Origin of the sequence: Acetobacter cerevisiae (genome assembly GCF_001580535.1) — a bacterium.
GTDB lineage: Bacteria > Pseudomonadota > Alphaproteobacteria > Acetobacterales > Acetobacteraceae > Acetobacter > Acetobacter cerevisiae.
Map to the genome: position 1 here is coordinate 1 of NZ_LHZA01000148.1, position 57671 is coordinate 57671.

General features: G+C 57.4%; 48 protein-coding genes and 1 tRNA gene (1 of these 49 running past the window's edge). 18 read left to right on the forward strand and 31 right to left on the reverse strand.

All coding sequences use genetic code 11. From position 1 onward, the window contains the following. Positions 1-143: 143 nt before the first annotated feature. Together AD928_RS08860 and AD928_RS08865 are read right to left on the reverse strand one after the other, a co-directional pair. A complete protein-coding gene (locus tag AD928_RS08860) occupies positions 144-2543 on the reverse strand; it encodes a glycoside hydrolase family 127 protein (RefSeq protein WP_062249886.1) in 2400 nt (799 codons plus the stop codon). 71 nt (positions 2544-2614) lie between these two features. Next, complete coding sequence (locus AD928_RS08865) at positions 2615-5443, reverse strand: DUF5695 domain-containing protein (RefSeq protein WP_233420020.1); 2829 nt, start codon at positions 5441-5443, stop codon at positions 2615-2617. A gap of 271 nt (positions 5444-5714) precedes the next feature. Between AD928_RS08865 and AD928_RS08870 the strand changes: the two genes are divergently transcribed. After that, positions 5715-7226: a peptide MFS transporter gene (locus tag AD928_RS08870; protein ID WP_062249888.1), complete on the forward strand. Its 1512-nt coding sequence runs from the start codon at positions 5715-5717 to the stop codon at positions 7224-7226. Here AD928_RS08870 and AD928_RS08875 read toward each other — a convergent pair. Beyond that, positions 7172-8152: an AraC family transcriptional regulator gene (locus AD928_RS08875; RefSeq protein WP_062249890.1), complete on the reverse strand. Its 981-nt coding sequence runs from the start codon at positions 8150-8152 to the stop codon at positions 7172-7174. The genes AD928_RS08870 and AD928_RS08875 overlap by 55 nt on opposite strands. Before the next feature lie 120 nt (positions 8153-8272). Between AD928_RS08875 and AD928_RS08880 the strand changes: the two genes are divergently transcribed. After that, on the forward strand, positions 8273-9445 hold the full coding sequence (locus AD928_RS08880) for an alpha/beta hydrolase family protein (protein WP_062249892.1): 1173 nt from the start codon (positions 8273-8275) through the stop codon (positions 9443-9445). Positions 9446-9523: 78 nt separating this feature from the next. On the opposite strand, the gene AD928_RS08885 is transcribed toward AD928_RS08880, so the two are convergent. Continuing rightward, positions 9524-10288, reverse strand: a complete 765-nt coding sequence (locus tag AD928_RS08885; protein ID WP_062249893.1) for a meso-2,3-butanediol dehydrogenase — start codon at positions 10286-10288, stop codon at positions 9524-9526. Between the two features lie 189 nt (positions 10289-10477). On the opposite strand from AD928_RS08885, the gene AD928_RS08890 reads away from it, so the two are divergent. The 4 genes from AD928_RS08890 (at position 10478) to AD928_RS08905 (ending at position 15639) form a co-directional block, all read left to right on the forward strand. Further along, complete coding sequence (locus AD928_RS08890; protein WP_062249895.1) at positions 10478-11206, forward strand: IclR family transcriptional regulator; 729 nt, start codon at positions 10478-10480, stop codon at positions 11204-11206. Positions 11207-11296: 90 nt separating this feature from the next. Continuing rightward, complete coding sequence (locus AD928_RS08895; RefSeq protein ID WP_062249897.1) at positions 11297-11695, forward strand: GlcG/HbpS family heme-binding protein; 399 nt, start codon at positions 11297-11299, stop codon at positions 11693-11695. Between the two features lie 27 nt (positions 11696-11722). Further along, the gene (locus AD928_RS08900) at positions 11723-12958 is read left to right on the forward strand and encodes an MFS transporter (protein WP_062249898.1); all 1236 of its coding nucleotides are present in this window, start codon (positions 11723-11725) and stop codon (positions 12956-12958) included. 266 nt (positions 12959-13224) lie between these two features. Then, on the forward strand, positions 13225-15639 hold the full coding sequence (locus tag AD928_RS08905) for a TonB-dependent receptor (protein WP_062249900.1): 2415 nt from the start codon (positions 13225-13227) through the stop codon (positions 15637-15639). A gap of 31 nt (positions 15640-15670) precedes the next feature. On the opposite strand, the gene AD928_RS08910 is transcribed toward AD928_RS08905, so the two are convergent. The 5 genes from AD928_RS08910 to AD928_RS08930 are packed head-to-tail and all read right to left on the reverse strand — an operon-like array spanning position 15671 to position 24292. Then, positions 15671-16861 carry an acetate/propionate family kinase gene (locus tag AD928_RS08910; protein WP_062249902.1) on the reverse strand — a complete coding sequence of 397 codons (1191 nt, stop codon included), beginning with the start codon at positions 16859-16861 and terminating at the stop codon, positions 15671-15673. 44 nt (positions 16862-16905) lie between these two features. Continuing rightward, positions 16906-17949, reverse strand: a complete 1044-nt coding sequence (locus AD928_RS08915; RefSeq protein ID WP_082779830.1) for a bifunctional enoyl-CoA hydratase/phosphate acetyltransferase — start codon at positions 17947-17949, stop codon at positions 16906-16908. A gap of 6 nt (positions 17950-17955) precedes the next feature. Then, positions 17956-18960 carry a dihydroorotate dehydrogenase-like protein gene (locus tag AD928_RS08920; RefSeq protein WP_062249904.1) on the reverse strand — a complete coding sequence of 335 codons (1005 nt, stop codon included), beginning with the start codon at positions 18958-18960 and terminating at the stop codon, positions 17956-17958. Between the two features lie 38 nt (positions 18961-18998). After that, positions 18999-22574, reverse strand: a complete 3576-nt coding sequence (gene nifJ, locus AD928_RS08925) for a pyruvate:ferredoxin (flavodoxin) oxidoreductase (protein ID WP_062249906.1) — start codon at positions 22572-22574, stop codon at positions 18999-19001. Positions 22575-22588: 14 nt separating this feature from the next. Beyond that, on the reverse strand, positions 22589-24292 hold the full coding sequence (locus AD928_RS08930) for an NAD(P)-binding protein (protein WP_062249907.1): 1704 nt from the start codon (positions 24290-24292) through the stop codon (positions 22589-22591). Positions 24293-24642: 350 nt separating this feature from the next. Here AD928_RS08930 and AD928_RS08935 point away from each other — a divergent pair, with 350 nt between their 5' ends. The 7 genes from AD928_RS08935 to AD928_RS08965 all read left to right on the forward strand — a co-directional run bounded on the left by AD928_RS08935 (position 24643) and on the right by AD928_RS08965 (position 34279). After that, positions 24643-25626: an HlyD family secretion protein gene (locus tag AD928_RS08935; RefSeq protein WP_062249909.1), complete on the forward strand. Its 984-nt coding sequence runs from the start codon at positions 24643-24645 to the stop codon at positions 25624-25626. Continuing rightward, entirely contained in the window at positions 25626-28364 is a 2739-nt protein-coding gene (gene rbbA, locus AD928_RS08940; protein WP_062249911.1) for a ribosome-associated ATPase/putative transporter RbbA, read from the forward strand. Before AD928_RS08935 ends, rbbA begins: the two co-directional genes overlap by 1 nt. Then, positions 28364-29491: an ABC transporter permease gene (locus tag AD928_RS08945; protein ID WP_062249913.1), complete on the forward strand. Its 1128-nt coding sequence runs from the start codon at positions 28364-28366 to the stop codon at positions 29489-29491. Before rbbA ends, AD928_RS08945 begins: the two co-directional genes overlap by 1 nt. Further along, the gene (locus AD928_RS08950; protein WP_062249915.1) at positions 29492-30940 is read left to right on the forward strand and encodes a TolC family protein; all 1449 of its coding nucleotides are present in this window, start codon (positions 29492-29494) and stop codon (positions 30938-30940) included. Positions 30941-31139: 199 nt separating this feature from the next. Then, entirely contained in the window at positions 31140-31742 is a 603-nt protein-coding gene (locus AD928_RS08955) for a TetR/AcrR family transcriptional regulator (RefSeq protein WP_082779837.1), read from the forward strand. Positions 31743-32517: 775 nt separating this feature from the next. Further along, on the forward strand, positions 32518-33909 hold the full coding sequence (locus AD928_RS08960) for an NAD-dependent succinate-semialdehyde dehydrogenase (protein WP_062250001.1): 1392 nt from the start codon (positions 32518-32520) through the stop codon (positions 33907-33909). 296 nt (positions 33910-34205) lie between these two features. Continuing rightward, positions 34206-34279, forward strand: a tRNA-Met gene (locus AD928_RS08965). Positions 34280-34907: 628 nt separating this feature from the next. On the opposite strand, the gene AD928_RS08975 is transcribed toward AD928_RS08965, so the two are convergent. The 6 genes from AD928_RS08975 to AD928_RS09000 are packed head-to-tail and all read right to left on the reverse strand — an operon-like array spanning position 34908 to position 36864. Beyond that, positions 34908-35141 carry a hypothetical protein gene (locus AD928_RS08975; protein WP_062249920.1) on the reverse strand — a complete coding sequence of 78 codons (234 nt, stop codon included), beginning with the start codon at positions 35139-35141 and terminating at the stop codon, positions 34908-34910. Further along, on the reverse strand, positions 35138-35401 hold the full coding sequence (locus AD928_RS08980; RefSeq protein WP_062249922.1) for a hypothetical protein: 264 nt from the start codon (positions 35399-35401) through the stop codon (positions 35138-35140). Before AD928_RS08980 ends, AD928_RS08975 begins: the two co-directional genes overlap by 4 nt. A 12-nt stretch (positions 35402-35413) precedes the next feature. Then, positions 35414-35668, reverse strand: coding sequence for a hypothetical protein (locus AD928_RS08985; protein WP_062249924.1), 255 nt, complete (start codon positions 35666-35668; stop codon positions 35414-35416). Position 35669: 1 nt separating this feature from the next. Then, positions 35670-36152 (reverse strand): hypothetical protein, encoded by a 483-nt coding sequence (locus AD928_RS08990; protein WP_062249925.1) that lies wholly within the window; start codon positions 36150-36152, stop codon positions 35670-35672. Beyond that, the gene (locus AD928_RS08995) at positions 36149-36403 is read right to left on the reverse strand and encodes a hypothetical protein (RefSeq protein WP_062249928.1); all 255 of its coding nucleotides are present in this window, start codon (positions 36401-36403) and stop codon (positions 36149-36151) included. Before AD928_RS08995 ends, AD928_RS08990 begins: the two co-directional genes overlap by 4 nt. Positions 36404-36405: 2 nt before the next feature. Further along, positions 36406-36864: a hypothetical protein gene (locus AD928_RS09000; RefSeq protein WP_062249930.1), complete on the reverse strand. Its 459-nt coding sequence runs from the start codon at positions 36862-36864 to the stop codon at positions 36406-36408. A gap of 153 nt (positions 36865-37017) precedes the next feature. On the opposite strand from AD928_RS09000, the gene AD928_RS09005 reads away from it, so the two are divergent. Continuing rightward, positions 37018-37281 (forward strand): hypothetical protein, encoded by a 264-nt coding sequence (locus AD928_RS09005; protein ID WP_062249932.1) that lies wholly within the window; start codon positions 37018-37020, stop codon positions 37279-37281. 110 nt (positions 37282-37391) lie between these two features. Here AD928_RS09005 and AD928_RS09010 read toward each other — a convergent pair whose 3' ends face one another. Further along, a complete protein-coding gene (locus AD928_RS09010) occupies positions 37392-37682 on the reverse strand; it encodes an Arc family DNA-binding protein (protein WP_082779831.1) in 291 nt (96 codons plus the stop codon). 88 nt (positions 37683-37770) lie between these two features. Between AD928_RS09010 and AD928_RS15380 the strand changes: the two genes are divergently transcribed. Genes AD928_RS15380 through AD928_RS09025 form a run of 3 tightly spaced genes read left to right on the forward strand, consistent with a single transcriptional unit; the run spans position 37771 to position 39023 of the window. Next, positions 37771-37971 carry an Arc family DNA-binding protein gene (locus AD928_RS15380; protein ID WP_156470167.1) on the forward strand — a complete coding sequence of 67 codons (201 nt, stop codon included), beginning with the start codon at positions 37771-37773 and terminating at the stop codon, positions 37969-37971. Between the two features lie 12 nt (positions 37972-37983). Beyond that, positions 37984-38799 carry a phage regulatory protein/antirepressor Ant gene (locus AD928_RS09020; protein ID WP_082779832.1) on the forward strand — a complete coding sequence of 272 codons (816 nt, stop codon included), beginning with the start codon at positions 37984-37986 and terminating at the stop codon, positions 38797-38799. Between the two features lie 50 nt (positions 38800-38849). After that, positions 38850-39023 carry a hypothetical protein gene (locus AD928_RS09025; protein WP_156470157.1) on the forward strand — a complete coding sequence of 58 codons (174 nt, stop codon included), beginning with the start codon at positions 38850-38852 and terminating at the stop codon, positions 39021-39023. A gap of 287 nt (positions 39024-39310) precedes the next feature. Here the strand turns inward: AD928_RS09025 and AD928_RS09030 are convergent, their stop codons facing one another. From AD928_RS09030 to AD928_RS09095, 13 genes are all read right to left on the reverse strand, one after another. Further along, a complete protein-coding gene (locus AD928_RS09030) occupies positions 39311-41785 on the reverse strand; it encodes a lytic transglycosylase domain-containing protein (protein WP_062249944.1) in 2475 nt (824 codons plus the stop codon). Further along, complete coding sequence (locus tag AD928_RS09035) at positions 41775-43313, reverse strand: hypothetical protein (protein ID WP_156470158.1); 1539 nt, start codon at positions 43311-43313, stop codon at positions 41775-41777. Before AD928_RS09035 ends, AD928_RS09030 begins: the two co-directional genes overlap by 11 nt. A gap of 14 nt (positions 43314-43327) precedes the next feature. Then, positions 43328-43972: a hypothetical protein gene (locus AD928_RS09040; RefSeq protein WP_062249948.1), complete on the reverse strand. Its 645-nt coding sequence runs from the start codon at positions 43970-43972 to the stop codon at positions 43328-43330. A 424-nt stretch (positions 43973-44396) separates the two neighbouring features. Further along, the gene (locus AD928_RS09050; protein ID WP_062249952.1) at positions 44397-44714 is read right to left on the reverse strand and encodes a hypothetical protein; all 318 of its coding nucleotides are present in this window, start codon (positions 44712-44714) and stop codon (positions 44397-44399) included. Beyond that, the gene (locus tag AD928_RS09055) at positions 44714-45115 is read right to left on the reverse strand and encodes a hypothetical protein (RefSeq protein WP_062249954.1); all 402 of its coding nucleotides are present in this window, start codon (positions 45113-45115) and stop codon (positions 44714-44716) included. The genes AD928_RS09050 and AD928_RS09055 overlap by 1 nt, the downstream gene beginning before the upstream one ends. Further along, complete coding sequence (locus tag AD928_RS09060; RefSeq protein WP_062249956.1) at positions 45112-47070, reverse strand: hypothetical protein; 1959 nt, start codon at positions 47068-47070, stop codon at positions 45112-45114. Before AD928_RS09060 ends, AD928_RS09055 begins: the two co-directional genes overlap by 4 nt. After that, positions 47070-48386, reverse strand: coding sequence for a hypothetical protein (locus AD928_RS09065; RefSeq protein ID WP_156470159.1), 1317 nt, complete (start codon positions 48384-48386; stop codon positions 47070-47072). Before AD928_RS09065 ends, AD928_RS09060 begins: the two co-directional genes overlap by 1 nt. A gap of 104 nt (positions 48387-48490) precedes the next feature. After that, positions 48491-49330: a hypothetical protein gene (locus AD928_RS09070; RefSeq protein ID WP_062249960.1), complete on the reverse strand. Its 840-nt coding sequence runs from the start codon at positions 49328-49330 to the stop codon at positions 48491-48493. A 168-nt stretch (positions 49331-49498) separates the two neighbouring features. Beyond that, the gene (locus AD928_RS09075) at positions 49499-50791 is read right to left on the reverse strand and encodes a P22 phage major capsid protein family protein (protein WP_156470160.1); all 1293 of its coding nucleotides are present in this window, start codon (positions 50789-50791) and stop codon (positions 49499-49501) included. Positions 50792-50934: 143 nt separating this feature from the next. After that, positions 50935-51759, reverse strand: a complete 825-nt coding sequence (locus AD928_RS09080) for a hypothetical protein (RefSeq protein ID WP_062249965.1) — start codon at positions 51757-51759, stop codon at positions 50935-50937. Next, on the reverse strand, positions 51756-53963 hold the full coding sequence (locus AD928_RS09085; protein WP_062249967.1) for a portal protein: 2208 nt from the start codon (positions 53961-53963) through the stop codon (positions 51756-51758). The genes AD928_RS09080 and AD928_RS09085 overlap by 4 nt, the downstream gene beginning before the upstream one ends. Before the next feature lie 56 nt (positions 53964-54019). Next, entirely contained in the window at positions 54020-55366 is a 1347-nt protein-coding gene (locus AD928_RS09090) for a terminase large subunit domain-containing protein (RefSeq protein ID WP_062249969.1), read from the reverse strand. Beyond that, positions 55359-55688, reverse strand: a complete 330-nt coding sequence (locus AD928_RS09095; protein WP_156470161.1) for a DUF5681 domain-containing protein — start codon at positions 55686-55688, stop codon at positions 55359-55361. The genes AD928_RS09090 and AD928_RS09095 overlap by 8 nt, the downstream gene beginning before the upstream one ends. A 50-nt stretch (positions 55689-55738) precedes the next feature. On the opposite strand from AD928_RS09095, the gene AD928_RS14785 reads away from it, so the two are divergent. Continuing rightward, positions 55739-55966 (forward strand): hypothetical protein, encoded by a 228-nt coding sequence (locus tag AD928_RS14785; RefSeq protein ID WP_156470162.1) that lies wholly within the window; start codon positions 55739-55741, stop codon positions 55964-55966. Positions 55967-56131: 165 nt separating this feature from the next. Here the strand turns inward: AD928_RS14785 and AD928_RS14790 are convergent, their stop codons facing one another. After that, positions 56132-56308, reverse strand: coding sequence for a hypothetical protein (locus AD928_RS14790; protein WP_156470163.1), 177 nt, complete (start codon positions 56306-56308; stop codon positions 56132-56134). Between the two features lie 96 nt (positions 56309-56404). Beyond that, on the reverse strand, positions 56405-57671 hold the 3' portion of the coding sequence (locus tag AD928_RS09105; RefSeq protein ID WP_062249973.1) for a replicative DNA helicase. Its footprint extends 233 nt past the window's final position; the window shows 1267 of its 1500 coding nt (coding positions 234-1500); the start codon falls outside the window, past its right edge — the gene reads right to left on this strand; its stop codon occupies positions 56405-56407.

Consider the following 57671-nt stretch of genomic DNA (forward strand, 5'->3'; position numbering starts at 1 on the left):
CCCTTCTGTGAGATTTCCGCGTCTGGGGGGTGATCATACTATGTAAACTTCACTTCTATCGCTCAGATCTTGTTTATATAGCTAGGCCATTCCCCCGCCCGAAACAACCGATAGGCACAAGATGGCAGAAAATCACGGCGCGACTACTGAGAGCTTTTCTGCCCCGCAGCCAGCAGACGCACCCCAAAAAACGGACCATTGGAGCGCGACCCACCGGGCAGGATCCGCACGGTCAGCGTCTCTTTCCCCTGTGTCCAGCCTTCGGGAATAGCGGCCTCCACGTCCACAAACCGCGCAGGCATATCCGCAGGCCAGCTCAGGCCGGAAAGAGGCTTGCCGTTGACCAGAATGCGCGTCCCCCGTGTGCGGGGAACATCCTTGCTCCACAAGGTCGTTTGCAAAACAAGCGGCCCCGGTTTGGCCTTCAGGGTAAATTCCATAAACCCGCCGGACCGCAGATCCCGCCCGTTCCGACCACGATACACCAGCGGCCAGGAGCCATCCGCCCGCAGGCCGTGGTCATGCTCCTGCTGCATCTCCCCAAGATGGATGACATCAATCGTGCGAGCAGCAATATCTTTCTGGCGGCGCTGTTCCTCACGATACACACCTTCTTCCTGATGCCATTCGCTTTCTGAAAAACACCGCAGATACAGCGCACTCCGGCGTTTGTATTGGGCATAAAACGGCTTGAACTCAAGCTGTGCCGGCCTGCCTGCCTGCGTAGTGCGATAAACAGCCTCCTGCCCCGCAACGGGAGCCAGATCCCGCACCACATCGGAGGTCACAAGGGCCGGGTCCATGGCATCATAAGGGGCTTCGGCGCTCGCAAGGTCAGCCGCCAGCACCATCGGGCCGTGCAGGATGGAGACAAGATGAGGAGCCTCGACCGGAGCTTCTGTGCGCAGTGCCAGAGGGAGCGTCAGGGCGACCGTATCCCCGGCATGCCAGCTTCGATTGAGCACCAGATAACCGCCAGAAGGGGTCGCGGAGACGCTCTGGCCATTCACGGTGAGGCTCAGATCCCCTTTGACCCAGCCCGGCACCCGGAGCGCCAGTGCGAACGTCTCAGGCGCTTTTACGTCCTCAACCTTCAGAGTGACCTGCCCGTCATACGGATAACGGGTCTCCATCCGCCAGGACACATTTTTACGCGCCCACTGCATGCGGGAGGGAATGTAGAGATTCACAAAAAGTGTCTCGGCCCCCTGCCACCAGATGGACTCTCCATGTTTGGCATGACTCTCCATCCCCGTGCCGACACAGCACCAGAAGCTGTCCGTCGGGGTAGACCATTCCCGCACGCCGGCGGTGATAGTTGGTGTCATGTAGGTGAACATGCCGGTTTGGGGGTCATGCGCAGCCAGAACATGGTTCAGATGGGCACGCTCATAATAGTCAAAAAGCGCGCTGTCCGGCTGCCATGTATAGAGCTGCCGTGTCAGTTTGAGCATGTTGTAGGTATTACAATGCTCGCAGGTCTGCTCTGTAATATGCTGAGAAATGGTATCCGGTTCCGAGAAATATTCCCGGTCCGCATTCCCGCCAATCACATAGCTGTGGTGCTGCGTGACCGCCTGCCAGAAAAAGCGCGGACCAACCTGCCAGTATGCATCCCGGCTCACCTCTGCAATCCGCCCCAGCCCAATCAGTTTAGGGATTTGCGTATTGGCGTGCCGGTTGGCCAGATCATCATGCCGGGCCATCAAGGGGTCCAGCACAGGTCGGTCATACGTACGCTTTGCCAGACGCAGCCACTTTGCATCGCCCGTGCGGGCCGCCAGCTCCGCAAAGCTCTCGTTCAGGCCGCCATATTCACAGGTCAGAACTTTTTGCAGCTGTGCGTCTGTCAGCTTGCTGTAAAAGGCTTCAAAAAAAACGCCCAGTCTGACTGCAACAATCAGCGCGTTGGGGTCCTGACAATAGGTTTGCGCATCAAACAAACCCGCAAAGGTTTTGTGGATATTATAGAGGGGAGACCAGGCACCGTTCAGGTCAAACCCACCTGACCGGATATCGCCTTTTTCCATTTCGGCGAAAATTCTTTTCCCATCGGTAACCGTGCCGTTTTTTTCCTTACGGGTGAAGCCTGCCACATACCCATCGCCCCACTTATCCTGAACAGTCGCGAGTTCCTGCACAATATAGGCCACTCTGCTGCGGCATTCGGCATCTCCTGTTTGCGCATACATCAGGGCAAGAGCGGAGAGGTAATGACCCAGCGTATGCCCCGCAATCGTGTCATTCTCCCACCCGCCATACACCTCCCCTTTGGGGGACAGGCCAGCCTGCGTGCGGAAGTTGTGAAGCAGGCGGTCTGCGCTCAGACTGAGCAGATAAGCCCGATTACTTTCAACCGCATCCAGCCAGTGAGACGGCAACAAGCGAACATCCTGAAGCGGCACGGGCGTCACACCCTCCCCTGCCGCAACACCTCCCGGCCCGCGTGCTGCAAGCGCCTGCCGTGCCCCCGGCAAAACGGACGCAGCGCCACCCAGAGCAACACTTGCCAGCAGGAAGCGCCTGTTTAGTCTGATCTCCATCGTCTTTTCCCTTACGCCGTTTTAAAAACGCTTCCTGTTTTCTGAATAATAGTCTTCAAGCCCGATACCGATCAGGGGGCTATCACCCGCAGATGCAAAGGCGTTGTGGTGGCCTGCAAAGACACTTCCCACGCATCCCGCACCTTTGGGGCCGCTGGGCTTATTACGTCATAGCTATGCGCTGGTGCACCAGCAGGATACTCGGCATGCAGTCGCGCAACTGGAGTCCATTTGTCTGCCGGAGCCAGCGTGACATCTATGTCCTGAGAGGCCGGGTTATAGTGGACACTCTCAAACTTCCCGCTTTCCAGCGTAAGGAACACGCCTGCATCCGCCACAAAAATCCGGCTTCTGGCACTATCTTTTGGCGTAATGGTTACGCTGCCATCGCCCTCTTCATGCAGCAGACCGCCAAAAGCCTGCCAGCCAAAGTCAGGATGTTTGACAACATCCACCTGCGTGGCCAGCGCATGACCATAAAAACCCATCCCATAGTCCCCGGAATACGCATCAAACCGCATAACATCGGGTGCAGAATGGAAGGCAGCAGACCCAAAACCTTGCTGGTCAATATTGGTTAAAGCGCCCATCAGCCCTCCATATGCCACGCGCAGCATATAAAAATCTGTGGGCTGGGCCTGAAACGCCGAGAAAAGCGGAACCGCATTTAACGCAGAGCCATAATGGTGGATTTGCCGTTCTATTCTGGCAATTTTACCGGCATAGAGAAAATCCCAGTAGCGCCGGGCATTCCCGTTATAGCCCCAGCTTGGCAACGCAGGGTCATACGCCAGAATGGCATCCCGCGTTTCTTCCGCCTGTGCCGTATCGCCAAAATAGCGGAGCCAGGCATAGACTTCAGGCTGACCGGTAGAATCCCACGCCATTTCACTGCCATACGGGTAACGCTGGCCTTTCCAGACGGCCTCACGCTTTTTCATCAGGCTTTCGATCGTCTGAGCTTCTGCTGTCAGGTTTTCCCGTTTCAGATCCTTCAGGATTTCAACAAATACATCGCCTTCCATCAGGCCATACTGCGTGTAATAGGGAGCCTGTCGCATCATGGCGGTCATGGTGACGGCGGCATGATGCAGATACCAGTCCGCATCATGCTGCTGCACTACGCCCTTATGGTTCCGCGCCAGCCGATACAAAACCCAATGCACAATAGCGACATGCGGATAGTTGTACGCCCGGCCGATATCCGCCGCTTTCTGGCGAGACCATGAGGCCCATGTCTTCCAGTTTTGTGCCGCATTATAATAAGCCGGGAACTGGGCCGGATCATAATAAAACAGGCTTTTCCGCACGCCCCCTTCCGTTGGGCCGGAAGCGACCTGAAGCTGCCCGACGACAGTTTCATTCGCAAACTGCTCCAGTTTTGCGACTTCCTGCGGGTCTGGATTATCCAGCTCCTTCATGGCCGCCGCCACATAGCTGCCCGCGCCGCCCTCGTCGCTCAGGCCAGCAATCCAGACACGCGGATCCTGCGTGATGATGTGTCCGGCCTCGCGATCATACGTCATGATCGACGGGCTACGATGAAACGGATCGGACGGGTTCTGATACCACTGCTCAGAAAACAGAAAACGGCCCATATCCGCCACAGCCGTCTGAGCTGGCTTTGTGACGAAATAGCTCAACGTCTGCACGCTGCCATCCGCATACGTGACGGAAAGCCGCGCTCGTCCCCATGTTTTTCCGTCCACACGGTACCGCTGCCAGACACCGCGCGCCCCCTCCGGGCTAACACTGAGCGCCCCTTTTGGCTCTACGGAAAACGACCGCACAGCCTGCGCTGACTGGAGATACAGCGTTGCCGGCAAATCCTCCGGCACCACATAGCCCGGCAGGCTGACAGCAACCGGGCGCGCATGGGCAGCGAGTGTCTGCTCAATGCCGCGCACGTTCGGCGCAAACGCAAACCGCAAGCCAAAAATGCGCGTTTCACCGGGCTTTAAAGTAAATTGCGTCGGCGCATTCCATTGGCTGCCCGCTTTTTGCCATTCCTGCCCCACAAAAGCAGCGCTGGCAGGCATCCAGTCATAAAACCCTTCAAACGTCTGGCTCCGGGGCGTGGCCTCTGCCAGCACATCGGCCTTACCCGCGCCACCGGCAGACGGCTCTACCAAAGGACGATAAACCTCCAGCGGCGTGCGCCCTTCCGGCATACCCAGCAGCACCGGGCCAGCCCCACTCATGCGGGTGATCTGAATATAGCCGCCATCCCGCGCAATGGCCGGGTCTACAAACACCTCGCGCTTATGGGCGTCATCCAGTGTTTCATCGGTAAAATCGTTCCCAAAAACCAGCGGGAATCCCATACCACCGACCTGCACGGACTGCCTGCCGGGATTGGCTACGGAAAACTCTAAAACCAGATCCTGCCCCGCAAGCTTCCATACACGGCGCACACGCAAGGGAAACCCAGCCCCCAGAGAAGGCGTGATCTCATCGTGCCGCAGCACATCTCCTCCAGCTGGCAGTTCCTGCACAGGCCGCTTTGCATGCCATGAGGAAAAGTCTTTCCAGCGAGAAGCGCCTTCGGTTTTCAGCCGGAAATCAATATCCCCAAGATGCGCAAAACCATTCTCCTGCCGTCGTCCTTCCAGACGCCAGGGCAGATAGTCAGCCTCTTTATCCGAACTGGCAGCGAGAGACCGCAACGTGCCATCCACGCCCTGAAACCGCAGGATAAACGACCCTGCGGCACAAAGCTTTATACCTCCATCCGCAGTGCAGCGCCCCATAGACGGCACCTCCGGCCCGGACACACCGTCCTGCGCAAAAGCCTCCGGCGGCAACAAAACCGCGCCTAACGCTGTCAGTGCCGAAACGCAGGAAAACCGCGCAGCACTCTTCACCGTGCCGTCAGTTTTCCCAAAAAAACGCCGTCTCACAGTGCTGAAGCCTCTCATGACAGGGAAGATCTACGCATATATCGTATACTATTTTATATTTGAAGGATAGATTTTATGCGGCCACCGTGAAAAGAGGCAAAAAGCCTGTTTCCGAAAATTTCAGTCATTTTTCCAGACTAATTTCTTGTCCGAACCGATCTGGTCTGTATAATCGTATACGAAATAATAAATAGCACACCAGCCCCATTCTTCCACATGCCTCCTCCATCCTCGGCCACAAACAGGCATGTGATTGTGAAGGACCATTTCTGTGCAGCCTGACACACCGCCCCTTGCCGACCGGCGCTCCGCTTTTTTCACCCTGCTGGTTACAGAAGCCGCAGAACGCGCCGGGTTTTACGGCATGGAGGCCATTCTGCTGCTGTTCATGGTGCAGCAGCTTGGCATGGCCGATATGGGGGCGGACCTGCTGGTGGGGGCCTTTGCCGCCATGATTTACGCCACGCCTCTTCTGGGTGGCTGGCTGGGGGACCGGGTTTATGGCGCACGCCGCACCGTTGTGCTGGGTGCCATCCTGCTGAGCGCAGGTTACGGACTTCTTGCGCTCTCCACGGTGTATCGCACGCTTTTTGAGCCTGCTCTGGCACTGGCCGCAACAGGCAACGGGCTCTTCAAACCTAATGCAGCTCAGCTGATCCGCTGCCTTTATGAAGAGCATCCGCAGGAGCGGGATTCCGCTTTCACGCTTTACTATATGGCCGCCAATGTGGGGTCTGCCCTCTCCATGCTCTGCATTCCGTTGGTGCGGGATTATGCCGGCTCCTTCACGGCTTTTGGTCTTTGCGTGGCAGGACCAGCCTGCGCGCTGGGTGTCCTGCTCGCACGTACCCATGCCCTGCGGTACACCGGTTCGGCGCCAGACGAAGCCCCGCTCCTGCCGCGCCCGGCTATTGGGGGGGCCACCGCCATTTTCCTCTGCACACTTGCCGTCATGGGCGTGTTATCCAGCGCGTCCTTCGCCCGGCTGGCCGTGTTTGGGTGCCTCGCACTAGTGGCTATTCTGTGGGGCGCGCTGTACCGCAAAGCCGCCGCACGGGAACGGCTTAATCTGGTCACCATGGGGATCATGCTGCTGCAAAGTATTGCGTTCTATTGCTTCTACCAGCAGATGCAGACCTCTCTTACCCTGTTTGCCCTGACCAATGTAGACGGCACGTTCCGTATTCTGGGGCACCCCCTATTTGCCCTCTCAGCAGCCCAGTTTCAGGCGCTGGACCCGATTTTCATCATTCTTCTCAGCCCTCTTCTGGCCAAGCTCTACCATGCCCTCGCCAGCCGGAACCGGGACCTTTCCCTGCCCACAAAATTCGCCGTGGGCTTTGGCTTTGTAGCCCTGGCGTTTTTCATCTGGTGGAGCGGCACGCGCCTTGCTGGCTCCGGCCTGACCAGCACATGGCCTATGCTGGGGGGCTATTTTGCCCTTGCAACGGCTGAACTGCTGATTGGTGGTCTGGGGCTCGCGGTTATTGCCCGTTATGCCCCCGCCCGCCTGAACGGCCTGATGGTGGGAGCCTATTACCTCACTGTGGGTGCTGGCATGTATCTGGGTAGTGAAATTGCAAGTTTTGCCACCCCTGCCGCCAATGCTGCCCCCCTGCAAAACCACCATTATGAAACGCTGTTTGGCACTCTGGGCCTATGCGGCCTCGGGCTGGTGAGCATCGCCCTGCTGCTGGCCCGTATGCTCAGCCATATGGAAAACCGCCATCAGGACGCGGCCCAGCGCTTTAGTGTGCGGGCCAACACGGATTGCTCGGCATAACCCAGCCGATAGGAAATCTGCCCTTTGGTATGTTGCCCGGCCTGTAATAGTCGCGCTGCTTCTGTCCGACGCACACCATCCACAAGACTACGGAAACTCTCTCCCTCTGCCGCCAGACGTCGCTGCAAAGTCCGCACGGAAACCCCCAGAGCCGAGGCAATATGCGGCATGGTCATGGACGGTGTGCCGAGGCGCTCCCGCACCACGCGCGCAACCTGCACGGCCATGCTGGAGAACACAGGCACTTCTGCTTCCATGCGCCGGGCCAGTTCTTCCAGATAATCGCGGCCAGGACGAGGGCTCAGCTCACGCTGACGCTCCATTTCCGTGCGATCAAACAGAATACGAAAATGCTTCTGCCCGAACCGCACCGGGCACCCCAGCACAGCTTCCGCCGCCTGCCACAGGCCGGGGCACGGCATGGTACAGGCGAACTCCACACAAAGGGGCGTAACCTCTACCCCCAGCGCTTCTTTGGGAAGACGCGCCAGATTGGTTAACGCCCACAGCTGACCTGCTGCAAGAATAGCCTTGGGCACTCTCGGGTCAGGCCGCGCCAGCGTGTAGCGGATTTCCACAGTACGCGGATGTTTGATGACCTGAATGGCAATATCCGGATGCAGCAGCAGGCTATACCGCCCCAGCATGCCATATCCATCCAGCAGGCTCTCACACTGGCAGACCAACGCCCCCATCAGACCAAAATCCTGCGGCCGTGCGCGCAAAGCCAGCGCAATACCCAGACCATGATCCGCATTGTTCCGGGCCAGCAAAGCGCCCCAGACCGTAACCATGGTCTGCCAGATGGAGAATTTGTGCTGGTGCCGGGACACCTCAACCTGCTCCAGCATCCGGTCCTGCTCTGTGCTTGTCAGACATCCGGCCTGCACAGCAGCTCCCAGAACGGCATCAAGCGGTGTCACCATAGATCAGGCCGTCCTTTCAGTCTGGCGTAAAATGTCAAAAAACTGGCGTATTTTGTCAAGCCAGCCCCTCCAAGCCCCCTACCTTTCCTGACACACGCCACACAGGAAAAGTGTTTTACGATGGATCAGCCTGCACAGCTTCTCACCGATACGGGTACGTCCCATTTCTTCAAAAATCAGACCTTCCATTTCCAGACCCTCCGCGCCCTGAATGACATTGCCGCCGGGGGTGCTGACCTGAATGAAGTGCTGATGGCCATCAGTCAGGTTACCGATGGAGACAGCAATGGCTGGTATGAGGCCTATTCCGCCCTTGCCACGCGCACGGAAGACCGCATTCCCTCCTGCGCGGACCCGCTAAGCTGCGGCCAGTCCTGGCTGCGGGCGCATAATTACTGGCGCACGGCAGAATTCCTGCTGGCCCCGCAGGACCCGCGCCGCACTCTCGCATGGGACCGGCAGATTGCCGCCTTTGATAAAGGGCTGGAACGCGCCCGCATTGCGCACCAGCGCTTTACCGTGCCGTATGAAAGCGGGAAGCTCCGCTGCATTTTCTACCCCGGCCCGGAAGGCTGGCAGAAAAAGCCGCTGATCGTGCTGTGTGGCGGTTATGATTCCACACTGGAAGAACTGTATTTCGTCATCGCTAAAGCGGCGTATGATCGCGGTTATGCAGTGCTGACATACGAAGGCCCCGGTCAGGGCGGCGTGCTGCGCCAGTATGGTTTGAAATTCACACCGGAATGGGAAAAACCCACCGGGGCCGTTCTGGATTATTTTGAAACAACTTACTTCAAACCAGAAAAAACCGTGCTGATCGGCATGAGCCTCGGTGGCTATTTTGCCCCGCGTGTTGCGGCCTTCGATAAGCGTATTAGCGGCGTTGTGGCGTATGATGTCTTCTTTGATGCCGGCAGCATTGCACAACGCTACGCCACCCATGCAGGAAACCCTGAAGCTCTGAACAACCCGGACATCAAATGGGCCATCGACAACGCCCTTTGGACGCTGGGCGTCTCCTCCATGGAAGAGGCCGTTAAAACCCTTTCCACCTACTCTCTGGCTGGTGTCGCGGGGAACATCACGGCAGATGTGCTGACTCTGGTGGGTGAGCGTGATCACTTCATCCCGACCACGCAGGCGGAAGATTTCAGCAAAGCCTGCATCCGGGCCAAATCGGTTGAAACCGTTGTCTATGATGTCCCGTCAGGCGGGGCGGAACATTGCCAGCTTGGAGCGCAAACCCTTTGGCACGCAGATGTTTTCAGCTGGATGGTTCGCAAATTTTCCTAAAACGAAGGGCGGAGGGAGCAGAGTGCCCCTCCCCTTTTTCCTGTCATTGCGCCTCAAGCTCCAGCCCCACCCTGCGGTTTATTCCATCGGCGGCTGGCCGTTAGAGGCAGACGTTCCCCCATCCACCGGAATAGTCGCCCCCGTGACATACCCAGCCGCGTCGCTCGCCAGAAAGACAATCACACTGGCAATATCTTCCGGCTCACCAAGGCGACCAAGGGCAGTACGCTCTATGAACTTCTTCGCTTTTGCCTCATCTTCCACCAGCCCCTTGCCCATTGCTGTACGGCTGAGGCCCGGATTGACGGAATTGACGCGAATACCGTGCTTACCAAGGTCCAGCGCCAGAGAGCGTGTGAGGTTCACAACCCCGCCCTTGGCTGCGTTATATGCCGGGAAATTCCAGTCCCCACCCATGCCGGAAATAGAGGCGACATTGATAATGTTGCCTTTGGTCTTTTTCAGATGCGGGATAGCAGCGCGTGCACAATAAAAGGTGCCGCTCAGATCAATATTGATCACGCTCGCCCATGTCTCATCACTGATGTCTTCCGGTTGCCCGGGGCGCGCAATCCCTGCGTTGTTCACCAGCACATCAATCTGACCGAAATGCTCTGCGGCGTCTTGTATGGCCCGGTTGACGGCGGCTGAGTCTGCAATATCGCACGCAACAGCCAAAGTCCGCTCTTTAGAAAACTGCCCAGCAACCTTGTTCAAATTGTCTTCGTCCGCGTCCAGCAGAACCACATTAGCCCCTTCAGCATGAAAGCTCCGCGCAGTCGCTTCCCCAAAGCCGGAAGCAGCCCCTGTCACAATGACGGTCTTGCCTGAAAAACGCTGCATGAAGATCTCCTTATGTCTGCCGTGCAGTCTCTCTGCACTCAGGCACTCAAACCGCCTGCTCCGGAGGTCGTTCTTTCAGGACAGGGACATTGCCCGCAAAATCTGCAAAAGTTCACCCATGATGAACTTACTCCAGTTCCCAAAGACGGGTTCGTCACGATAAATCCTGATCATCAGGAGACCTGTCCCATGGGCAAAACCCCGAAACTTATTCAGTCAATTGAACGTTCCGCCGCCATTCTGGAAATCATCGCTCAGGAGGGTGGGAGCGCACGCCTGCAACAAATTGCCGGCATCTCCGGTATTGGAAAAACGACCGTCCACAATATTCTCCAGACACTCGACCATCTGGGCTATGTGCAGCGTCGCACCGGGGATATGCGCTATCATCTGGGTGGGCGCATCCTCAATCTGGCCCGGATTACGGGGGATGATAATGCTCTCCGTGCCCGCCTGCGCCCTGCCCTCAATGCCATTGCAGAAGAGAGTGGTGCGACCGTCTGGCTGGCCGTTCCCAGCGGGGATGAGGCCGCCTATCTGGATATCGTCAACCTGCCAGACCCGGACCTGATGCGCAGCATTCCAAGCCGGGAAAAGCTGGAAGGCTCCGCCGTGGGGCTGGTTTTTCTGGCCTTTGTGCCCGGCCTTGGCAAACGGGTGCTGACAACCCGCGCCAATGCTCTGAACAGTGACATCCTCGCCCAGATTGAAACCGTGCGCATCAAGGGCTTTGCGCTGGATCTGCAAGGCTACCATGCGGGCATAAACGGCGTTGCCATTCCCTGGCGGGACAATGGTGAAGTGCGCGCCAGTGTCTGCCTGACCGGCCCTGCCAGCAAGCTCCCGCCACACCGGCTCAGCCGTCTGGCCTGGATGATGATGAAGCATGTCGAACGCACGGATATCCAGAGCTGCTGAACAAATAGTCTTTCCCTTGCGTCCCTCATTCCCTTATTGAGCAGCGCAGCTACTCTGCGCCTTTTTCTCAGGAAAGCGATTTTCTCTGCCATGAAGTCTTCTACCGCGACCGCCATGATCACTGCTGCTCTGGCCGAAGCAGACCGCATGAATGTTTCTGTCTGCATTTCCATTGTGGATGCCGCAGCCTGGCCCGTCGCCTTTATGCGTATGGAAGGCACCATTCTGGGCGCCATTGATATCGCCAACAAAAAAGCTCGCACCGCTGTGCTGTTCCAGATGGACAGCGCCGACTTTGCAGAAATTGCCCACCCCAACGCCCATGCCTACACGCTGGAAAATACCAATGGTGGCCTCATCAGCTTTGGCGGCGGCCTTGTGCTGAAAGATGCCGAAGGCAGGGTTGTGGGAGCCATTGGCGTGTCCGGCGCCAGCACTGCGGATGATATTGCCATTGCCACCGTCGCCTCTCGCGTTCTGACCGCCTGAGCCGACTTTTTTAAGCCGAGACCCTGCATGACATCAGAAACCGTGCCGCCTGAGAGCGGTCTTACCGTGGTTCCGCCACCTCATGGCAGAACCGCCGCCCTCCTCACTCTCACCTTCGGCACGTTTGTTGTCGGCACCGGGGAGTTTGCCATCATGGGCATGCTCCCGGAATTTGCACAGTCGCTCAATCTGTCTCTGGCCGATGCCGGTTATGCCATTACCGCTTACGCGCTCGGGGTGGTCATTGGCGCACCGCTGATCACCATTCTGGGGGCACGGCTGTCCCGGCGTGAGCTTCTGCTTGTTCTGCTGATCATGTTCTGCCTTGGCAATTTTCTAAGCATTGTCATGCCCACACCGGGGCTGGTTGAGGTCGCTCGTTTTCTGACAGGCCTGCCGCATGGCGCGCTCTTCGGAATTTCCGCCCTTGTGGCGGCTTCCATGGTGGAACGCACCCGCCGCGGCTGGGCGGTCGGGCGCGTGCTGTCCGGCATCGCCATTTCCACCCTGATCGGCGCGCCGTTTTCCACCTTTGCGGCAGACCATTTTGGCTGGCGCATTGCCTATCTGATTATCGGCCTGTTTGGCGTTCTGACCTTTCTGGGCGTCCTGCGCTATATTCCGGCCGATAAACCCAACCGCAAGAACTCCCCGCTTAAGGAAATCACGGCGCTGGGCAACATGCAGGTTCTGCTCACCCTGCTGACTGCTGCTGTGGGATTTGGCGGGATGTTTGGGGTCTACACCTACCTCACCAGTGTTCTGCAAAACGTGACCCACGTGCCGGAATGGCAGACCATGATCTATATGGTGATCTGGGGTGCCGGCATGCTCGTCGGCGCAAACGCCGGAGCCTGGCTGGTGGACCGCAACATCAATCTGGCCGCCATCATCGCCCTTGCGGGCAGCGCGGTCATCATGTTCGCATTTTCCACTGTGCTGCACAGCAATCTCGCCCTGATGCTGATTGTCTTCCTGATCCCCACCTTTGTGAACGGACTTGGCCCGGCACTTCAGACACGGCTGATGGATTTTGCGGGCGATGCTCAGACGCTTGCTGCCTCCCTCAACCATTCAGCCTTCAACATTGCCAACGCATTGGGGGCCTCTCTGGGCAGTGTGCTGCTGGCGCACCAGTTCGGGTATGGCTCGCTTGGCATTGGCGGAGCACTGCTCTCCATCGGTGGCCTGCTGGTGTATCTGTTTGCCCTTCTTCTGCTCAAAAAAAGCGGCCAGCCGGAAGAACGCAGCTCCCTTACCTGAAGCCACGTCCTAATCCCCTGAAAAAAAACCCCTTCCCCGGTTTTGCGCCGCGGAAGGGGTTTTTGCTTTTCCGGTGTTCTCACAAAGCCTTAGGAGGCCTCATCCTCCTAAACCGCGTTCTTTATGCAACAGATATGAGCAAAAACTGCCTAAAAATGTCACAAAAACATCACACCCCTCTGTGAAGCCTTTGCATATCTGGAGGTTCAACGGCTAAGAGACCGCTTCTCTTTGACCCGCATCACCCTCCGGAGTGCTGACCGCAAGTGCGCACCAAACATCTGCTTTTGTCCTCTATTGCACTGTTTGCCATAGAACGCCCCGCTCTGGCTGCTGAAACCACCCCGCAGCACAAGCATGCAGCCCGCCATGCGCAGCCGGTTTCCGCGCACAAGGCCGCAGCAGCACAGTCCGCTCCGAAGGCCGCAACCAAAGCGTCCGCCAGCCACCACAGCAAACCGGCAGATCTGGAATCGCACGGCACGGAAAGTGTGTCCGTCACAGGCCGTCAGCTGACCGGGCGTGATGCAGAACAGACCGTCACAAAGGCCGTCATGCGCCAGTTCGTGCCGGGCACCAGCCCATACAAGATGCTGGACCGGATGCCGGGTGTGAGCTTCTCCTCCACAGACCCGTTCGGCATCGACAGCTTCGGCGCCAACCTCTACGTGCGCGGGTTCTTCATGAACCAGCTTGGCGTGACGGTGGATGGCGTGCCCCTGAACGACCAGACCTATCAGTCCATCAGCGGCATGAGCCTCGCCTCCTCCATTATCCCGGATGATATCCAGTCCATGCGCATGTCGCAGGGGGCCGGATCGGTTGAGCTGCCCTCCACCAATACGCTGGGCGGCACCATTCAGATCGGCTCGTCCGATCCGTCCGAAAAGCGCGGCGGCAAGGTCAGCCAGTCTTTCGGCAGCTATAATTCCTACCGCACCTACGTGCGGCTGGATTCCGGCAAGCTGAATGACACCGGTACCCGCTTTTACACTTCCTACGCCCGCACGGATGAAGGCATGTGGATGGGTAAAGGAGACCAGTTCATGCAGCAGGTCGATGCCAAGCTGGTGCAGCCCATTGGCCACCGCAGCCGCATGTCAGCCTTCTTCAACTGGTCCACTCTGGCGCAGTGGAACTACCCGGATACGTCCATCGGCATCCTGAAAAACCTCGGCTGGCGCACGCCGCATCTCTACCCCAACTATGCGCAGGCGTACGGGATTGCCAATGGCACCCGCCCTGTGCCGCCGGGATACAATAATGTGCCGGGTATTGATGGCTCTGACATTGCCATGTACGACGGCGGTCAGTCTGAAACAAACTTTATGGGTGGCCTGCATTTTGACCTCGCCCTGACAGACCGCCTGACGTGGAACACCACCCTCTACGGCCACAGCCAGACAGGCTATTACAGCTACACGGATTCAGAAGATCCCTCCCCCAACGGCGCGCCGTTCTCGGAAGAAGTCTGGCAGAACCGGCAGGAACGCTACGGGATTGATACCAGCCTGCGCTATAAATGGGGCCGCCACACCATTGAAGGTGGCGTCTGGTACGAAAACAACAACCAGCAGGCGGGCCTGTTCAATTATCAGGAGCCTCTGCTTGGGCAGGGCGCGCCCCTTAAGGCGGTCGGACCGTATAACGTGTATGGCCGCGCCTTTATGCAGGGCTACAACTTCCAGTGGACCACCAATGTCATGCAGTTCCATTTGCAGGACAGTGTGCAACTGACACCGGGCCTTACGCTGCATGCCGGGTTTAAATCCATGGTGGCGACGACGGCTGGCGGTGCGAACTACAACAATGCCGACTGGACGGGTGCTGATACGCTGCCCAACGGTTCCCTGACGGCTTCTCAGGCCTTCCTGCCCCACATCAATCTGGACTGGCACCTCAACGACCACCACGAGTTCTACGTGGACGTCGCCGAGAACATGCGGGCTTATGAAGTCTCGGCCTTTGGCGTTGGGAACTCCCTTTACTCCGTGCAGGACCAGGCCACCTTTCAGGCGCAGAAAAGGGCGGCAGAGCCGTCCAAAGCCTGGGTTTATCTGGGAGGTTATCGCTATACCTCCCGCTACCTGCAGGCGAATGCGACCATCTATCACGCCAGCCTGATCCACCCGCTGCTGGCGGCGGCTGTTGGTTCTCTGACCAACCCGGTCTCTCAGGTGATCGACTTCGGCCACATTTCCATGACGGGTGCGAACGGGGCGATTACCCTTACACCCATCCGAGGTCTGAGCTTTACGAATACCCTGAGCTACAACAAGGGCACGTATGATAGGAACGTGGACACCGTCGGCGGGTATTACGCTCTTTCAGGCAAGAACATCGTCAACTATCCGGCGTGGATGTATAAAACGTCCCTGGCCTACACATGGAAAGGTGCGACCGCGCATTTTGACGCCAACTATTTTGGCCGCCGTTACTACAGCTTTATGAACGACACATCCGTGCCGGGCTACTGGGTGGCCAATGCGGGTCTTGAATACCGCTTTGGGGACATGAGCGTTCTGAAAAACGTCACGGCCAGCTTCAATGTCTATAACCTGTTTAACAACAAATACATTTCCATGATGGGCCAGAACGATAACCCCGCCGTGGGGGATTATCAGTCCATGGAACGTGGGGCTGTGCGCGAATTTTTCGGCACCGTCAGCACGTCTTTCTAAACGCTCTAAGGGGAGCAAGCCTCCCCGCCGCTTAGAGAAATTTAAGAACGCTCATATAGATCTCGCGCTCCTCGTCAGTCGGCTCCACGCGCACCCGCACCCGACTGCCCGGCGTGCTGATAATGGCATCATGACGCTGGTTGGCGGCCTCATCCAGCGTCACACCGGCCCAGCTGAACGCCTGACAGACCTCGTGCCGCAGTACTGCATCATGCTCGCCGATGCCCGCGGTAAAGACCAGTCCGTCCAGACCACCCATCACCGCCGTCAGCGAACCGATTTCCTGACGGATACGATACACAAACAGGCTTAGCGCTTCGGCAATCTGCACGCTTTGGGCAGAGCTTGCGTCCTTCGCCAGCATCTCACGCAGCACCCGCATATCGGGTGAAATACCGGATACACCCAGTAGACCGGACTCATGGTACAGCGTCTGCACCAGCGTCCGCCAGTCGGCCTTTTCTTCCTGCACCATGTAAAGCAGTACGCCCGGATCAATCGCGCCGCAGCGCGTGCCCATCATCAGGCCATCCAGCGCAGAAAAGCCCATTGTGGTTTCAAGGCTTTTACCATCCTTCAAGGCGCACAGGCTGGCCCCGCTCCCCAGATGGGCAATAATGGTCCGCCCCGTTGCAAGCTCAGGGTCAATCTGCGCAAGGCGCTGGGCAATATAGCTGTAGGAAATGCCGTGGAAGCCATAGCGCACCACGCCCCGTTCCTCATACCGGCGCGGCAACGGCAGAAGCCGCGCCACTTTGGGAATGGTGCTGTGGAAGGTCGTATCAAAACAGGCCACCTGCAAAAGGTCTGGCCGCCGTTGCGCAATGGCTTTAGCCGGGGCCAGCGTGGCCTGCTGATGCAGCGGGTCAAACGGGGTGAGCTGGTCCAGCTTGTTCAGAATTTCCGGCGTGATTTTCACTGGTTCCAGAAAATCGGCCCCGCCATGCACAATCCGATGCCCGGCAGCAACCACCCGGCCCTTCTGCGCAAACTGCTCAAGCCAGTGGAACAGATGGTCAAAAATCGCCAGCCCGGTTTCGGGCCAGTCTTCCTGCACCAGAACGGCGCCATCATGGTTTTTGGCATGGAAGCGCGCGCCTGTGGGGTTTTGCTCAATTTCCCCGTTGAGCAGAACTGTCGCTTGCTGACTGTCCGCCTTGTCGTAAACGGTAAATTTCAGACTGGAAGAGCCACTGTTAAAAACAATAATGACATCCTGCATTGATCCGTCCTTCTCTATGGCTCTTCTTCTGTCCTGAACCCGCCTCACGCCGCAGGAGCGCTTTCCGGATGCAGGTGCCGCGCATACAGTGCGCCCACAGCAATGGACGCCAGCCGCGCCTGCACACTATCCGCCCGGCTGGTCAGCAACACCGGCACACTGGCCCCCAGCACCACTCCGGCTGAATCCGCTCCGGCCAGAAAGATCATGTTCTTGGCCAGCATGTTGCCTGCTTCCAGATCGGGTGTCACAAGAATTTGCGCTCGCCCCGCTACGGGCGAGACAATGCCTTTGATTTTGGCGGCCTCTGCGCTCACGGCATTATCCATGGCCAGCGGGCCATCCAGAACACCGCCTTCAATCTGCCCACGCTCCGCCATTTTACACAGGGCCGCGGCATCCACCGTGCCCGGAATTTTGGGGTTCACGGTTTCCACAGCAGACAGCAGCGCCACCCGCGGCTCCCCAAGCCCAAGGCCCCGATGCAGATCAATCGCGTTCTGCACAATATCGCGCTTGATGGTAAGGTCGGGGAAGATATTGATAGCGGCATCCGTCACAAAAATAAGGTCATCATAAGCAGGCACTGCGAGCAGAAAGACATGGCTCACCCGCCGGGCCGTGCGCAACCCACTCTCTGGTGAGACGACGGCATGCATCAACACATCTGTGTGCAGGCTGCCTTTCATCAGGGCATGCACCTGCCCGGATTTGACCAGCGCTACAGCCTGCGCCGCAGCCTCCTGCGGGGTGGCGACATCCACAATGGTTGCGCCCCCCAGATCAATTCCGCAGCTCTGCGCCACGTCTGCAATCAGAGCGCGCAGGCCGATCAGAACGGGTTCCAGAATATTCTGCTGCGCCGCATCCATCGCGCCTTCCAGCGCATGCTGCTCACACGGCCAGACAATACCGATATTCACCTTGCCGGGGAGCTGTCTGGCCCGCTCAATCAGATTTTCAAAAGCCTGATGGCTTTTAGGGCCGGAGGCTGCGGGCATATCAGCACTATCCTGCACATACTGCTGCGCTGGGGTTACGGAAGCAGCAGAAGAGGACGCCATGGTCTGATTTTCCTGTTGAGACATACTACGTTACTGCCCGAAAGCCAGAGTGGAAGACAAAATACGCCGATACTGGTCCCGCAGGAACGTCTCGGCCGCCTGCGTGGAGCCATGGGCCGCCAGCTGCCCTTTAAAGGCCGCTACACTCTCCACAGAGCGCGCTTCCATCCACGCCTGCATCTCTGCCAGCATGGTGGAGAGGAAAACCGAGCCATGCCGCAGCAGGGCTGAGGTCACCATCGCCACATCCGCGCCGGCCAGCAGGCAGCGCACCACGTCCTCACCGGAATTGACGCCACCGGAGACCGCAAAGCTGGCCTGAAGCCTGCGGGACAGCAGGCCGGTCCAGATCAGCGGCAGCCGTAGTTCGTAGGACGTGCTGAGTTGCGCATCGGCTTCCGGTGCTACGGGATGCAGATCCAGCCCCGGCTCATAAAACCGGTTGAACAGCACCAGCCCGGCAGCCCCGGCTTCCACCAGCCGTTTCGCCATATTGCCTGGCGCACTGAAAAACGGCGGTAACTTGATGCTGACAGGAATACTGACTTCGGCCTTTACAGCCTTGAGGATGGCAATAAACCGCTCTTCCACCTCAGTTCCTGTCTCTTCCGGGTCAGCCGCGATATGCCAGAAGTTCAGCTCAATGGCTGCAGCGCCTGCCTGCTCCAGCTTGCGGGCAAAATGCACCCAGCCTGCCTGCGTGCAGCCATTCAGGCTGGCAATAACCGGCACCCCGGCCCGTTCCGCCGCACGCCGCAGGACGGACAGCCGTCCATCCAACACAGTGGCCTGCGGCACAGCGGGAAAATACCCGCCATTAACGTCCGGATGACTATCCTCGCCCATCTCAAACAAGGCGGCGTCATGCACCTCCTGCGCGGCAATCTCCTCCTCAAAAATGGAGGCCATGACAATGGCCGCCGCCCCTGCATCCGCTACACGCAGAATGTGATCCAGATCAGCTGTCAGAGGTGATGCGGACGCCACAATGGGGTGCCGCAGGGAAAGGCCCAGATACTGTGTTTCAAGGTTCATGCTCTTTAACTCCCCGGTTCTTTGAGACCCTGCGGTTTTCAGTTCACATCTTCCCAATGCGGCAGGAAGCGGCTGCCATCACGGGCGGCCAGATCCTCATACAGACGATAGCGCTCATTCAACGCCGCCTGCGCCTGATGCAGCATATGCGCGGCTGCTTCCGGATGCGTGCGAGTAAGCGTTTTGTAGCGCAGTTCCTGATAGGCATAGTCTTCCAGCGGGATACGGGGCCGGGTTGAATCCAGCCGGAACGGGTTCAGCCCGCTTTTGCGCATGGTCGGGTCAAACCGGAACAGCGGCCAGTAGCCAGAGGCAACAGCCCGGGCGGCCTGCTTCATGCCTGTCCGCATATCAATGCCGTGTGCAATACACTGGGAATAGGCGAGGATAATGGACGGCCCCTCATACGCCTCGGCTTCCCGCATGGCGATGACGGCCTGCTCCGGGTTTGAGCCCATCGCAATCTGCGCCACATAGACATTCCCGTAGGAAATAGCCTGCATGGCCAGATCCTTCCGCGGAGACCGTTTACCAGCCGCCGCAAATTTGGCGGAAGCCCCCAGCGGCGTAGCCTTGGAGGACTGACCACCCGTGTTGGAATACACTTCCGTATCCAGAACCAGCACATTCACATTCCGGCCCTGTGCCAGCACATGGTCCAGACCACCAGAGTCAATGTCATAAGCCCAGCCGTCACCACCAATAATCCAGACAGACCGGCGGATGAGGAAGTCCGCCACGGAAAGCAGCATGATGGCATCGGGGGCATCCACGCCCTCCAGCTTCTGCTTAAGAGCCGCAACCCGTTTCCGCTGCTCTGCAAAATCCGCTTCCGTATGCATGGAAGCGTCCAGCAGGGCTTTGGCCAAATCTTCGCCTACAAGAGCGGACTGTTTCTGTACCAACTGGCGCGCCAGAGCCGTCTGTTCATCCGCGGCAATACGGAAACCCAGCCCGAATTCGGCATTGTCTTCAAACAGCGAGTTGGACCATGCTACCCCGCGCCCTTCAGCATTGGCTTTCCAGGCATGGGCTGGCGTATTACCCGCAAAAATGGCGGAACAGCCCGTGGCATTCGCAATCTGAAGCCTGTCACCAAACAGCTGAGAAACCAGCTTCAGATACGGTGCCTCACCACACCCCGCGCAGGCCCCGCTGAACTCAAACAACGGCTCAAGGAACTGCACGCCTCGGACGTTGGCTTCATTAATACTGGCCCGATCCATATCCGGCAGTTTTTCAAAAAACGCGATATTCTGGCGTTCCTGTTCCAGAATAGGCAGTTTCTCTTCCATATTAATGGCGCGTTTTTCTGTTTCCGGCACAATAGCCGGGCAGTTTTCCACGCACACACCGCAACCGGTGCAATCTTCCACATAAAACTGGAGGGTAAAGCGAGAGTCCGGATACCCCCGTGCATTGATCTCAGCCGTTTTGAAAGACGCCGGAGCCCCTTCCAGATCCTCCACATCATACATTTTCGCGCGGATGACACTATGCGGGCAGACAATGCTGCACTGGCCACATTGCAGACAGGCATCCGGGTCCCACACCGGCACTTCCACCGCAATATTCCGTTTTTCATACTGCGTGGTGCCACCGGGGAATGTGCCATCAACCGGCATATGGCTGACCGGGATCAGATCTCCCCGCCCGGCCATGATCTCACCCGTCACCTGTTTGACAAACAGCGGCGCAGTCTCCGGCACAACGGGCGGCATCGGCACGGTGCCATTGGCCTGTGCCGGCACCTTGACTTCATGCAGGGCCGCAAGGGCCGCATCCACAGCGCGGAAGTTCAGCTGAACAACAGCATCCCCCTTCGCCCCGTAAGATTTCTGAATGGCCTTTTTGATTTCCGCAATAGCCTCTTCCGCAGGCAGCACATTGGAGAGATGGAAAAAGCAGGTTTGCAGAATGGTATTCACACGCGGGCCAAGACCCAGATTCAGCGCAACATCAGACGCGTTGATGACGAAAAACCGCAGCTTTTTGGAAACAATCTGATCCTGCACTTTTCTGGGGAGATGGTCCCAGACCTCCTCTGCGGAATAGGGGCTGTTCAGCAGGAAGGAGATGCCATCATTCGCTGCGCCCAGCACATCCCGCCGGAACAGGAAATCAAACTTGTGGCAGGCAATAAAATCGGCATGACGGATCAGATACGGCGCATTGATCGGGCTTTTGCCAAACCGGACGTGCGAGGCCGTCTGACCACCAGATTTATGAGAGTCATAATCAAAGTAAGCCTGCGCAAACCAGCCGGGTTTTTCACTCAGAATTTTAACGCTGTTCTTGTTGGCCCCCACGGTGCCATCGGCCCCCAGACCATAGAACAGGCAACGCACCGTGCCTTCCGGCTCAATGTCAAAGTTTTCATCATAGGTAAGGCTGGTGTACCCCACATCATCCAGAATACCGACGGTAAAGTGGTTTTTAGGTGACGGCCTGGTCAGTTCATCAAACACCGCCCGCGCCATGGCAGGGTTGAAGTCTTTGGAAGACAGACCGTAACGCCCGCCAATCACGCGCGGCATATGCGGGAAGGCCCCTTCCCCCACACCTTCGGCCAGCACGCCCACCACGTCCGCATGCAGCGGTTCCATCGGCGCACCCGGCTCCTTCGTGCGGTCCAGCACCGCAATGGATTTGACGCTTTTCGGCAAGGCATCCAGAAAATGCTTCGCCGAGAACGGGCGGAACAGCCGGACCTGCAGGACACCAACCTTCTGCCCCTGCTGGCACAACCATTTGGCGGTCTCCCGCACCACTTCCGCGCCCGAGCCCATACACACCACAACGCGCTCGGCATCCGGTGCGCCCTCGTAGCGGAACAGCTGATACTGGCGGCCTGTGAGCGCGGCAAAGTGATCCATCGTAGACTGCACGATATCCGGCACGCGCTCATAGAACGGGTTTACGGACTCACGGCTCTGGAAATACGTGTCCGGGTTTTGCCATGTGCCCCGGATAAACGGATTTTCCGGGCTCAGCCCGCGTTTACGGTGGGCCAGCACCAGCTTGTCATCAATCATGGCGCGAATGGTCTCATCCGGAAGCAGATGCAGCCCGTTATATTCGTGCGATGTGCGAAACCCGTCCGTGAAGTGAATGAACGGAACACGCGCCGCCAGCGTAGAAGCCTGCGCAATCAACGCCAGATCATGCCCTTCCTGCACGGTGCCTGCGCCCAGAATGGCAAAACCCGTGGCACGCACAGCCATGATATCCTGATGGTCCCCAAAGATGGAAGACGCCCCGGCCGCCAGCGCACGCGCCGCGACATGAAAGACTACGGAGGTCAGTTCCCCCGCAATCTTGAACATGTTGGGGATCATCAGCATAAGACCCTGTGAGGACGTAAAAGTGGTGGTCAGCGCACCACTTTGCAGGGAACCATGCACACACCCGGCTGCCCCACCTTCGGCCTGCATTTCCTGCACCACCGGGATCGTCCCCCAGATGTTGCGGATCCCCTGATCCGACCAGGCATCAGCCAGTTCCGCCATGGTGGAGGACGGCGTGATGGGATAAATGGCACAGACTTCGTTTACCCGATACGCAATATGGGCAACTGCGGTGTTGCCATCCATGGTCACACTTTGATCGGTCATGACGCTTTCCCTTCTCACGCGCGCACTTTGAAATCGACCGGCGCAATGGGTTCGCCAAGGCTGCCGGTGGTCGCGTTTTCATCCTGTGGTTCAGGCTGCATTTCTATGGCGTGGCAGGGGCACTGGGCGGCACACAGCGCACAGCCCGTGCAGAGATCGAGAGAGACCTCATACCCCTTCCCGCGCCCCAGCCGGGTAATGGCCTGCTCCGGGCAGGCGGCAAAACAGTTGTCGCATTCAAAGCAGTTCCCGCAGGACAGGCAGCGGCCAGCCTCATAGCGGGCCTCCCGCTCACTCAGCCCGGCAGTGACTTCTTCAAACGTGTTGCGGTCCGTCAGCGGGCGTTCCTGCTGCGTGCGGCGCGGCGCATTCCGGTAGTCCGGCAGATGCAGCATGTCGAAGCTCACCACCGGATGACTGGCCGGGTGCACGTAGGTCTCGCCGTTCAGATAGGCATGAATGGCGAGGGCGGCGCGTTTGCCGTGCCCTGTCGCCGTTGTCATGGTCCGTGCACCGCCAATGCAGTCACCGCCTGCAAAAATCCCGGCCTCACCGGTCATCAGCGTGGTGGCGTCCACCGCAACCGTGTCATTTTTCTGCACGGTGATTTTGGGCATCGTCGCCAGCAGGGACAGATCACTATGCTGCCCCACGGCCATCACGACAGAGTCCGCAGCCAGCGTGGTGATCTCGCCGGTAGGCGTGACGCTGCCATCCGCATTCATGGTCACGTTTTCAACGGTAATGCCGTCCGCGCCGAAGTGATCCACGACATTCAGCCAGCGAATTTTTACACCCTCGGCAAAGGCTTCCGCAGCCTCACCGGGCAGAGCTTCCATATGGTCTTTATCGTAACGGAAGACGATCACAACATCTTTCGCGCCAAGGCGTTCAGCCGTGCGCGCGGCATCCATGGCCACGTTGCCACCGCCCACAACGGCCACCACACGGCCAAGCTGCGGCTTTTTCTGCTCGCTGACATCATCCAGCAGACTGACGGCGTCAACCAGACGCTTACCGTCGCCGGTTGGCACGTTCAGGTGATTGGCCAGTTGCGCGCCCACAGCCACAAAAACGGCATCAAACCCGCCCTCAGCCTTCGCGTTAGCCAGATCCTCCACTTTCACGCCGCATGTCAGCGTCACGCCCGGCATGGCGGCAATCCGGGCAATTTCCTGCTGGAGCTCTGTGCGCGGCAGGCGATACGCCGGAATACCGTGCATCATCATCCCGCCCGGTTCCGCTGCCGCATCCCGCACCTCTACCGCATGCCCCTGCCGCGCCAGATGATAGGCGCAGGACAAACCAGCGGGACCAGCCCCGACAATCAGAACCTTCTTGCCGGTTGAAGGCGCAGACTCAAACGTCCAGCCATTTTTGAGTGCTTCATCCCCCAGAAACCGCTCCACCGCATGGATGGAGACTGACTCATCCAGAGACCCGCGGTTACACCCGCTCTCACACGGATGGTAACAGGCGCGCCCATGCACGGCAGGCATGGGGTTGTTCGCCACCAGCGCACGCCAGGCCTGCTCATACTCTCCGGCCTGCGCGTGGGAAAGCCAGCCCTGAATATCCTCACCTGCCGGGCAGGCCTGATTACAGGGCGGCAGAAAATGTTCGTAAACCGGCTGTTGCCACCGTCGGCTTCCTACACCGCGCCGCGCTGTGTCCTGCATAATCTGCGTCATATCGTGGAGCTTCATAGGCACTGTCATTCCCCCGTCGCGTGCGGCACGAAATTTAAGGCACTGAGCAAAACTGCAGCAGGCACGCCCGACACGTCATTCAGGGTGCCACCATATAAAACACGAACACTCTGTCAACTTTGCAAATTTATGAAAAATGAAGAATTTTTATGGATTTATTGATCTAGATTATTGCACCACGGAAAAAGCTAAGTTTCCGCGTGAAACCAGCGCCAATCCAGACTTAAACGGTTCCGTATGACGCTCAATCAGGTTCTGAATAATAACTTGACGTTTCCGTCATAAATTAAGCATAGTGCCGCCTCCATACATGACACCTCATCATCACCCATCTGCTTTTTTGCCATACAAGGTTTGTTGTGAAAGCTCCTGTAAAAATCGCGATTATTGCCGCCTCCCTTCTTGTGATCGCTGGGGGAGCCTTTGCATGGCACCATCATCAGCTGGCCGAAAGCGTGCCTGAAGGTATTCTCTACGGAAACGGGCGGCTGGAATTTACCCTCGTGGATGTGGCCGTAAAATATCCAGGTCGGGTTACAAAACTTCTGGCGCATGAGGGCGATACCGTCGCGGCCAATCAGGTTCTCGCGCAGGAAGATACCGCCACCGTGCAGGCCCAGTATGATCAGGCTGCCGCCCAGCAAAGCCGCGCCAGCAGCGCGGCAGACCGCGCCACAGCGGAGCTATCAGCACATCAGGCCTCCCGGCACCTTGCGGAGGATGAACTCCGTCATGCACAAACCATGCGTAGGCAAAACCTTGTTTCTGACATGGAAGTCACACAACGGCGCACCCAATTTGAATCCGCTCAGGCTGCCGTCCGCGCCGCGACACAGGGTGTGCAGGAAGCCCTGCATGCAAAGGAAGGCGCTGCCGCACAGGTCCGGCAGATCCAGACCATACTGGATGATATGACAATCCGTGCGCCCGTCGCAGGCCGCATTGAATATCGCATTGTGGAACCCGGCAGCGTGCTGGCACCGGGCGGGCGCGTGTATTCCATGCTGGACCCGGTTGACCCGTATATGACTCTCTTCTTCCCCACCGCCGCCATGAGTACGCTCAAGGTGGGGGATGAAGCCCGCATCAAGTTTGACGGCGTGGCCTCTCCCGTGCTGGCCACCGTCTCCTTTATTGATAGTCAGGCCCAGTTCACGCCCAAATATGTGGAAACGGCGACAGAGCGGGAGCAGCTTGTCTATCGCGTCAAACTGCGCGTCACACCGGAAGAGCAGCAGCATCTCGGGGCACTTCTGAAGGCAGGCATGACGGGTGAAGGCTATATCAGGCAGCGCCCGGATGCAGCATGGCCCCAGGCAGCTCAGCGGAGCGGCGCTGAGTAATGAGCGCCCCTCCGTCTGAAATCCGTGTAGAGGGCGTGCGCCATGCCTATAATGGCCGCGACGTTCTGCATGATGTTTCGCTCACCCTTCCCGCCGGGCAGACCATTGCCTTTGTCGGGCCGGATGGTGTTGGCAAATCTACCCTGCTTGGGCTGATTGCCGGCGTGCGGCGCCTGCAAAGCGGCAGCATCCACACGCTGGGCGTGGATATCAGCAACAAGGCCGAGCGTGAGGCATTTCTCAGCCGCCTCGCCTTCATGCCGCAGGGTCTGGGGAAAAACCTCTACCCAACCCTGTCCGTGCGCGAGAACATTGACTTCTTTGGTCGCCTGTTTGCGCTGGACGCCACCACCCGCGCCAATCGCATTACGCATCTGCTGGACTCAACCGGCCTTGCGCCCTTCCCCAACCGGCCTGCCGGCCAGCTTTCAGGGGGTATGAAGCAGAAGGTCAGCCTGTGCTGCTCTCTGGTCCATAACCCCGACCTGCTTATTCTGGATGAGCCCACCACCGGCGTGGACCCGCTCTCCCGCCGCCAGTTCTGGGCGCTGGTAGACCAGATGCGTGCCGAGCGGCCCTCCATGACCGTAATTGTCTCAACGGCCTATATGGATGAAGCCGAGCGCTTTTCCTGGCTGGTCGCCATGAATGACGGACGCATTCTGGCCTCCGCTCCCACAGCGGACGTTAAAAAACAAACCGGCACCACCACAGTGGAGGCCGCCTATACCTCCATGCTGCCGGAAGCCGACAAGAAGGAAATTTCCGACTTCACCATCCCGCCCTATCAGGATGATGGCAGTCCCCCTGTTATTGACGCGGAAAATCTGACCCGCCAGTTCGGTTCGTTCAAAGCAGTGGATAACGTCAGCTTCCGCATCAAACGCGGCGAGATTTTCGGCTTCCTTGGCTCCAATGGCTGCGGCAAATCCACCACCATGAAGATGCTGACCGGGCTGCTGGACATTACCAGCGGCACGGCCACCCTGTTTGGCCGCAAGGTCACACCGGGGGACATGTCCACGCGCATGCGCATTGGCTACATGTCTCAGGGCTTCTCACTGTATGAAGAACTGACCGTCCGGCAAAACCTGATGCTTCAGGCTGAACTCTTCCGCCTGCCGGTCGCCGAGGCCAAAAAGCGCGTCGCAGACATGCTCTCAAGCTTCAAGCTGGATGAGCACGCCGACAGCCGCCCGACGGGCCTGCCACTCGGCATCCGGCAGCGCCTGCAACTTGCCGCAGCCTGCATCAACTCCCCCAACATTCTTATTCTGGATGAACCCACCTCCGACGTGGACCCGGCTGCGCGAGACATGTTCTGGAAGCATCTTGTCGCCCTCTCGCGCGACCAGCATGTGACCATTTTTGTCTCCACCCACTTCATGAATGAAGCGGCACGCTGTGACCGCATTTCCCTGATGGACAAAGGGAAGGTTCTGGCCATGGGCACCCCCGATGAAATTATTCAGGAAGCCCACGCTGCCACGCTGGAAGATGCGTTCATCGCGTTCCTCGAGCATGCAGGCAACAGCGTCAACGCCGCCAGCACGCCGCAGCAACAGGCTCCCGCCAGCACCGCTCCGGCACGCAAAATCCCACCCTACATCCGCTGGTTCTCGCGCTGCTGGGCCTTTGCCCGGCGAGAGGCCGTGGAACTGACGCGCGACCGCCTGCGCCTGATGTTCGCCATCCTTGGCCCGACCATTCTGCTGCTCATTTCGGCCTATAGCGTCTCGTTTGACATCAACACCATTCGCTACACCGTGGCGGATTATGACCATACCCACGCCAGCCGGGAACTCGTCGAGCAATTCCGTGGATCGCACTATTTCCATGAGACCGCCTATTCTCCCGACCGGGAGACTGTGGAAACCCGTATTCGGCAGGGGCAGGTTGCCCTCGGGCTGGATATTCCCGATGGCTTCGGGCGGGATCTGGCGGCAGGCCGCAACCCGACAGTGGGCGTGGTGATTGACGGCGCAATGCCGTTCCTCAGCGCCAACGTCCGCGCCTATGCGGACGCCGTGCTGCTGACCTACGCCGCCAGCATGCAGAAGACGCTGCCACCCTCCGCTATGGCGCATCTGACACCTGTCAACATTGTCCCGCGCTTTGTCTATAATCAGGAATTCCGCAGCATCTACGCCATGACGCCGGGCACCATCATGCTCGCTCTGATCCTCATCCCTACCATGCTGACAGCGCTTGGCGTGGTGCGCGAGAAGGAGATTGGCTCCATCATGAACCTCTATGCCTCCCCGGCCAGTTCCGGGCAGTATCTGGTGGGCAAGCAGCTCCCTTACGTGATGCTGGCCATCATCGCCTATCTGGTGCTGGTCGTGTTGTCGGTCACTGTGCTGGGCGTGCCACTCAAAGGTTCCTTCATTGGTCTGACCATCGGGGCGCTGCTCTATATTCAGGCCTGCACCGGGCTGGGGCTGCTGATTTCAACCTTCGTCAGCTCTCAGGTAGCGGCCATTTTCGGCACGGCCATCATCTGCCTGATCATGTCCGCCAACTTCTCTGGCCTGCTCTATCCCATTTCCACCCTCACCGGCGTGACCTACTACCTTGCCGAGACGTTCCCGGCCTCATGGTTCCAGCTCATCTGTCTGGGCAGCTTTACAAAGGGGCTGGGGGTTACGTCCTTCCTCTCCATGTATGCCGCTCTGGGAATGTTTGCTGCGGTTTACATGCTGGGAGCACGCCTTTTCCTCAAGAAGCAGGATTCATAATGCTGCGCTGGGTCATGAATGTCGGCCTGCTGTGCCGCAAGGAATTCTACAGCCTGATGCGGGACTTCGTCCTGATGGGGCTGATTGTTTTTTCCTTCTCCTTTGCCATTGTGCTGGTGGCGCATGGTGTGAAGATCGACGTCTCCAACGCCACCGTGGCGTTTATTGATGAGGACCATTCAGCCCTCTCCCGCCAGCTCCGCTCCGTGGTGCTGCCGCCTTACTTCAAACCGCCAACCCTGACGGACCGCGCCAACAGCAAGGCTGGCATGGATAACGGCACCTATAACTTTGTGATTGATATCCCCCCGCGTTTTGAGGTGGACACGCTGGCAGGCCGCACCCCGGACATACAGGAACTGATTGACGCCACCGCCATGACACAGGCCGGGCTGGGCGCTGTCTATCTGCAACAGATCTTTATGGGGGAAGTGCAGGCTCAGCTGCATTCACCGGACCTGAACAAGCTGATGCCCTTCCATGGGGAAAGTCGTATCCGCTTTAACCCCAATAGTGAATCCGCATGGTTTACCTCCGTCATGCAGGTCGTCACCAACGCGACGGTTCTCTCTATTGTTCTGGTCGGGGCTGCCGTTATCCGAGAGCGGGAACACGGCACCATTGAGCATCTGCTGGTGCTGCCCGTCTCGGCCAGTCAGATTGCTGTGGGCAAAATTCTGGCTAATGGCGCGGTCATCCTTGTTGCCAGCCTGCTCTCCCTCTGGCTGACGGTACATCTGTGGCTTGGCGTGCCCATTGCGGGCAGCCAGTTCCTGTTTGCCGCCTGCCTCATTCTGTATCTTTTCTCCGTCACCTCTCTGGGCATGATGCTGGCCACCATCGCCCCCAACATGCCCCAGTTCGGACTGCTGGTCGTGCCGGTGTATGCCGTGGCCTATCTGCTCTCCGGCGCGGCCACACCGGTGGAAAGCATGCCGGACCTTGTGCAGTCCCTCGTGCGCTTCTTCCCCACCACCCAGTTCGTGAAAGTCTCACAATCCATCCTGTATCGCGGTGCTGGCCTTGAGAGTATCTGGCCCTCGTTGCTGGCCATTGTGTGCTCCTCCACTCTTTTTCTTGCCATGGCGCTGCTCCGCTTCCGCTCCATGCTTGCCCGTCAGGACTGAATGCCGATGTCTTTTTCAGCACCTTCCGCCCGCCTGCTGCTCACCACGCTCCTGTGCTCGGGTGTGGTCGCCTGCTCCCCTTTCAAGACTAAAATGCCTGCCTCACAGGTCGCTGTGCCCACGCAATTTACGGCAGCACCAGCCTCTACGCAGGCCACCGACCTTACCGCATGGTGGACCGCCTGGCAGGACCCGCTGCTGAACCAGCTTGTGCAGCAGGCTCTGGCGGCCAACCCGGATATCCGTGTGGCGCAGGCCCGCGTGCAGGAATCCCGCGCTTATACCCAGATGGCCAAATCCGCCCTGTATCCAACCATAGGAGCCACAGCGGGCATGATGGGCGGCGGTGTAGACTGGCGGCACCCGGTTCCACCGCTAATGAAAATGGCAGCCCCGAATATTCAGGACCCCGCAACGGATGGTCACCTTGCAGGCATCACCATGGCGTGGGAGCCGGATATCTGGGGTGGCAACCTGGCCAAAAAGCGCGGTGCAAAGCAGATGGCGCTGGCGTCAGAAGAGATGCTGCACGGCACCCACATGGCGATTGCTGCCGATGTTGCGGCCAATTACGTCACGGCGCGGGGTCTGCAACAGCGGATTGTGCTGCTGGACCAGTCTGTCAGCACGCTTCAGTCTCTTCTGCGCTACGCTTCTGCCCGCTTTGATGCCGGCCAGACCACGCAGGCTGATCTTGAAACCATTCGCGGACAGATTGCTCAGGCACAGGCTCAACGTCCCATGCTGGTCTCATCTCTGGATGCCTGCCGCCACCGGCTGGCCATTCTCTCAGGCCAGCCGCCCGAACAGGCTCCGGACCTCTCCTCTCCGGCCCAGTATCGCGTCCCTGCCCCACCGACGACCGAACTGCCCTCCACCGTTCTGGAACGCAGGCCAGATGTCCGGCTGGAAAAGCATGTTCTGGAAGCCAATCTGCAACGGTTGATCAGCACCAAGACCGACCTCCTGCCCCGCTTCGGGTTAGAGTTTTTCGGGGGTGATGGCCGCTTGCGGTTTGACGGAATTCCCGGCGTTTCCGGTTCCGGGGGCCTGATGGCGGTCAATGCCTACCTGCCCATTTTCACCGCAGGGCGGATACAGGCCAAAATCCAGGCGTCCGACGCCCAACTGCATCAGGCTCTTGCCACGTATGATCAGACCGTCCTGACGGCTCTGGCGGAGGTGGAAGATGCGTATGAAAGCCGGAGCAGCGCAGACCAGAACATCACCAGCCTGACAGCGGAGGTCACCGCGCTCACACAGGCGACCTTTCAGGCGCGTGGATTGTATGAAGGCGGCCAGTTTACCATGCAGGACGTGCTGACAACGCGCATCAAGAAGATTACCGCGCAGGATGATCTGGTGAGCGCGCAAACGCGGCAGGCACTCAGCACCATTCAGCTTGCCCGCGCTCTGGGTGGCGGCTGGAGCAGCCAGTCTCCCTCATAGCCGGCACGCTTGCTTTCCGTATGACATTGGAACACAAAGATTATTCAAGGATTGAATAATAGCCACCCCGTCACTCAGCCTAAAAAGGCCTGAAGGAGCCTAAAAAGAATTGAGCACCCAGCAGCAGCCCTCTCCCCAGGACGTTCCCGTAGAAGCGCCCGCCAAACGGAAAGCCTACCGAACCTCCAAGAAGAGAGAAATGACAAGAGCCTTCAAGGAGGAGGCTTTTGAGCGTGCGGCGTGGAATGTGTTTTCAACCATCGGGCTGGATGCCGCAACGGTGCGGGACATTGTCTCCCTGAGCAATGTTTCCCCCGGCAGCTTCTATAATTATTACAAAACCAAAGAAAAAATCTTTGATATCCTGCTGATCAAAGTTGCTGATCGCGTCAAGAATATTGTCCTGCAATCGCGTTGCCCCATGGATAATCTGGAAATGATGCTCACCAGGAGCCATCAGGCCGTTCTGCGCGAACTGATTAGCATTAACGGCGCACCGCGCTTTTTTGAACTCAACCAGCACCATATCCGCGCCCGCCTGTTCACCATGAAGGAAACGCGGGACATGCTGGAAGACCTCAAGCAGAACATCCTGCGCCTGATGCCTGTGAAAACCATCTCACCAGACCGGCTAAGCTTTATTGCCGCCACCCTTCTGACAATGGGCCTTGAATCCCTTCTCTATATGGCACGCAATCCGCTGCTGGATATTGATGAAACCGCCCGCCTTTCAGGCTGTATGGCCGCAGGTAATGTCCGGGGGGCCATGGCCTTCCTCTCTGAAATGCAGTCCGGGGACTGAACAAACGCCCCGCTTGCTGCCGACTTGTGGACTGCGCCCTCTAGAGTGACGCACTTTAGAAATGCAGACTCATCTATATTCAAATGGATATAGAATACTGCGCAAATTTCCCGACAAATCTTCTCTAACAAGACAGAGAACATCTTTTTCACCCTGCCGATCTTGGCATTTCTGTCCCGAACAAGAGAAAAATCGACATGATCCGCCCCACTCGTTAGATAAAAAAAACGAATGAATCGATTTCTTTTTATTCTACTGCCCCACACAAAGCATCGACCAACAGTTTTCTGAATCAACTCCCCAGAAAATATATTTTCAGAAGATAATTTCAAATATCATGTAAATAAAGAAGGGTGACCTTACAATCCATGAAAACACCAAAATTTCTAACCACTTAGACTTGTTAAAATAATGTCATTGTCATCACGAAATTATGATATTGTCCAGATCATGCCGTTATTTCCATACTGATTCAGATTAAGTGTTATCAAAAATCCCATATTATTTATATATTGACCATGTCTATATCCACACATATACAGACAAACACCAACTGAACGGTTTGCAGCAGCAGTGAGCGAGGCCCCCTTTTGCTCCCCCTACACAGGGTTTGCAGAAGCGCACCCCCTTTCTGCCGGAAAGTGACCGGTCTATATTTTTCTCAGGCCTAAGGGTTGGCGATGATGCAGCGTGTCTCACTCTGCTCGTCCTGATCGGATACCGCAGCGGCGGGATCGCTCTCCTTTTCCTGTTTTTGAGTTTTTATGAGGTACTAATGGCTTACGCGACAACGAACCCTTATACAGAGGAAGTGGTTGCTACTTTCCCTGAGGCAACAGATCAGGAAGTTCAGACTGCGCTTTCCGAGGCCCATGCTGCCTTTGAAAAATGGCGTGACACATCTTTTGCTGAACGTGCGCGTATTATGAACGCCGCCGCCGCCATTCTGCGGCGTGACATTGACAAGTATGCCGGTCTGGGCACGCTTGAAATGGGCAAGACTTTTGCTGAATCCAAAGCTGAAGTCATTCTTTCAGCCGAAATTTTTGAATATTACGCAAAATATTCGGAAGAGCTTCTGAAGCCGGAAGCCCTGCCCGTAGCTGACCCTGCAACCGGCAAGGCCCAGCTGGTGCATGAACCGCTTGGTATCGTGTTCGCCGTTGAGCCGTGGAACTTCCCGTTCTATCAGGTCGTCCGCATCATCGCACCGCAGCTTTCTGCCGGTAACGCCGTGCTGCTCAAGCATGCGTCCAACCTGCCGCAGTGTGCTGCCTCCTGTGAAGATCTGATGATCGAAGCCGGGCTGCCCAAGGGTCTGTTCCGCAACCTGTACACGGCCCGCTCTCACACGGCCATGATCCTGGAAGACCCCCGCGTTTGCGGTGTGGCCCTGACGGGTTCTGAAGGTGCTGGCTCCATCATTGCTGGTGTTGCCGGTAAAGCCCTGAAAAAATCCATGATGGAACTGGGTGGCGCAGACGCATTCATCGTTCTCGATGATGCTGACGTTGAAAAAGCCGCCAAATGGGCTGTCATGGGTCGCCACTGGAACGCTGGCCAGGTCTGTGTGTCCGCCAAGCGTCTGATTGTGGCTGATGCGATTTATGATCGCTTCCTGGACCTGTACAAAAAAGGCGTTGCCGAGCTGAAGGCTGGCGACCCGATGGACCCGTCCACCACGCTGGCTCCGCTGTGCTCCCGCGCGGCAGTTGAAGATCTGCACCGTCAGGTTGAAGAAGCCGTCAAGCATGGCGCCAAGGTTGAAGTCATCGGTCCGGAAATTCCGGAAAAAGGCACCTTCTTCCGCCCGCTGCTGATGACCGGTCTGGACGGTGAGAACGCAGCACGCCACTGGGAATTCTTCGGCCCCGTGACGCAGCTTTACCGCGCCAAGGACGAAGCAGATGCCATCCGCATCGCTAATGACTCCCCCTATGGCCTCGGTGGCGCTGTCTTCACCAAAGACGAAGCCCGTGGTGCCCGCGTTGCAACCAAGATCCGCACCGGCATGGTCAACATCAACCACCCGCTGATCCCCAAGGCCGACCTGCCCTTCGGCGGTGTGAAGCGTTCCGGCTTTGGCCGCGAGCTGGTTGGCCTTGGCATCAAGGAATTCGTCAACCACAAGCTGATCAACATCGTCGATATCGACGCTCCGGCCTAAATAGCCATATAATCGGCAGATTTCTGCCACTTGTAGCCTTAAGAGCCTGCCCAATCTGGCCATTTATGGACAGAACAAGACAAGAACATTCTTTTCAAATTGGGCAGGCGTTGGGCAAGAATTTCTGCTTGTACCCCACCCCCAACCCGTACTATGCTCACGGGGCTGCGGCGGCGTGGATGGACACGCAATACGGGACAGTTCGGAGCTGCGCTCCAAATCAGGCCACGGCCCCCATTGAACGGCGGGGAGTTCGTATCACGAGCCGGTATCAAGCCCGGCCCGCAGCAACATGACGTAGGGTGGAGCAGTTCGGTAGCTCGCTTGGCTCATAACCAAGAGGTCGCAGGTTCAAGTCCTGCCCCTGCAAAAGATGCGAAGTGCTTGCTGAGTGATCCCTATGGGCAATCCTCAACCAACCATGGAGCATGCCGAGGACGGAAGGCGGATGCCGTGACAGCCGGAGAGACGGCAACATAATCCGGTGCTAGGCGCAAAGGTGTGTAGGCGCTTCGATCCGCAGGATCGGCAAAAGCGCGGCGAAAGCCTGAACAGGTGTGGCGGATACACCGACCGGAGCCAGTTTCTGGTTCCAACCGTCAAGTAATCCTTGATAGCTAGCCGAGTAGACCGGGTCGCTCCCGGCAGAGGTAGGCCGTCGCGGAGCCGCCGCAGACGGTGGAAGCCCGTCAACCATTTGGTATTTCCCAAAAGTTCGATCCGCCATAAGATGACTGAGGCGCGATAACCAGCAACACTCAGTTATTGCGCCACCTTCTTCTGGCATGCCCTTACCTGATCACGCAGAACCACGTCCTGCCGGGCGATTTCCGGCAGCGCGACAAGCGCTGGGTTCGTGGTGATTTCTGTTGCAGCCTGCCTCTGAAAGTCAGCCGTCCAAGGTGTGATCTGGGGGCAGATTGGCTTTACCGTTTGCCCAGAACAGGCGCAGAGACAGAAGGAAAAGAAAAGCCCGTATAGGCCCATTGCGCCCTTTTTCATCCGGTCCCCGCGTCCAGCCGGTCGAGCAGCTGCTCTTTACTCTGCGGCCCCTCGGCTTGAGCCTTAGCCATATTGGCCTCAACCCAGGTCACGATTTCCGCATCAGTTGCTGCGTGCTCACTGGTTGTCACGCTCTGGGCATTGCGGCCCGCTTTCGTCGCATAAGCCACAAGCCAGATGAGCACCCCAATCGAGATGATTGCGAGTGCCCACCAGAAATATGCGCTCATGCGCCGCCGGTTGCCGCCGTGGCCGTGCCGGGTTTCGTCTTGGCGGCCTTGATGGTCGCGTTGACGCCAGACAGGATCTGCGTGACGCCATCAACAACGCCTGTCACGTTGAAGTTCACGTTGCGCTCAAGCAAAGTCAGTCCGACCGTAACCAGCGAGCCAACGTCGGAGATATTTGCCTCCACAGTCCCGGAGATTGCCTTGCCGGAAACGGTGGTGAAAACGGATTCACCTGCGGTAAGAAGTGCTTGTGTATTCATGGTGGGTTCCAGTCAATTTTTGGGTGTTGTTTTTGCGGCAGCATCGTCAGCATTAGCCGCGTGCTTGCCATTCAGGCCCAGCTTATTGATGGCCTGATAAAGGGGGAGCCATTTGCTGCCATCTTTAGGCCGGGGCCAGAAATACGCAGCCAATGCGCATGCGCTGACCACGAATGAGCCAATTACGCTTGCCGCAGCGGCCCACTGAGCCGGGAGCATGGGCAGAACGTAATTGAATACGGATGCCAGGATCGTTGTTGGGTCCATATCAGGCCTCCATGGCCTCGCGGAAATACGGGACAGCCTCGGCTGCAATCCCGGCCCCGCCTTCCGTATTGTAGTTCCGCTTCCAGAAGGCAGCCCATCCCGCAGCATCATTGACGGCGGGGAGCGCATCGGACGAACGGTACGTGTGAACGGCGCACATGGCGGCGGCATAGATGGGCCGATCTACCAGCCGCGCCGCTTCTGGCTTGGCCCCGCTCAGGATGCCCAGAAGCGCTGCCTGCAGGTCTGGCCGGTAGCGAATGAAATTGCGCCACATGTCATCATGCGTTGCGGTTTCCATCTGCCAAAAACCCTTGGCTGTTTCTGCCGGGTTGGTCTGGACAAGATAGCGATACCCGCTCTCTTTATTGCCAATGCCCAGCACACCCTGCATGCGGGAAAGGTTATTCAGCGCAGGAGGAAGCGATGCCAGCGCGGGCCGCACCCATAAATCCCGCACGTGAGGAAGGTAGAGGCCGCTCATTGGGTGATCCAGTGCAGGAAGTAAGCCACTCCTGCGGCAACGCCCCCACCAAGCCCAGACCCGCCCGCAATGAACATGGCGCGGACAGACTGGCCTTTCCGTACTTCCGTCAGAATCTCTGCCAGCGTTGTTTTCTGCCCCTGCTGCTCATGCTCGACGATAGCCAGCCGCTCGTTCGTGATCTGCTGCTCACGGCGGATTTCCATACCCTCATCTCGGGTCATGTAGGCCTGAGCCGCATCAGCCGTCATGATCAGTACTCGCACCGGGCGTTGACGGTGACGGCTGTAGCGTTCCCGTCTGCACGTTCCACGGACAAAGCCGAGGCGTCAGTAAGGCCATAAAAAACGTAATATGTTCCGGGGAATACGGGCTGCGCGGCACCAGAGCCCCCCTGCTGCACCTGCACAGTGGTGTCTGTGTTGTTGGCAATCGTCATCTGTTTGCAGGACTGGGCGGGGAATGGCGTGTAGCTGGCGGATGTGGAGATGCTGAGGTTTGCGCCGCCGGTGAAAGTGGGGGAGACGGGAGAAATGGTCGATGAACCACCACTGCCCCCAGAGCCAGACCCGCCAAGTATTACAACAAGTGGGTTTTTGTCCGTTCCTGTGCGCTGCCCATACTTGAACAGCTCAACAGGAGCGGCTGCCTGCGTCTGGGCAAGGGCCGGAGTGGCAATAAAAAGGGAAGCGGCAAGCAAAAGCAATCGCATGGGGCAACATTCGGTAGAGCGAATTGTGCCGCCAGCGCGAAGCGTGCCGTGGGGTGAGTCTAGTACAGGTTGTGGGTTGGGGGCAAGGAGAAAGGGGTTGCCTATTTCTCAAACGGCAGGAATCAATCTTCCCTTTAAAAGGAGAAGAATCTTATGCCCCAGATTACATCAGAGTGGATATTTGGAGCATTATGCGTATTAATTTACGCAGTTTATTATGCAGGAAAGAAAATAGAAAAAGCCATATTCGATGTTCAGGTTGAAATATCCTGCATGGACAAGAACATGCGAGACATTTTTTATGACAGAATGACTGGCAATGCCTTAGAAAATATAAATAGCAGTATTATGGATTTACAAAGCAAAGTTGAAAATATTAACAATAAAATTGATCCCCCTTTTAGATCTCTCCCTTGAAACAGATTTTATTTTTTCTCCACAGATCAAGACGAACACCAGGCAATCTAAGGAAAGGGGCAGATATCTTTGACCCGCATGACAATGCTGGCATTGTTGGGGTTGTGGAGTCAGGTATTGCCTTCTGCCTTGTCGGCCAGCCGCTCGGCGACGGCGCGAAGGGCCAGCCGCTCACCCTCGTTCATGGCTCGCCACATGCGGACCAAGGAGCGCTCATTATCAGTCAATTCCTCACCCTCATCTAAGGCGTGAGCGGAGAGCGAGAGATATACACTCTCTTCAAGTCTCTGAACGATTTCCGCATTCATGGAGTGTGAGCGTAAATCAGCCTGTGCCTTGAGATTATCAAGGAGGGCACGTGGCATACGCAGGGTGATCGGTACTCTTCGTTCATCGCTCATGATGACTCCATAAACCAAATTGACTGCATTTTCCAGTTGACAACCAAAATGGTGTCATGCCTTATGGATGTGCAACCATTATGGTTGGATGGAGGAAAAATTGAGAACCGGGACGCAAATGAAAATACGCCTGCCCCCCGAAGTGCATGCGCACGTTAAGGAAATGGCAAGTCGACAAGAGCGCAGCCTTAACGGGCACATCGTCTTCTTGCTTCGGCAGGAAATGGAAAAAGAAAAGGCGTCAGGCCCAGCCGTAGGAAGCAAACCTGACGCCTCTGACAGTGAATAAGGAAACACTGATATGAGTTCTATTACCACAACATCGGCCCCAAATTCTAGCCCAATGATGTCCAGCAAGGAAATTGCTGAACTGACAGGCAAGCGGCACGATAACGTAGTGCGCGACATCAAAGACATGGTTTCGCAGATTTTAGGCCATTCCTCAGATTTGAGGAATGAACAAATTCAAGGAGTTACGGTAGAAAAAGACCATCGTGGCTTCATCAAGGTTATCCACCTCGACCACAGCCACACCATTACGCTCATCACTGGTTACGATGCCCGGCAGCGCAAGAGGGTGGTGGACCGCTGGCTTGAGCTTGAAGCTAAACCAGCCATCGCCCCCGAAACCCCCGAAATGCTAGCCTTCCGTGCTATCACGGCTTTGCAGGGCAAGCTGGAAGTGATCGAGGAGCAGGCCAAGTTACAGGCGGCTATGCTTGAGGCGGCACAACCCAAGGCTGCCGCGCTGGACGCAATCTCAGAAGCGGAAGGCGATATCGGAGTGCGGGATGCCGGGAGGGAGTTAGGCGTCGGCGTGTCTAAGGTGGTTGCATTTCTGCTGGATCACAAATGGGCCTGCCGTGAAGGCGAGAAAAAGAAAAAGCTCCGTCCCGCACATTATGGTCTGTCGCAAAAGTATTGCCGCCTTGTGCCAAAGGCCTACCCGGACCGCCATACTGGAGAGACCTGCATCGGCCACGACTTCAAGATTACGACCCGCGGCCTCGCCCGTCTGGCCATCCTGCTCTGCGGCACCAACTCGGAACCAGCCCGGCGACTGAACGGCATGAAGGAGAAAGGTGCGCCTGTCCCTTTTGCCAAAACGCCAGCGTAAGTGCCGTAGTGGCCAGCCACCCCTTCGGGGGTGGCAACGCTGGCGGGAAGATGAATTGCTACACCCTCGCGTCAAACCTTGGCCTGACACTGCGTGTCGTGGCGGATATGGAAGAAGGGAAGCTCCCGTCGCCAATGGCGCGGGAATATCTGCAAGCTGGCGCAAGAGCCATCATGCAGATGTGGCGCGATCTGGAAGAGCAGGAGCAAAAAGCCATAGCCTAAGAAGACCCTACCCCCGCGCCGCTACTCTGTGGTATGTGGGGGTATGGTTCTGCTCTACGTCGTCGCGGCATTCGTGTTCTTTATGTGGTGGGTGCGGGGTAGTATTTGGCCTGCGCTTCCTCTTCCTATCCTTTTGGTCCTTATTGAATACGTTTCCTGCAAGGATCAGGGGCGTCCCGACCCACCTGGAGCCTTGATATTCCTTGTGGCGATAGGGGCAGCATCCTTCATCCCATATGCGGTCAAGCGCCACCGAGCCCGGCAGTTCGACCGGATGATAAATGGCGTCACTTTTTTGGGTAAGGATTAGCCAGCATATTGTCCAAATAGTTCAGTGTCTTATCTTTTGTGATAGCGGCTCTTGCTGCCGCTCTTCTTGCGGCAGCGTCTGCCAGCGTTTTCCCGGCTGCGGCGGCCAGCAGTCCGCCATCCCAGCCTCCCGTTAAAGCCCCTCCCAAACCAACGCCAGCAGCCCCGGCTATTTTTGCAGATGCGCCCTGTGCCATATCCAGCATCTTGCTGTTGGTAAACAAATTGACGTTTGTGTCAGAACCCCTTGCTTTCCCAAGGTCCTTTCGGGCCTCAAGCCGGAAATCATCGCGCAGATCTTCGAGCGCCTGAAGTTGCTCGTCCGTAACAGCATCAGAATCCCGAACGCCGGGCTTCATCCGGTTTCGCCTGAGCGTTTTAACGTATGTGTCCAGTCTATTAAGAACCACATCCCCATTCGAGTTTGTCAGGTTCGCAGCCTGCAAATGGCGCATTGCATCAATCGGGCGGCTCAGCTCTTCGTATTGCTGTAAATAGCGGTCAAACCCCGGAGCCCCGGAATTAATAGCATCCGTGACAGTTGGCTTGAGGTCCAGCAACTGGGAAGCCGCTGCCTGCCCATCGCTGGCGGTGCCCCGTGCACGCGGAGCCACCATATCCCCCATGAATTTGCGAACGTTCCACAGTTTGCCGGGCATCGCCAGACCGTCCTTATCCGCAACGGCATTCACGGATTTCAGGACGCTTATCAAAGGCTGCTGAACCGTTTCTCGCCCTGCATTGTCGTCAATCAACCGAGCAAGGTGTTGCCTGATAGGCGTTACATCCACAGGCTGCTCATCACTGAAAGCCGCCTCACGGTGCTGCACCTCAGCCGCATTTCTGGCTGCTTCCGCCGCCTCAAGCTGTTCTGGTGTGCCGATCACCTTTTGAGCATATGCATTTCGAGCCGCCGAATTTTGCTGTTCCAGCGCCGTAAACAGGTTGGGATTGGCTGCCCGACGCTGCCGCTCAATAAGGGCAATGCCTGGGTTCCCTGTAGCCTGAGATGCCGTAAGTCGAACACCCGGAATTTTTGACTCAACAAGCTGAACTGGGCCGCCTTTTTGGGAATCTTCCAGAATAGTCTGCGCCAGCTTTTCAGCATCTTGCGGCTTACTGAAAAGCCCCAGTTTGATTGCTTCAGGGGGAACTTGTGTTGCGGTCTGCGCTTCGCCAGCCTCTCCCTCTGCGGTTTTTTCCCCAGTAATCCCGGCTGTATCCGGCGCACTGCTTGAAGCCGCCTCCGTCGCCGCAGAAGGAGCTTCTCTGCTGGCGGCAGCAAGACTGGCCGCATCTCCTTCAAGCGGCGGGGCAAGGCGGTTTACTACGGACGATGCCGCGTTTCCAAGTTTGCGGCCAGCATACCCTAAAGCGGCCCCGGCACCCTCAAACATGGGCACTCCAAGCGCGCCGGCCCCAGCGCCCCACCAAGGGTTTTCACCCTCCATTTTTGCCAGTGCGCCACCCTGTATCGCGCCACTTGCCATGCGGGTGCCGAGGCCGCCATTGCCTACTAAAAGATTAGTCCCGGCTTGAACGGCGCGTCCAGCAGTGCCGCCCAATGCCGCTGCCGCCTCTCCTCCTGCCGCCGCAAGAAGTGGGTTGCCGATCATGGCACCCATAACAGCAGCTTCCGTACCGGCTAACGCCTTGCCTGCGGGAACGGCATAGGGGTGCTGCGCTGCTATTTTCTTATCCTGCGCATCAGCAGCCGCACGTCTTGCGTCAAAGTCCAGACTGGTCCCTGCCAAGGCATGCTTTAGCCCCGGTATCTTGCTGGCGACAAATAGCGCCCCACGATGAAGTTCATTCTGCGCGGCCTCGTCTGCACTGCGGCCAAACTCCGCCAGATTCCCAAGCCATGTGCCTTGATGGGCATGGGCACGCATAGGGAGAGAACTATCTTCTTCATGGCCGAAGACATTATCAAATTCAGCCGTGTCAGCTTTTTTTTGCGCAGGATGGCTATGACCCTCATATGAGTCGCCGAACATTTTATCAAATTCTTCAGTGCCAGGCGGGGCGCTTTCTTTCCTATCTGGTGAAACCGAAGTCCCCGGCCCCGCAAAGGGATCATCGCCAGACTGTAGCCCAGCATACTGCGTTGCGACCTTTTGAGGATACGCCATAGTTTCAGGGTTCCCCCATTTGGTGCGGTCTGTTCCGCTATTGTAGGCACGTAAGGCATCGGGAACATCCCCGTATCGGTCCAGATTTTCTCGCAGGACTCTCGCGCCGCCATAGATAGACTGCACCGGGTCGTGTGGGTCTATGCCAAGGCTTTGTGCAGTGGCTGGCATGATCTGCATGTGGCCCACAGCCCCAGCGCGGCTTTTCACATCCGGATCTCCGCCGGGGTCTTCCACCATATGCACGGCGCGCAGCAGAGTAGGGTCTACGCCCCAATATTTCCCAGCACGCTCGTAATGCTGGTCAAGATTATCTGCCACTCGGAACCAGCCCGGCGCGTGCCATGCTACTATATTTCACCTTAAAAGCCTCAGCTATCCCATTTTTTTTCATCGCATCCATTTCCTCCTTTCGCTCGGCGGGGGTCATTTGAAGAAACTGAAAAGCCATGGGGGTAAAGTTCTGGTTAAATTTCTGCCGCCATGCGGTAAATTGAGAAGCAGGAAGACCAGAATTCTGCCAAGCATTCATCATGGCATTTATTGCTTCCTCATTTCCTTTCATTATATGGATCAGCTTTCTATTGGTTCCCTCCTGAAATTTGCTGTTGGGGCCGGAATGTTCTGCCGCACTAAGCCGCGCGTCAGATGCGCCCAACACCTGCGCCTGAGCATTAGCGAGCTGCTGGGCAAACTTATTGAAGCCTTCCGCGTTTTCTAGGCCGCCCTCATCAAACGGAATGGGTGAAACAACATTGGCTAGAGATGCAAGTCTTCGAATTTTTTCATAGCCGGGTCCGCTATGGAACCCCGTAAGATCATTCTCCATATTGTTGAGAATACTCATCCGATCATTTCGCTGCGATGCCGTCTGCATCAGGGCATTTGCTTCTTTCGCACTAGCTTCGGCGATTGCCCGTTGCGCCTCAATGGTTCCGGGGGCAGGCCCCTGCGTGAAGCCACCCGTCTGAGGCGATGCTCCGCCCCCAGCAAACGGGCCCGCATCACCCTGATAGCGCCCATTCCCCATAACATCGACGGGCACCGTTGGTTTGCCAGTGGTGTCTAAATATCCGCCCTGCCCATTTGCCCGCACTACGTCAGCGCGTGTTCCCAACTTTGGGGTTCCGTCCGGGGCATTATAAGGTTGCGGCGTTGTTGCTTCACTCGGGGAAAGGGTTTTTGAGATAGGTGCCCCCTGCTGCACACCGCCTTGCCCGCTGGCAGCAGAGCCAACATTCTGCCATTCCAGATGGCCACCCACGTCCACAAGCTGCATAGTCCCGTATCCATCTTTGTAGGCGCTCTCAGGCCCGGAGGCGGCATCGTACAACCCACGAACTTGCTGCTTGAGTGCATCACCATCTTGCGGCAGAGAGGCGTAGCTCTGGTTTGCCTGATCAATGGTCATGATACCATGAGCAATCGCGCTCCCGTATGCTGGAGCCAAATCCTGCTTGGTAAGATTCTGCCTGTTCGCGTAGGGTGCCAGCATGCCTGCTATCATGCCCATGCGATGCTGGTTGAGGTTGAGTTGTGACGTATCGTTTGTAACCCCCTGTCCCTGCTGGACAAGACCAGTAGTTACGGCTTCGGGCAGGCCATACTGTCCCGCTTCCGTTGCGCCCATGTCTTTATAGACGCCGGGCATGTTATATTTGCCCGTTAGCTGGTTATAGTTATTGGCGTAGGCTGCTCCGGAGGCTTTTTTAGCCGCCATTGCCAATGCATTTTGACTATAGGCCAGCGCCTGATTTTTAATCTCCTGCGCGGCTGCAATGTTTTGCAGTTGGTTAACCTGCGGCTGGACCGTTCCCTGCCCGATGCCGAGCAGAGCGTTGGCGTTCATGTCAAATCCGGCCATTAGTCCGCCTTCCCTGTCCCGCCGTTAATCAGCTTGTTGTAGGCAGCATAATTGCTGCCATAGTTCGCGGCCTGATTGCCCAGACTATTGAGGCCGTTCTGTAGGGCATTCGCCTGCGCTGTTGTGCCTGCCATTGCCGCGCCAACACCTGCCATACGCGCCTGGCCAGACAGGTTGGCGGCGTTAAGGGTGTTTGTTCCCTGCTGGTTGAGGGCGTTGTAGCCGTAATTGGCCAGCGTATTCGTATCGTTAAACTGGTTTTGATACGTGCTGTCAGCCAAACCTGAAGCAAAGGTGGAAGCGCCTTTCAGCGCGGCCCCGCTATTCGCGAGCCCCCGCGCCGCCGCGCTATTGGTGGCAGCCTGCTCGCCTTGTTGCAGGTTCCATTTATAGCCTGGAGTGTTCTGTAGATAACTCTCTGTCAGGCCATTAGACAGAGTATTGAGAGCGTTTGTCCCCGAATCTGCATATGGGTCCAGCAGCGCGTTTGCGCTTGTCCCCGCCTGCGTCAAATTTGAGGCCACTTCCTTGCCAGTCTCATTGGCCCGGTTCATGGCCTTCTGTGCCATAGCCATCTGAGCGGCTGTCGTTGCGGCTGTCGTTGCCGCCTGCGCTGCCTGCCCCACTCCGAACGTATCACTCATTGCGGTCGTTCCATTTTATAAATTACATGAGGGCGCGTAACCCCATCAGCGCATGGCGAATCAAATTTCTTCCATCTGGAAAACCCTAGAGCATGCATGGTAAATCGAGCCTGCCGTGCGCTATCTGGTATCGGAGCAATCATCAGGTCAGATGGCTGTGTGTCCCACCACCAGTCCCTGATCTGGCGCATGATCGAAATAGCCTCCCTGCCGCGCCTCTCTGGAACTACAGCCTGATGGCACTCATGGACGCGAGTCTGAACCTGCCTGAACCCAACAACAATTCCCGGCAGCGCGATAACCAGCCGGTCCTGCACGTCTGCGATCCGCCCGGTATCTCCATAGATTTCAGGGTGCGTTATAACCCGATTGATCGCGCCAATATCGTTGCACGACGCGCCGGGTATTGGTGGGGCTGTGTAAATCACGAGAGCGCATATCCGTTGAGAACGCAGACAAGCCCGGCACCCGACGCAAGCAGTTGGTCGCCACTTGTCAGGACAAGGCTCGATAGCTCAGGAAGAAGGTCGGTCCCGTTTGCCTGAATGGACCGTTCCGGGATCAGGTCGAGCGCTACGCCGCCAGATCGCTTGATCTGAAGTGTGAACGCTACGGCCTCCGTGGTCGGATTGGACAGAACTCCGCTGGTGACGACGTATGTCCCGGAACCGGCGGTGAAGACTGATGCTTTTGACGACGTGAGTGTCGTTCCTGACTGTAAAGATTTCGCGATAACGGCCATCAACGGTTCATGACCGCAAAGGTCATGCTCTCATCTTGATTCTGTGCCGCCTGAGCGTTGCCGCGTGCCGTGGCTGCAAGAATAGATGAATCCTGCGCCGTTTCCAATGCTTTTAATGCCTGAGAGCGTATGGATTGCGCGTCGAGCAATACCTGCGTTGCCAGCTCAAGCGCGGCCTTGGCTTCAGTTAGTGCAGCATTCGCCATACTTTGCGCCTGTGCTGCCGAGAGGAGGGCAATATCAGCCTCCTGCGCTGTCCATGCGCTGTCTGTTCCGGGTGCGTAGCCAGTACGTTCCCAGAGACGACGCAGGAATGCATATCCCTGAGGTGTCAGTGTGCCGTCCTGATTGCAAATCTGTATCGGAAGAGGGCTGTTCAGAACCTTTGGTGTCGCGCTCATGATCGGACGGGCTCCAGATCAATGAACGCACCCATCAGCGCAGTCTTGCCGGGAGCCGTCCATGTCAGGCGATAAACCCGGTCACGTGCCAGCCCCAGCCTCCAGATTGACGGCCATGCATTCCCGAACGTGCCAAGCGTGAGTGTCTGGGGCGTGCAAAACGATGCGCCTCGATCATCGGACCAGTCCACAGAAATTATCTGCCCACCACCATTCTGCATGTCGAGCATGAACTGCCGATGGATGCTACGTGTGCCATCAGTCAGCAGGTGAGGAAACGCGCGCTGCCGTTTTATGGGGCCGTCATTGTCGGTGAATGTGTCGAGATCGACCTCATAGATCGACCCATTTTCGAAATCACCAGCGAACACTTTTCCATATGCCGCCGCCCAGCATCCGGCCCGGTGCTGAATCTCATCGCCGTTTGCATCGAGGCTGCACCGTTCGTGCCATAGGCCGATTGACACATCGTAGACCCAAGACGACTGGCCCGGTACGGACAGGACATAAAAGACGTGACCCTCCTGCTGGTAAACGCTGGCTACCGCTTTCGTCAGATCAGGCGCATCCTGAAGCGCTCCCTCCACCGGAAACGTCGACACCGGAGCGCCTGTGGTCTGCTGGCCCATATACACGCGGGCATTGCCGGCGCGATCGTGCCCCAGCCACATAAGGCCTCCATTGGGCGTAACGGCCGTGGTTGGAATGCGAGCGATTGTGTAAGGGCTGAGGCAGCCTGTTTCCAACGTCACGCCCTGCACGCGCTGGAACGGGAAATCAGGAGCGCCACTGTCATACCAGAACTCAATCTGATTACGTCCAAACAGCCAGATATACTGGCCGAGAACTGCAAGCCCCATGATCGTCCCGAGGCTCGTCGCGTCACTGGCCACATACAGGCTATCAAACGGCGTCTGGTTCTCATCCGCGAACTGTGCCGGGCTGGTGTACCAATTGGTTGTGTTCGGGTTCACGAACAGAAAAAACGCATCCAGAATATCAATCGTTGGCGACCCATAGAAGGCATCGTCAGAAATTTTGGTCAACTCTCCATATGGTGAGGATGATGCTGTTTTCAGCGATATTGAAGCTGCGGCCATAATATCTGCCGTGGTCGCCTGCGACAGGGCAAGCGTTGTATATCCGCCGCTATCATTCCAGACTGACAGAATACTCAGAACCGTGTTTGCTGGTATTTCAGAAGTGATTCCAACTGATAGTGTGATATCGGTATAATCACTGTTGCCAGCGCTTGGTGTCACTGATGCAATAGTAGTCCCGGCAGGAAGGCTGCCTCCAGATATAACGCACCCGTTTACCGCGCTTATTTTGCTCTGGACGGTTATATGAGCAGACCCTGCCGCCGCATAACCTGACGTTGTGACGGACAGAGCCCCAGATGCGCTAATAACGGTTGTACCATCAGCAATGCCGTCGCCTGATAGGGTATAGACGTATCCGGCCTTAACAGCGAACGCGCTCTCGACCGTCAGGCTGGTGGCCCCAGCCGGGGCACTACTGTTGACAGTATAGCCGAATGTTGTCGTGCTGGGCTGTGAACTGCCGGGCAGCAGCGGCATAGAGCAGTACCACCCATTCCCACTGGTGCCGTCGACGATAAACAGGCATGCCCCGTTGTCGCACATGCGAACAGGTAGTTCTCCAGGAGAAATATTGCCTATTTCGGTGACATCGCCACCGTTGCTGATAACCACAACCTGCGAGCCAGCTACACCAATCAGATCCCCCTGTGTGGTCTGGTACAGGCAGCGCACAACCCCAGACAGAGATGCTATCCGCTTCAGTCCAGGTGTCAGGTAATATGCAAACCGGACCGGCTCTCCATCATCTGGCGGGACCGGCTCGGCATACAGGTTGAGACAGCGTTGCGCGGCTACAGAAACGGCCCGCGCATCATATGAGCCGCCTGACAGGTTTATGCGCTGCAAAGCCATTACAGCGCCCCAAGCGCCACTTTTTTGAATGCCCCGGCGCTCGTACAGACATACAGATAGCTATCGTCGTTCATGATCGTGCCCTTACTGCATGTCGTCGATGCAGTGGGTGTGTATCCCCCTGTCAGCTGGAGGCCCTTCATCACAGCATAACCATTTTTGTCGACAGAAGAGAGGGTATCTCCATTCGTATCGAATGCGCGGAAAAAGAAGCCGCTGTCAGATGGTGACGCCTTTATCGCGACATAGTCGTCAGCATTTTCTGCGGTTGCGCTGAAGGCTATCTTCCCAGCCGTGGAGGCGAGCGTTGTTCCACTGGAAATGATGCCAGGTGTGGTCACATAACCGTTCGTATCGACGTTAAAAACCTGCGTTCCGCTGCTGTTATACCCCTGATACAGGGAGCCCTGATTATCGCTTTCCGCAAACGCCATGAACGCTTTGAGAGAATTACGCACGGATACGCCAGCCCCCCAGTTTAGCGATCCGGTTCCGCTATAGGTCCCATGCTGGATATCAAGCGCAACGGAATTGAACGCGTTCCCCGCAATCCCGCCGCCTGTAACGAAAATCCCGCGTGAGATGCCCCCATCTGCCACGGCACCATTGACGTTCACGTCGATCTCGTAAGCGGTACCCGAGTTCGTATCGAGATTCAGAACGTCATTGTCGACCTCGGTATTGATCTGCGTTCCCGACGCGCCTCCAGACCCTGTATCCGCGCCACGATAGACGCACGCAATCCAGTGCCGGGTTGGCGTCTGGTCGTTGCCGTTGGGACGATTTGGGCGGCACTCGATGGAAAGCGCCTGATTAGTCACTTTGTTTTTTTGCGGCAGGGCGGCCGGGTCAAACTCCATCTTCAGGTTGGTGGTCACGTTCCATGGGTTTGTGTAGGTGGAATTGAATGCACCCCCACCGGTCTCTGGCGCGCCGATGCCTGTTCCTGAAAACCTGCTGCCATTGAGGAATGAAATTCCAAGGTTCCAGTTGAGCAACTGTCCGCTGCTGTTGATCAGATTGGAGGATCCGGTCAGGGTACCGACATTATAACCCGACTGACTGAATGGAATATTGATGATTGGCACCCCGGAAGAGGAATAAGCTGCCAGCAGGCTGGTCGCGCTATCTGCTGCCCCCGGAGCAGCCCCGAAATCGAGGGGGTTGGCAATATCAAGGAAGTGGTTGGACAGCGTTCGGGTGGCCGTGCCCACATTGCCGACCGTCTGCTTGCCGTCCAGCGTGCCACCATCGATGTTTGGCGCATTCAGCGTCCCGTTATTCACGTCTGTTTTGGTCGAAAGGGCTGCGCGCATACCCTGAGGTCCATCAAGGGGCACCGGACGCGCCAGCATGGGTATTGCTTGTGCCATGGCAGCCGAGGGGGCCGCCGCAACCAGCAGTGCTATAAAAAACTTCCTCATAGTCTTTGTATCTCCAATCCGGGCCACCAGAAGCCGCCATTGCTTGGCGTCAGGGCTGCTGGCATCCCTAGCGTCGGTATCTGTGTGTTTGCGGTGCGGATCGTATTCATCGCGGATTTGGCGCACGCCACAACCGTGGGAGAGGCTTCCTGCCCGTAAGAGGGGGCCATACGTGCCGCCAAGCACCACATGAGTGCGTCCCAGTATTCTGGTGGCAGGTTGATGATGCTGTCAGGCGCGAGATTGGTCAGAAGAGGCTGCTTCACCAGAATGTGCAATTCCCACATCTCTGCTGGCGGTATGGGCCAAGGCATGAAGCGGCCATATGGGTACGCCGGGTCGTAATAGGCATAGATGGGCCATGCCCTGAGCCCCTTCAGCCCAATCCCGGAATAATCCTCGTAGGACTGGATGATAGTCAGCGGGAAATCGATCGGATTTTGCCCGTTCTCCAAGCCGTTGCTCCCCAACAGGAAATCGCGGTTGAAGTCACCATCATCGAAGTCCCCCGCGGTCGATGGCGTGCCTCCATTGAGCAAAATCCGGGCATAGGCAGACTCAATCTTGTCGGTTCGTACAGGCATATCAAATGCCTGGCCGGGTCCCACATTGTAGTGGGAAGCGCCCGTGCTGGTGCAGAACAGATCAATCAGATTGGGAACAATCCAGCGACGTCGCTGCCATTGGGCGAGCATCATATTGAGATGCATGATGCCATCTGCTGTGTCCGGACCGCTGGCAGTTGTGCCCATAGCGCCAACACCAATCTGACGCAGGGCCATGCCGACTAGGTCAGAGACCAGATAGCCTGTCGTTTTGTCAGGTGTTCCGTCCATTTGGAGGGCGTCCCTTCCGCCGCATTACCTGCTGTTGTGGCGCGTTCCGGCGCTCAGGCACAGGACGGCCCATCATGCGGGCTCTCACCCGCGCTTCTTCCTCTGCGTCCCGAACAGTCACGGTCTCGTAACCGTTCGGGTGGTGCAGGCATTTTGGATACGGACGCATCAGCCCGCTTCGATGATATCCGGCACAATGCAGATCCATTCAGGGCGCAGTACGCCAATACCGAACAGCACATCAAGGCGGGTTCCAAGCGTGTCGTCGGTGCCATTGTAGTAGGTCAACGTACGCATAGAGATGCCGTCGAGGTTTGCCATACCGCAATCCACGACGCCCTTATTGACCTCCATCAGGTCAACAGTCACCATCGTCATGGCCTTCTTGTTGAACAGCAGGTTGCGGCGGATGGTTTCGCCCTGCTTGCCGACAAGATTGATGACAGCATCAGCCTGCGGGGCTTTGTCCACCGTCTGATACTGTGCCTGAGAGCCATCAGTAGCCGGGCCAACCAGAGCGGGCGACACCACAACAGACGTGGCACCAGAAGCAGCGGGCTGCGTCACCACAAACTGCATGGGAACGCCGTAAGACTGCTTGGTCACACGGTTCACCTGATTGACGCCAGCAATGGTGATCACATCACCAACATTCAGGCCGCCATTCAGCGCAGAACAGCCAATGACCGAATTCTGCGGGTATGCTGTCGGGCTGATTTGCCCAGGGATGGCGTTGCCGGTGTTGGTAATGTTGGTCACGCTGCCGGTAGCGGTCGCCTTGCCGTCGTAAGAACCCGTGGTGGTAACAAGACACGTCTGGTCGCTGATCCACTCTTTGACGCCCAGAAGCGGGGCCTGCATGGATCCGGTCGTGGTCTGGTCGCCAATCTTGGCCTGCGGATTGAACAGACCCATCAGCCCAGACACCGTATTGGCATCCGTGTCAGGGTCCAGAACGGCAAAGCGGTCCATGGTCGGCGCATGCTGCTTGGTCAGCTTCGCCTTAGCCTTCAGCCATGTGTCAGAGGACGGAGCAATGGTGTTGCCCTTCTCGTCCGTATTGCGCACCATGTTGGCTGCACCCAGCGCAAGCTGCATGGCAATATTGGCAACAGTGCCGGTCAGGTTGTTGACTGACGGCTCGATGTAGCGCCCGCTGAAATCATCGATATTCAGGGTGCGTTCCTGCGTATCAAACGCGAGAGAGACATGCTTGCGGTAAGCAATCGTCAGCGGGATGGAACGCTCGGTGATGGACTGCGGACTGACAACCGCGCCATCGCCTACAACCGGGTCGTTCGGCAAGCGGACGTTGACGGACGCGCCAATCTTCGCCCCAGACTTGCCGAAATAGCTGTCATAGGAACGATCAACGTTCTTGATGAAGCCGTTGGTGTCACGAAACAGCGGCAGGGCGCGTTTGGTGATGATCATGTCGTTAATAAGCTGATTAGTAGCCACGGGTTTCGGCTCACAATATACAGTGACGCTTTTGCGCCTATCGTGCCGCTCTCGCCAAAGGCAGAACGTGTGCCGGTTACGAGCACCGGAAACAGCCGAGTTAGCGCCCTCGTGGCGTTTGCGGGGTTACTGCCCCGCGCAGGTTAGGACCGAACGCCCGCTTTCCACAAACGGTCAAATTCAGCGGCGGAAATGTTGGGGTCATAAATAGACCGCTTCCCACCTGATGCCGCCCCAGTTGGCGCTTTTACCGGCGGCGGGGCTTTTGAAACCTGAGGTGCTACAGGCTGGGTTTCCTGCTGTACCTGTTCTGGTTTGGCCAGTGTTCCCGCGAACCGTTCCAGCAAAGCAAATTGACGGCGCTCGGGAGCGTCGAAAATTTCACTCGCCTTATCTGGGTCGTGAGCCAGAGCGTAGTACACTGCGCCAGCATTTGGCAACTCTGAAATATCAGAAAGCAGTTGGCGATGGGATGCATTTTTGAAATCTAACCCAGCTTGCTCGCTAAGGAGTTGCGTCAATGTACTGGGGTTGGCCGTTGGGTCTGCCTGTTGCACGGCACTCGCAATGGCATTGCACCGATCATTGAACGACCGTGCCTCAGTTTCCCGCTGTGCTTTCTGCTCGTATTCGCGCTGCACCTGTTCGCGTATCTGGTCGGCCGTCAATTCCGGGGCTGGTTCTTCTTCGCCTCGGGACGCTTTCAGGGCGCGGGCATATTGCGCGGCTTCTTCCTGCGCTGCTTGTGCGCGTCGCTCAGCCTCACGACGCTCATACGTGATCTTATCAATCTTGCGCTGCATCCATGCGGGCACAGGCTTTTTATCATCCGTCTGTGCAGCAGGCTGGCTAGGCTCAGCGCCTTCCGGCTGGGAACCCTGCTCTACTCCCTCAGATGCGCTTTGAGTGATATCGTTATTGATATCAGGTGCGGTATCTACGGCTGGGGCTTCGATTGTTTCGCTCATACGTCAACAGCTCCTATCACTGGGTTAGCGGCATGGATTTCTCCGCCCGGCGGGTTTGAGGAAGACAGGCGCGGCAGATTTCCGGGGGGGCCGTCCTGCATGGCTGGCATAGGCCCAACTTCCTGCTGCCTTCCCCCTTGCAACGCCTCAGCCACAAGCTGGTGGACCAACACGCGCAACGCATCAGGATCAGTCGAGCCAATGGCCGCCATTCGGTCGGTCTCAGCCTTATACCGGGCAGTATCTTCCGCCATCGCATCTTTGACTTGCGTATGTTGCTGCGCGTCGGCCTTAATCTGGGTATCAGCCTGCTTGTCTTTAAGCTGCCGCTGCAACTGACCTATCTGCCCCTGCAACTGCTGGATCATCTGTTGAGCCTGCCCTAGGCGCGGATCATCAGACGCGGGCTTGAGGCGGTCGGCAATCTCATCGGCAAGTGGGAAATCAGCACTCAGGAATACGAGGTCGCCAATCTGCCCCATCAACTGTGGGTCTGCCTGCACAATCTGCGTCAGGGCGTTGAACGCATCCTGTCTCCGCGTTGCGAAAGCTGGGCCCACATCCGCTTCAACATCATACCGGCCAATCGTGGGATTGATGGCCAGAATTGCCCCCTCAATCTGCCGTTGCTTAGCTAGTGACATGCCCTGCGGTGGTTGCTGCGGCTGCCCATCAGGCCCCGGAGGCAGCGCGACTGTGGCAGACTGCTGCAAATTCGGGTCAACGACTACGCCGGTCTGCGTACCGTCCATCCCGAGCGACTGAACGGCCCGTTGCGTGTCGTAGACTTTCGGAATGGCGCTGATGAGCAAGCGCCCAATGTAGCGCAGCGCCATGCCCTGATTGTCTGTGTAGTGGTAATTGGCTGTATCAGACTGGCGCTGCCGCTGCTGAATGGCCACACCTGACTTCTCGTTGCCCGGTGCGCCCATCTCGGCCTGATACTGGCCGGTAACCATCTGCATCCACTGGTCGGCGGACTGCATGCCCTGCAAATGCCCTGTCGAGCCAGACGGCGGATCAATGCGCGTGGGAACGGGCAGAGTCGCGGCGGTATCATGATCAACCGCATTATATGGCAGATACGCAGCATTGCTGGTGTTCGCAGCAGCCCACTGCTGTTCGTACCCCTCAATGGCTTCGGCACAGGCCAGCCACGGTGCTTTGGTCTGGAGCGCAACGCTCTCCACAAAGGCGCTGGCCGTATAGTTGAACATGCGCTGCGGGTCGATCAGGAACCGAACAAGCCCAGCATAGTCCGCATCATTGCCGTCTGTTGCGCATGTCTCAATCCCCACAAACGGGACCAGCGGGATCAGGGAAAAGACTGTGTCGCCCTGCGCAATGACAGCGTTGCCAGCAATGATGATCTTCTCAACCGCATGAGAGGTCACAGGCCGTGACGGGGCTTTCATGCCACGGAAAAGCTCCACCATCTCCTCTGGCATCTCGCTCTGCCGCATCGGACCGTCTGGCGTCATCCAGAGCGTGTCTTTCTTTTCGCTACGCCGGTAATAGGTCGCCACCCTGACGGTGTTCTCGCTCACCCACCCGCTATTGGACTCAATGCCAGATAACGGGTCACGAGAGATATCATCGTGTCCTGGGTATTGCCGGTCAAACTCGGCGCGATCCATCTCCTCAACAATCATTGCCCAGTTTTGATCCGAGTGATCTGGTTCGCGGGCGGCTGGGTCGAAATAGACATTCAGTGGATTGGGAACGGATTTTATGAAAAAATCCTGATCAAACGTATCAGCGTCCGGCACGTAGTCCGTGACGACATGAACCCAGCCAAGGCCTGAGCGTACTTGCCCCTGAATGGCGCAGGCATACGCGTTCTGCTGGGCGTTGGACTGATACTCGATGTGCCGCACAATGCCTTCCAGCGCATCTGCCGCCTCTGACATCGCGCCAAAACCGGTCGCATTGACCTTGACCCCCATCTGAGACTGCCGGGCTTCATTCTCAACCTGAAAGACATGCTGGGCAGTTTTGTTGATCGTCAGGCATGGACGAGGCGATCCACCGAATGTTCCAGAACGCGCTTGATAAACAGCATCATCCCACTGCGCATGATTGTAAGCATCGGCATGGAAGAAGCGTAGGTCATCACGTGCCCGACTGCGCCACTGGCTCGTATGCGCCTGCGACTCATCGTAACGTTTCTGAACTTCAGCAATCAGATCAGCATTTTCGACCATAATTCATGTAGTACCACAGCATATGGGAATCTGTACAGTAAATTAGGAAGAAATTCCTATGCGCTCATCCAGCCGGTTCCGGTGGTGGGGATTTGCAGGCGGGGCTTGACTGGTTGTCTCAGCATATCGCCTTCTCGGTCGCGCAGTCCGACAGCCAGATAGCGGAATGCGTCAGCATAATCTGAAGCCCAGTCATGCAGCGGCTTGTCACGGAAAACCTTATTCTTGTCATCCCATGACTTGCGATACTGCTCGAGCGCATCAATGCCGCGCTGGCACTTTTTTTTGTCGAACCTGCAACGAGGCAACAGAGCTCGAGCTGCGCTGATACCGTCATCAACGCCAGTCCGCGGCAATATCCTCATCGGCTTGACGCCCAAACTGCGCAAGATATCAATTCGCCGCTTGCCGGTTCCCACATCACCATTTTCCGCGTCATGCGGTCCGATATGCTGCTTGTAGGTATAGGGCTTTTCCGAAAGCTGCTTGGCGTACCAATCAAGCCCCATGCCAGAGCCTGCAATGCAATCAATCACAGACACTTCCGGTCCGCGCTGCTGGGCAATCCAGATGACGGTGCTGTCGCCATAACCAAGATCCCACGCCGTGACGCACGGCAATGACGGATCATATGGTACGTCGCTAATCCTCCCTGACTCATATAGCGCCTTCATGAGCTTGCCGTAGTAACTGCCCTGAATGGCCGCATCGAAGGAGCAGTCATATTCCTGCTCATATTTCGCGTTGCCGTCGTCTTCGCCATACTGCGCCACAAGCTGTCTCTTTTCTGCCGCCAGTTGTTCGGGCGTGAAGCGCCCTGTCTTTTCAACGTTCGAGACCTCGCAGAACCAACCTGGTTCGTCGCGCATGGCATCGAAGAACGTCTTCGCATGGTTGCGCCCACGCGGTGTGGTGATGAATATTGCCCACCCACCATTCTCCAGAAGGATAGGAGAAAGGAACGCCCATGCTGATGGGTTAGCTAATGCCCATTCTGAAAACACCACTCCGATTGGCGTTGACCCCACAAGGCTATTGAAGTTGTCAGACCCCACGACCTGCCATGTCGATCCGTTGATAAACCGGATGAACATTTCCTGCTCTTTGGTCGTGGCGCGGATCTCTGCTGGGAAGGCCTCATCAATGCGCCGGCGTCCCGTGTGGGGGTTCACCGCGTCCCAGATCGCTTTTCGTGCTTGGCTAGCTTCTGGAAGCATGTGCCAGTAGTTGCCGACCTTCGTGAGGGCAGACACTGCGGCCCAGTTTAGAGCTACATCATCCTTGCCCCATCGGCGGTGGGCAACTTCGTAGGCGCGCCTGCCGCCATTCTCGAGATAGGTCCAGAGAGGCATTTGGCAATCACGAGGATGCCAACCATACGCAGGAATTTGGAGTTCAGCCATCGCTCAGTTTGCGGATGACGATCTGGAAGGGCTTCCCACCTTCTGCATTCTCGAGCGCCACCGTGTCCTTTGGCTTTCCCCATGCGCGGTCAAGCAACGCATTGGCAGCAGAGACAACAGCACTTTCAGGAGCAGTCTGACTGCTGGCTATGCGAGCAAGAGCCTCGATAGCTGTTGTTGTGTGAGAGCGTGCAAGCTCCACCACTTCCTTGAGAGCTTTTGGCCTCCCTGTTGGATTGCCAGATTTCCCCTTCTGAAATGGTTTACCCACCGGCGGTTTTTTCCGCTGCTTGCCGCTGTTAGCAGCGGGCGCGTCACTCACTCCAACCCTCCAACCATAATCTGCACACACCGCCGAACAGGCCTGACTGTGTGCTTCGAAAACTCATTCCCGCCGATATGCCACCCGCCGCACTCGCGGCACGGATAGACCTCAACGGAACGCTCCCGATCCCTGCGCATAATGCGGGCACGCTGTTCAGCACGCTTCCGGCTGTCAAACCGCAGCTTGCCATCGCAGCGCAGGGAACCGGTCATTTCCTCGCCGCCTCCACCGCCACCTTCTGCGCCTCAGTCAAAGCCACCCCATGCTTGACCTGAGTGGCCGCACAAGCGACCGCCCAATTCCGAGGTGGCGCATAAACTCCAGCATTGTTGGGGTGGCGGCAATCACTGGGATTTTCAGGATTTTACATCCCAAAATAGAATCACACCTCCCGCAAAAAGTACAGGTCTTTCTGTACTCCCTGCTCTGTTCTGGGTGTTTTATTCCGGCCCTTTGAGCCAGTCGGCTTCGAGCGGCAGGATTTCCTCGTCTAGTAGGCCGGGCTCTGGCTCGTGGCTGGTCACGCCCCCTGCGACCGGCGCCAGAGGTTTAAACGGGTCCTGCCATTCGTCCCAAGGCACCTCTTCCCACTCATTAGTTCCAACTTTCTCGAACATACCCTTAAATCCCCCTACATTGCCCGCTGATGATTTCCGGCTCCCACGTATGCTCCGATTGGTTTCGGGTGGCTGTGGCGGGTGCTGTGGCTGTTTTCACCACGGTTCACTTCCCTCGCCCTCGGCTACATCGCGGAACCACGTGCCAGGTCCGTCAAAGAGCATCTGGATGGTGCCAGTCTCGCCCTGCCGGTTTTTGTCGATGATCCACAGAGCTTTCCCGCGCACCGCGTCCTTGTGCTTTTCCCACTGATCGACGCGGGTCATCCAGGCATCCCCGCTCTCTGTGGGCTTCTGCTTCGGCGGCCCCTCTTGGTCGAGATAGTATTCCTCGCGATAGAGCAGCATGATGACTGAAGCGTCCTGCTCCAGATTGCCACTATCCCGCAGATCAGACTTCGACGGGCGTTTATCGTCGCGCTTTTCCACCTCGCGGTTAAGCTGCTGCAAGGCGATGACCGGCACGCCGAGCGTTTTCGCCAACGCCAGCAGGTCCGCACTGATTTCCGAGACCTCGGCATATTTGCCCTGCTTCCGAGCCTGCTGCGTCCCGCGCATGAGAGCCAGATAATCCACCACGATCATGGAGAGCCCCTCTTTGGAGCGGGCCATCCGCCGGGCAATCCCATAGAGCTTGGCCACCGTGATGGCTGGGGTGTCGTCAATCACGAGCGGTATGTCCTGCGACTGCCGGGCCGCCACGACCATGCGGTCAAACTGCTCCTGACGCAGCGGCGTGCTGGCCGAGAACTTGCCGTCCTCAAGCTGGCGTCCACGGTTCTTGCCGGAGCGAATGCAGATCACCGGGATCTTAGTTTTCGATGCGATGATGCGCTGGGAGATTGCCTCGGCGCTGACCTCGCCCGACCAGTAGAGCACCCGCTTGCCAGTCCGTTTTGCCGACCGGACCGCAATGCCAACGCCTGCCGCCGTTTTGCCCATGGCAGGACGCCCGGCGATGATCGTCAGTGTGCCCGGCTCGAAGCCGCCAACGATGTTGTCCAGCCCCTCATAGCCAGACGATACGCCGACAATCCCGTCCCGCTTGGATGCATCTTCCGACGCCTGCAGAACGCGCTGGATGGCATCGGAGAGCGAAGACTGACGCACGTCTTGCCGCCCATGCGCCAGCGTCAGCAAACCGTTCTCGACGTAATCGACCACCTCGTCCGGTGAGTTCCCGTCTGGGGTGACGATCATGTCCCGCATGTCAGCCGAGAGCTGGAGCAGTTCGCGCTGGACCCATGCCTGCCGGATTGCTGTGGCATCGCCCTTGACCGTCGGCATCCCGATAAACGAATTCATCAGGATCGGCACCAGAGCCTTGAATCCGCCAACGTCTGCCAGTCTGTCCGCGCCGTCG

Excerpts from the sequence above, each read along its gene's own strand:
- AD928_RS08860 (WP_062249886.1), bottom strand. The coding sequence starts at position 2,543 with ATGGAGATCAGACTAAACAGGCGCTTCCTGCTGGCAAGTGTTGCTCTG.
- AD928_RS08875 (WP_062249890.1), bottom strand. The coding sequence starts at position 8,152 with ATGGTGACACCGCTTGATGCCGTTCTGGGAGCTGCTGTGCAGGCCGGA.
- AD928_RS08880 (WP_062249892.1), top strand. The coding sequence starts at position 8,273 with ATGGATCAGCCTGCACAGCTTCTCACCGATACGGGTACGTCCCATTTC.
- AD928_RS08885 (WP_062249893.1), bottom strand. The coding sequence starts at position 10,288 with ATGCAGCGTTTTTCAGGCAAGACCGTCATTGTGACAGGGGCTGCTTCC.
- AD928_RS08890 (WP_062249895.1), top strand. The coding sequence starts at position 10,478 with ATGGGCAAAACCCCGAAACTTATTCAGTCAATTGAACGTTCCGCCGCC.
- AD928_RS08895 (WP_062249897.1), top strand. The coding sequence starts at position 11,297 with ATGAAGTCTTCTACCGCGACCGCCATGATCACTGCTGCTCTGGCCGAA.
- AD928_RS08900 (WP_062249898.1), top strand. The coding sequence starts at position 11,723 with ATGACATCAGAAACCGTGCCGCCTGAGAGCGGTCTTACCGTGGTTCCG.
- AD928_RS08910 (WP_062249902.1), bottom strand. The coding sequence starts at position 16,861 with ATGCAGGATGTCATTATTGTTTTTAACAGTGGCTCTTCCAGTCTGAAA.
- AD928_RS08915 (WP_082779830.1), bottom strand. The coding sequence starts at position 17,949 with ATGTCTCAACAGGAAAATCAGACCATGGCGTCCTCTTCTGCTGCTTCC.
- AD928_RS08920 (WP_062249904.1), bottom strand. The coding sequence starts at position 18,960 with ATGAACCTTGAAACACAGTATCTGGGCCTTTCCCTGCGGCACCCCATT.
- nifJ (WP_062249906.1), bottom strand. The coding sequence starts at position 22,574 with ATGACCGATCAAAGTGTGACCATGGATGGCAACACCGCAGTTGCCCAT.
- AD928_RS08930 (WP_062249907.1), bottom strand. The coding sequence starts at position 24,292 with ATGACAGTGCCTATGAAGCTCCACGATATGACGCAGATTATGCAGGAC.
- rbbA (WP_062249911.1), top strand. The coding sequence starts at position 25,626 with ATGAGCGCCCCTCCGTCTGAAATCCGTGTAGAGGGCGTGCGCCATGCC.
- AD928_RS08945 (WP_062249913.1), top strand. The coding sequence starts at position 28,364 with ATGCTGCGCTGGGTCATGAATGTCGGCCTGCTGTGCCGCAAGGAATTC.
- AD928_RS08950 (WP_062249915.1), top strand. The coding sequence starts at position 29,492 with ATGCCGATGTCTTTTTCAGCACCTTCCGCCCGCCTGCTGCTCACCACG.
- AD928_RS08955 (WP_082779837.1), top strand. The coding sequence starts at position 31,140 with ATGACAAGAGCCTTCAAGGAGGAGGCTTTTGAGCGTGCGGCGTGGAAT.
- AD928_RS08960 (WP_062250001.1), top strand. The coding sequence starts at position 32,518 with ATGGCTTACGCGACAACGAACCCTTATACAGAGGAAGTGGTTGCTACT.
- AD928_RS08975 (WP_062249920.1), bottom strand. The coding sequence starts at position 35,141 with ATGAGCGCATATTTCTGGTGGGCACTCGCAATCATCTCGATTGGGGTG.
- AD928_RS08980 (WP_062249922.1), bottom strand. The coding sequence starts at position 35,401 with ATGAATACACAAGCACTTCTTACCGCAGGTGAATCCGTTTTCACCACC.
- AD928_RS08985 (WP_062249924.1), bottom strand. The coding sequence starts at position 35,668 with ATGGACCCAACAACGATCCTGGCATCCGTATTCAATTACGTTCTGCCC.
- AD928_RS08990 (WP_062249925.1), bottom strand. The coding sequence starts at position 36,152 with ATGAGCGGCCTCTACCTTCCTCACGTGCGGGATTTATGGGTGCGGCCC.
- AD928_RS08995 (WP_062249928.1), bottom strand. The coding sequence starts at position 36,403 with ATGACGGCTGATGCGGCTCAGGCCTACATGACCCGAGATGAGGGTATG.
- AD928_RS09000 (WP_062249930.1), bottom strand. The coding sequence starts at position 36,864 with ATGCGATTGCTTTTGCTTGCCGCTTCCCTTTTTATTGCCACTCCGGCC.
- AD928_RS09005 (WP_062249932.1), top strand. The coding sequence starts at position 37,018 with ATGCCCCAGATTACATCAGAGTGGATATTTGGAGCATTATGCGTATTA.
- AD928_RS09010 (WP_082779831.1), bottom strand. The coding sequence starts at position 37,682 with ATGAGCGATGAACGAAGAGTACCGATCACCCTGCGTATGCCACGTGCC.
- AD928_RS15380 (WP_156470167.1), top strand. The coding sequence starts at position 37,771 with ATGGAGGAAAAATTGAGAACCGGGACGCAAATGAAAATACGCCTGCCC.
- AD928_RS09020 (WP_082779832.1), top strand. The coding sequence starts at position 37,984 with ATGAGTTCTATTACCACAACATCGGCCCCAAATTCTAGCCCAATGATG.
- AD928_RS09025 (WP_156470157.1), top strand. The coding sequence starts at position 38,850 with ATGAATTGCTACACCCTCGCGTCAAACCTTGGCCTGACACTGCGTGTC.
- AD928_RS09035 (WP_156470158.1), bottom strand. The coding sequence starts at position 43,313 with ATGAACGCCAACGCTCTGCTCGGCATCGGGCAGGGAACGGTCCAGCCG.
- AD928_RS09040 (WP_062249948.1), bottom strand. The coding sequence starts at position 43,972 with ATGAGTGATACGTTCGGAGTGGGGCAGGCAGCGCAGGCGGCAACGACA.
- AD928_RS09050 (WP_062249952.1), bottom strand. The coding sequence starts at position 44,714 with ATGGCCGTTATCGCGAAATCTTTACAGTCAGGAACGACACTCACGTCG.
- AD928_RS09055 (WP_062249954.1), bottom strand. The coding sequence starts at position 45,115 with ATGAGCGCGACACCAAAGGTTCTGAACAGCCCTCTTCCGATACAGATT.
- AD928_RS09060 (WP_062249956.1), bottom strand. The coding sequence starts at position 47,070 with ATGGCTTTGCAGCGCATAAACCTGTCAGGCGGCTCATATGATGCGCGG.
- AD928_RS09065 (WP_156470159.1), bottom strand. The coding sequence starts at position 48,386 with ATGCGCGCAGCCCTTTCGACCAAAACAGACGTGAATAACGGGACGCTG.
- AD928_RS09070 (WP_062249960.1), bottom strand. The coding sequence starts at position 49,330 with ATGGACGGAACACCTGACAAAACGACAGGCTATCTGGTCTCTGACCTA.
- AD928_RS09080 (WP_062249965.1), bottom strand. The coding sequence starts at position 51,759 with ATGAGCGAAACAATCGAAGCCCCAGCCGTAGATACCGCACCTGATATC.
- AD928_RS09085 (WP_062249967.1), bottom strand. The coding sequence starts at position 53,963 with ATGGTCGAAAATGCTGATCTGATTGCTGAAGTTCAGAAACGTTACGAT.
- AD928_RS09090 (WP_062249969.1), bottom strand. The coding sequence starts at position 55,366 with ATGGCTGAACTCCAAATTCCTGCGTATGGTTGGCATCCTCGTGATTGC.
- AD928_RS14790 (WP_156470163.1), bottom strand. The coding sequence starts at position 56,308 with ATGTTCGAGAAAGTTGGAACTAATGAGTGGGAAGAGGTGCCTTGGGAC.